44 protein-coding genes, 2 tRNA genes and 1 riboswitch are annotated in these 42,568 nt (G+C 33.8%); of the genes, 16 read left to right on the top strand and 30 right to left on the bottom strand.

Translation table 11 applies throughout. The features are described from left to right. Positions 1 to 184: 184 nt before the first annotated feature. Complete coding sequence (locus tag ACWG42_RS11415) at positions 185 to 1,183, bottom strand: LacI family DNA-binding transcriptional regulator (RefSeq protein ID WP_455792452.1); 999 nt, start codon at positions 1,181 to 1,183, stop codon at positions 185 to 187. Between the two features lie 150 nt (positions 1,184 to 1,333). Between ACWG42_RS11415 and ACWG42_RS11410 the strand changes: the two genes are divergently transcribed. Then, positions 1,334 to 2,827: a HAMP domain-containing sensor histidine kinase gene (locus ACWG42_RS11410; RefSeq protein ID WP_455792450.1), complete on the top strand. Its 1,494-nt coding sequence runs from the start codon at positions 1,334 to 1,336 to the stop codon at positions 2,825 to 2,827. Continuing rightward, positions 2,824 to 3,513, top strand: coding sequence for a response regulator transcription factor (locus tag ACWG42_RS11405; RefSeq protein ID WP_455792448.1), 690 nt, complete (start codon positions 2,824 to 2,826; stop codon positions 3,511 to 3,513). Before ACWG42_RS11410 ends, ACWG42_RS11405 begins: the two co-directional genes overlap by 4 nt. A gap of 40 nt (positions 3,514 to 3,553) precedes the next feature. Here the strand turns inward: ACWG42_RS11405 and ACWG42_RS11400 are convergent, their stop codons facing one another. Genes ACWG42_RS11400 through ACWG42_RS11380 form a run of 5 tightly spaced genes read right to left on the bottom strand, consistent with a single transcriptional unit; the run spans position 3,554 to position 9,886 of the window. Continuing rightward, positions 3,554 to 3,994, bottom strand: a complete 441-nt coding sequence (locus ACWG42_RS11400) for a PTS sugar transporter subunit IIA (RefSeq protein ID WP_455792446.1) — start codon at positions 3,992 to 3,994, stop codon at positions 3,554 to 3,556. A gap of 21 nt (positions 3,995 to 4,015) precedes the next feature. Further along, positions 4,016 to 5,062: a PTS fructose transporter subunit IIC gene (locus ACWG42_RS11395; RefSeq protein ID WP_455792445.1), complete on the bottom strand. Its 1,047-nt coding sequence runs from the start codon at positions 5,060 to 5,062 to the stop codon at positions 4,016 to 4,018. Positions 5,063 to 5,081: 19 nt separating this feature from the next. Then, the gene (locus tag ACWG42_RS11390) at positions 5,082 to 5,408 is read right to left on the bottom strand and encodes a PTS fructose transporter subunit IIB (protein ID WP_455792444.1); all 327 of its coding nucleotides are present in this window, start codon (positions 5,406 to 5,408) and stop codon (positions 5,082 to 5,084) included. A gap of 4 nt (positions 5,409 to 5,412) precedes the next feature. After that, complete coding sequence (locus ACWG42_RS11385) at positions 5,413 to 8,094, bottom strand: glycoside hydrolase family 38 N-terminal domain-containing protein (protein ID WP_455792442.1); 2,682 nt, start codon at positions 8,092 to 8,094, stop codon at positions 5,413 to 5,415. Position 8,095: 1 nt separating this feature from the next. Further along, complete coding sequence (locus ACWG42_RS11380) at positions 8,096 to 9,886, bottom strand: class I mannose-6-phosphate isomerase (RefSeq protein ID WP_455792441.1); 1,791 nt, start codon at positions 9,884 to 9,886, stop codon at positions 8,096 to 8,098. A gap of 168 nt (positions 9,887 to 10,054) precedes the next feature. Here ACWG42_RS11380 and ACWG42_RS11375 point away from each other — a divergent pair, with 168 nt between their 5' ends. Beyond that, the gene (locus tag ACWG42_RS11375) at positions 10,055 to 11,977 is read left to right on the top strand and encodes a BglG family transcription antiterminator (protein ID WP_455792440.1); all 1,923 of its coding nucleotides are present in this window, start codon (positions 10,055 to 10,057) and stop codon (positions 11,975 to 11,977) included. Between the two features lie 334 nt (positions 11,978 to 12,311). Here the strand turns inward: ACWG42_RS11375 and ACWG42_RS11370 are convergent, their stop codons facing one another. After that, on the bottom strand, positions 12,312 to 12,764 hold the full coding sequence (locus ACWG42_RS11370) for a pyridoxamine 5'-phosphate oxidase family protein (protein ID WP_455792439.1): 453 nt from the start codon (positions 12,762 to 12,764) through the stop codon (positions 12,312 to 12,314). Positions 12,765 to 12,773: 9 nt separating this feature from the next. After that, positions 12,774 to 13,211 carry a thioredoxin gene (locus ACWG42_RS11365; RefSeq protein ID WP_455792437.1) on the bottom strand — a complete coding sequence of 146 codons (438 nt, stop codon included), beginning with the start codon at positions 13,209 to 13,211 and terminating at the stop codon, positions 12,774 to 12,776. Positions 13,212 to 13,336: 125 nt separating this feature from the next. Here ACWG42_RS11365 and ACWG42_RS11360 point away from each other — a divergent pair, with 125 nt between their 5' ends. After that, positions 13,337 to 13,912: an NUDIX domain-containing protein gene (locus tag ACWG42_RS11360; protein WP_455792435.1), complete on the top strand. Its 576-nt coding sequence runs from the start codon at positions 13,337 to 13,339 to the stop codon at positions 13,910 to 13,912. 1 nt (position 13,913) lies between these two features. Here the strand turns inward: ACWG42_RS11360 and ACWG42_RS11355 are convergent, their stop codons facing one another. The 6 genes from ACWG42_RS11355 to ACWG42_RS11330 all read right to left on the bottom strand — a co-directional run bounded on the left by ACWG42_RS11355 (position 13,914) and on the right by ACWG42_RS11330 (position 19,136). Beyond that, on the bottom strand, positions 13,914 to 14,855 hold the full coding sequence (locus ACWG42_RS11355) for a D-alanyl-D-alanine carboxypeptidase family protein (RefSeq protein ID WP_455792433.1): 942 nt from the start codon (positions 14,853 to 14,855) through the stop codon (positions 13,914 to 13,916). 125 nt (positions 14,856 to 14,980) lie between these two features. After that, complete coding sequence (locus ACWG42_RS11350; protein ID WP_455792432.1) at positions 14,981 to 16,090, bottom strand: sensor histidine kinase; 1,110 nt, start codon at positions 16,088 to 16,090, stop codon at positions 14,981 to 14,983. A 3-nt stretch (positions 16,091 to 16,093) separates the two neighbouring features. Then, positions 16,094 to 16,783 (bottom strand): VanR-ABDEGLN family response regulator transcription factor, encoded by a 690-nt coding sequence (vanR, locus tag ACWG42_RS11345; protein WP_455792456.1) that lies wholly within the window; start codon positions 16,781 to 16,783, stop codon positions 16,094 to 16,096. A gap of 104 nt (positions 16,784 to 16,887) precedes the next feature. Continuing rightward, positions 16,888 to 17,406, bottom strand: coding sequence for a GNAT family N-acetyltransferase (locus ACWG42_RS11340; protein ID WP_455792431.1), 519 nt, complete (start codon positions 17,404 to 17,406; stop codon positions 16,888 to 16,890). Positions 17,407 to 17,494: 88 nt separating this feature from the next. Beyond that, positions 17,495 to 18,424, bottom strand: coding sequence for an Rpn family recombination-promoting nuclease/putative transposase (locus tag ACWG42_RS11335; RefSeq protein WP_455792429.1), 930 nt, complete (start codon positions 18,422 to 18,424; stop codon positions 17,495 to 17,497). A 154-nt stretch (positions 18,425 to 18,578) separates the two neighbouring features. Beyond that, entirely contained in the window at positions 18,579 to 19,136 is a 558-nt protein-coding gene (locus ACWG42_RS11330) for a DUF308 domain-containing protein (protein WP_455792427.1), read from the bottom strand. Between the two features lie 205 nt (positions 19,137 to 19,341). On the opposite strand from ACWG42_RS11330, the gene ACWG42_RS11325 reads away from it, so the two are divergent. From ACWG42_RS11325 to ACWG42_RS11305, 5 genes are all read left to right on the top strand, one after another. Further along, positions 19,342 to 19,416, top strand: a tRNA-Arg gene (locus ACWG42_RS11325). A gap of 290 nt (positions 19,417 to 19,706) precedes the next feature. Next, a complete protein-coding gene (locus tag ACWG42_RS11320; protein ID WP_455792426.1) occupies positions 19,707 to 20,402 on the top strand; it encodes a DUF969 domain-containing protein in 696 nt (231 codons plus the stop codon). Continuing rightward, positions 20,386 to 21,315: a DUF979 domain-containing protein gene (locus ACWG42_RS11315; protein WP_455792424.1), complete on the top strand. Its 930-nt coding sequence runs from the start codon at positions 20,386 to 20,388 to the stop codon at positions 21,313 to 21,315. Before ACWG42_RS11320 ends, ACWG42_RS11315 begins: the two co-directional genes overlap by 17 nt. A 17-nt stretch (positions 21,316 to 21,332) precedes the next feature. Beyond that, positions 21,333 to 21,974, top strand: coding sequence for a pyroglutamyl-peptidase I (pcp, locus tag ACWG42_RS11310; RefSeq protein WP_455792454.1), 642 nt, complete (start codon positions 21,333 to 21,335; stop codon positions 21,972 to 21,974). Further along, positions 21,974 to 22,375, top strand: coding sequence for a gamma-glutamylcyclotransferase family protein (locus ACWG42_RS11305; RefSeq protein ID WP_455792422.1), 402 nt, complete (start codon positions 21,974 to 21,976; stop codon positions 22,373 to 22,375). The genes pcp and ACWG42_RS11305 overlap by 1 nt, the downstream gene beginning before the upstream one ends. Positions 22,376 to 22,428: 53 nt before the next feature. On the opposite strand, the gene thiD is transcribed toward ACWG42_RS11305, so the two are convergent. From thiD to ACWG42_RS11270, 7 genes are all read right to left on the bottom strand, one after another. Beyond that, positions 22,429 to 23,208: a bifunctional hydroxymethylpyrimidine kinase/phosphomethylpyrimidine kinase gene (thiD, locus tag ACWG42_RS11300; RefSeq protein ID WP_455792420.1), complete on the bottom strand. Its 780-nt coding sequence runs from the start codon at positions 23,206 to 23,208 to the stop codon at positions 22,429 to 22,431. Further along, complete coding sequence (locus ACWG42_RS11295) at positions 23,205 to 23,849, bottom strand: HAD family hydrolase (protein ID WP_455792418.1); 645 nt, start codon at positions 23,847 to 23,849, stop codon at positions 23,205 to 23,207. Before ACWG42_RS11295 ends, thiD begins: the two co-directional genes overlap by 4 nt. Further along, positions 23,843 to 24,496 carry a thiamine phosphate synthase gene (gene thiE, locus ACWG42_RS11290; protein WP_455792417.1) on the bottom strand — a complete coding sequence of 218 codons (654 nt, stop codon included), beginning with the start codon at positions 24,494 to 24,496 and terminating at the stop codon, positions 23,843 to 23,845. The genes ACWG42_RS11295 and thiE overlap by 7 nt, the downstream gene beginning before the upstream one ends. Next, on the bottom strand, positions 24,483 to 25,307 hold the full coding sequence (thiM, locus tag ACWG42_RS11285) for a hydroxyethylthiazole kinase (RefSeq protein ID WP_455792415.1): 825 nt from the start codon (positions 25,305 to 25,307) through the stop codon (positions 24,483 to 24,485). The genes thiE and thiM overlap by 14 nt, the downstream gene beginning before the upstream one ends. An 8-nt stretch (positions 25,308 to 25,315) precedes the next feature. Further along, a complete protein-coding gene (locus ACWG42_RS11280) occupies positions 25,316 to 25,978 on the bottom strand; it encodes a thiaminase II/PqqC family protein (protein ID WP_455792414.1) in 663 nt (220 codons plus the stop codon). A gap of 48 nt (positions 25,979 to 26,026) precedes the next feature. Then, positions 26,027 to 26,130, bottom strand: a riboswitch (TPP riboswitch). 157 nt (positions 26,131 to 26,287) lie between these two features. After that, complete coding sequence (locus ACWG42_RS11275; protein ID WP_455792412.1) at positions 26,288 to 26,539, bottom strand: hypothetical protein; 252 nt, start codon at positions 26,537 to 26,539, stop codon at positions 26,288 to 26,290. A 175-nt stretch (positions 26,540 to 26,714) separates the two neighbouring features. Continuing rightward, positions 26,715 to 27,638 carry a tetratricopeptide repeat protein gene (locus tag ACWG42_RS11270; protein ID WP_455792411.1) on the bottom strand — a complete coding sequence of 308 codons (924 nt, stop codon included), beginning with the start codon at positions 27,636 to 27,638 and terminating at the stop codon, positions 26,715 to 26,717. Positions 27,639 to 27,772: 134 nt separating this feature from the next. On the opposite strand from ACWG42_RS11270, the gene ACWG42_RS11265 reads away from it, so the two are divergent. Continuing rightward, positions 27,773 to 29,272: a carboxypeptidase M32 gene (locus ACWG42_RS11265; RefSeq protein ID WP_455792410.1), complete on the top strand. Its 1,500-nt coding sequence runs from the start codon at positions 27,773 to 27,775 to the stop codon at positions 29,270 to 29,272. A 51-nt stretch (positions 29,273 to 29,323) separates the two neighbouring features. Here ACWG42_RS11265 and ACWG42_RS11260 read toward each other — a convergent pair whose 3' ends face one another. The 6 genes from ACWG42_RS11260 to ACWG42_RS11235 all read right to left on the bottom strand — a co-directional run bounded on the left by ACWG42_RS11260 (position 29,324) and on the right by ACWG42_RS11235 (position 35,586). After that, a complete protein-coding gene (locus ACWG42_RS11260; protein ID WP_455792409.1) occupies positions 29,324 to 30,130 on the bottom strand; it encodes a CHAP domain-containing protein in 807 nt (268 codons plus the stop codon). A gap of 176 nt (positions 30,131 to 30,306) precedes the next feature. Then, a tRNA-Arg gene (locus tag ACWG42_RS11255) sits at positions 30,307 to 30,383 on the bottom strand. An 80-nt stretch (positions 30,384 to 30,463) separates the two neighbouring features. Next, entirely contained in the window at positions 30,464 to 31,027 is a 564-nt protein-coding gene (locus tag ACWG42_RS11250) for an FUSC family protein (RefSeq protein WP_455792407.1), read from the bottom strand. Between the two features lie 118 nt (positions 31,028 to 31,145). Further along, the gene (locus tag ACWG42_RS11245; protein WP_455792406.1) at positions 31,146 to 31,607 is read right to left on the bottom strand and encodes a methylated-DNA--[protein]-cysteine S-methyltransferase; all 462 of its coding nucleotides are present in this window, start codon (positions 31,605 to 31,607) and stop codon (positions 31,146 to 31,148) included. An 8-nt stretch (positions 31,608 to 31,615) separates the two neighbouring features. Continuing rightward, the gene (locus ACWG42_RS11240; RefSeq protein WP_455792405.1) at positions 31,616 to 34,864 is read right to left on the bottom strand and encodes an FtsX-like permease family protein; all 3,249 of its coding nucleotides are present in this window, start codon (positions 34,862 to 34,864) and stop codon (positions 31,616 to 31,618) included. Positions 34,865 to 34,881: 17 nt separating this feature from the next. Continuing rightward, on the bottom strand, positions 34,882 to 35,586 hold the full coding sequence (locus ACWG42_RS11235; protein ID WP_455792404.1) for an ABC transporter ATP-binding protein: 705 nt from the start codon (positions 35,584 to 35,586) through the stop codon (positions 34,882 to 34,884). A 177-nt stretch (positions 35,587 to 35,763) separates the two neighbouring features. On the opposite strand from ACWG42_RS11235, the gene ACWG42_RS11230 reads away from it, so the two are divergent. The 5 genes from ACWG42_RS11230 (at position 35,764) to ACWG42_RS11210 (ending at position 39,831) form a co-directional block, all read left to right on the top strand. Beyond that, positions 35,764 to 36,093 carry a PadR family transcriptional regulator gene (locus ACWG42_RS11230; protein ID WP_455792403.1) on the top strand — a complete coding sequence of 110 codons (330 nt, stop codon included), beginning with the start codon at positions 35,764 to 35,766 and terminating at the stop codon, positions 36,091 to 36,093. After that, complete coding sequence (locus ACWG42_RS11225) at positions 36,086 to 36,805, top strand: hypothetical protein (RefSeq protein ID WP_455792402.1); 720 nt, start codon at positions 36,086 to 36,088, stop codon at positions 36,803 to 36,805. The genes ACWG42_RS11230 and ACWG42_RS11225 overlap by 8 nt, the downstream gene beginning before the upstream one ends. 35 nt (positions 36,806 to 36,840) lie before the next feature. After that, on the top strand, positions 36,841 to 37,557 hold the full coding sequence (locus tag ACWG42_RS11220; protein WP_455792400.1) for a hypothetical protein: 717 nt from the start codon (positions 36,841 to 36,843) through the stop codon (positions 37,555 to 37,557). Positions 37,558 to 37,633: 76 nt separating this feature from the next. After that, positions 37,634 to 38,008: a VOC family protein gene (locus ACWG42_RS11215; RefSeq protein ID WP_455792399.1), complete on the top strand. Its 375-nt coding sequence runs from the start codon at positions 37,634 to 37,636 to the stop codon at positions 38,006 to 38,008. A gap of 92 nt (positions 38,009 to 38,100) precedes the next feature. After that, positions 38,101 to 39,831, top strand: a complete 1,731-nt coding sequence (locus tag ACWG42_RS11210) for a GNAT family N-acetyltransferase (protein ID WP_455792398.1) — start codon at positions 38,101 to 38,103, stop codon at positions 39,829 to 39,831. A gap of 26 nt (positions 39,832 to 39,857) precedes the next feature. Here the strand turns inward: ACWG42_RS11210 and ACWG42_RS11205 are convergent, their stop codons facing one another. Together ACWG42_RS11205 and ACWG42_RS11200 are read right to left on the bottom strand one after the other, a co-directional pair. After that, positions 39,858 to 40,541 (bottom strand): flavodoxin, encoded by a 684-nt coding sequence (locus ACWG42_RS11205; protein WP_455792396.1) that lies wholly within the window; start codon positions 40,539 to 40,541, stop codon positions 39,858 to 39,860. Position 40,542: 1 nt separating this feature from the next. Beyond that, positions 40,543 to 41,403: an aldo/keto reductase gene (locus tag ACWG42_RS11200; protein WP_455792395.1), complete on the bottom strand. Its 861-nt coding sequence runs from the start codon at positions 41,401 to 41,403 to the stop codon at positions 40,543 to 40,545. Positions 41,404 to 41,509: 106 nt separating this feature from the next. Between ACWG42_RS11200 and ACWG42_RS11195 the strand changes: the two genes are divergently transcribed. Continuing rightward, positions 41,510 to 41,914 carry a MerR family transcriptional regulator gene (locus tag ACWG42_RS11195; RefSeq protein ID WP_455792394.1) on the top strand — a complete coding sequence of 135 codons (405 nt, stop codon included), beginning with the start codon at positions 41,510 to 41,512 and terminating at the stop codon, positions 41,912 to 41,914. A gap of 19 nt (positions 41,915 to 41,933) precedes the next feature. Here the strand turns inward: ACWG42_RS11195 and ACWG42_RS11190 are convergent, their stop codons facing one another. After that, positions 41,934 to 42,377, bottom strand: a complete 444-nt coding sequence (locus ACWG42_RS11190) for a nucleoside 2-deoxyribosyltransferase (protein WP_455792393.1) — start codon at positions 42,375 to 42,377, stop codon at positions 41,934 to 41,936. Positions 42,378 to 42,568 lie beyond the last annotated feature (191 nt).

Below are 42,568 nucleotides of genomic sequence, written 5' to 3'. Positions count from 1 at the left end.
AAAGTTTATGTGAATGCTTGTATTAAATGCGATAGCGAAATGCTTCCTAAAGATTTTCTAGAGAATCAAAAGTAAAAACTTGTCGTGTCCTTCTTTGGCTCTTCTTAGAGCCTTTTCGTCATGCTTTTTTCGTTTTCTCTCATTTCCACTTAAATTATGCAAGTTCCTAATAGATAAAAAAGTCCTATCTTTCAATAGAACTTATATCTTGTACACTATTTCCTTCTAAGAATTCATAATCAATCATGGCTTGATTACAAACGCTTTGATGTTGTATTAAGTTTAATATAGTTTCTGCAGCGAGGTCGCCTGCCAATGCATTATTAAATCGTATCGTTGTTAGTTTGGGTGTAATTAGCATACTAATTTCATATCCACCAAATCCCATTAAGGATACATCTTCTGGAATCTTATAATGTTTTTCTTGAAGAGCTTTTAAAGCACCTAGTGCCATGGTATCTGTTGCGGCAATAATCATATCCATCTTTCCATGTTCCAATATATCACATGTATGCTCATATGCTTTTTGAAAACTAAAATCACTTTCTATCACATGCACGTTAGCATCACTTCCGCACCCCTTTAAAACCCCTTGCTTTCGATGTAACCCAACCGCTACATCTTTTTCCTCAACTCCAAGATATACAATGTTTCGATGCCCCTTCTTCACAGCATAACTTCCTACCATATTCCCTGCATCAAAATCATTATTTACAATAGATATCCCATCTTCATATGCTTGTCCTACTACGACTACAGGTACATCTATACGTTTGATAATTTGCTTATGTTCCTCTGTAATATGAGTCGCAAGTAAAATGATTCCATCGACCTTCATACGCCACAAATTTTCTAGACTATCCAATTCCAGTTGTTCCATATGGTTCGTATTGATAATCATAGAAGTATACCCTTCTTTTCGAAGATGCTCGTCAATAGCCATCATAATACGAGAAGATACAGTAGAATCTAAACAAGGCGCAATAATACCAATCATTTTAGACTGCTTAGCCTTTAAACTTTGCGCGAAAGCATTCGGTTGATAATTATATTCCTCAATAACCTTTTTAATCTTTTCTCTTGTGTCATCTTTGACGTAGCCACCGTTAAAATAACGAGATACTGTACTCTTAGCGACACCACTAATCTTTGCAATATCTTGCATAGTCAATTTCTTTTCCATATCCATCACCCGTATTCTTTCACTTCCTTCATTATAATGTGGAACCAGTTTCACGTCAACAACCATCCTATGCAAATCGAAATTCTCGTGAAGGAAACTTGCTTTTACGAAAGGGATAAGCGATAATAAACATAATCATGGAGGACTGTTATGCGCTATCGAGATATATCCATACGTAAGAAAATTTTGTTATCCAATTTTTTGATGATATTGATACCCGTAATCTTTGTTTGTATAATTTTTTCCATCATCTTATTTGGATTTTCATTTCTAACGAATAGTTCCTCTTCGCTTATTCGAAACGTCCTACTAAATTCCTCCAATTATGGTCCTACTTTACTCATAAAATCATTGAATGATGAGATAAGTGATTCTACTACGATTACAACACAGGCAAAAACAATCTTTGCACAATTAGAAGAGATTAATCTACACATTATGGTGAAAGAAAATGACTCCATTGTATATCTATCAAACGGATATACAAGTAAAGATATAAAAGCAGAATTTTATCAAATTGCACAAACTAAAGAATATGAGTCTCCCTATATTTTATGGAACCAAAATGGTATGGCTTATGAAGCAACACTACAAAACAAAGCAAATAAGAATATGACACTAACCTTTACAGGAGTTGATTTGAGCCTTCCTAAAGATAGCTATGTCTCCTGGGAACAAACTAAGCTTGTCATCAAAGTTACAATTATTGGGACTGGTTCCTTTATGATCTTATTTATTTTATTGCTGGGAATTTTTCTTACAAGAAAACTTTCTCGTTATATCTTACAGCCTCTTGCTCAACTTCAAATTGCGACAAATGAAATCAAAGAAGGAAATTTAGGTTCTAGTATTTCTTCTTCTACACAAGATGAATTTGGAGTCCTTTGTGAGAACTTTGAAAACATGCGTGAACAACTTGTAGCGTCTGATCAAATACAAAAACAATATCTACAACAACGAAAAGAATTGATTGCGGGTATTTCCCATGATTTATCTACCCCACTTACTTCGATTCAAGGATATGTAAATGGTTTATTGGATGGAGTCGCAAATACCCCTGAAAAACAACAACATTATTTACAAATCATTCAAAGCAAAACAAAACATATGAACGATTTGGTAGAGAGCTTATTCCTATTATCAAAGCTTGATATGGGTGAAGAATCTTTACAGACAGAACTTCTAGATTTGAATGCATTTATGATACAATGGGTAGAAGAAGAACAGGCGAAATATGAGGAACAATCCTTACTGCTTTCCTTCGTACCATCAACAAGTCCTTGTTATGTAATGATGGATACTTCCCTCTTTATTCGTGTGCTTGATAATTTATGTGACAATAGTATCAAATACAAAAGGAACGATATCGTTCATATGGACATTCATCTAACAAAAGATAAAAATGGTTGTTTGATTTCATTTCAAGATGATGGAATCGGTGCACAACAAGAAGATATACAACGTTTATTTGAACGCTTCTATCGTGCCGATCCAGCGCGAAGTTCTAAGATAAAAGGAAATGGACTAGGTTTATCTATCACACGTCATATCATTGAACAAATGAAGGGAACTATATGGGCACAAGGCGAAATAAATAAAGGTTTATGTATTTCGATTCAATTACCTACGGAGGAAGTACAATGAAAAAAATACTAATTATAGAAGATGATAAAGAAATCGCAGAATTAGAACGTGATTACCTTTCTGTAAGTCACTTTGAGAGTGATATTGTAGACGATGGTGAAAAAGGACTACAAGCTGCATTGAAGAATGATTATGCTCTTGTGCTGTTAGATATTATGCTTCCTGGTATGGATGGATTTGAAATATGCCAGCGCATCCGTGAAGAGAAAAATATTCCCGTCATTATCGTTTCCGCAAAACGTGAAGATCAGGATAAAATCAACGCCTTAGGATTAGGCGCAAACGATTTTATCATGAAACCATTCCATCCAGGTGAAATGGTAGCTCGTGTAAAATCACAGATTGAAAACTATGAGCGTCTAACAAACAATAGTACACAGCCTACCTCTATGATTTATCTGGATACCATTACTATCAATACGGATTCTCATGAAGTATTCGTTGATGATGTTCTAGCAACCTTTCCAAATAAAGAATATGAATTATTGGTATTCTTATGCAAACATCCAAATACAGTATTCTCAAAGAGCCAACTCTTCGAAACTATATGGGGATTAGATGCCATAGGTGAAATCAATACTGTAACCGTACATATTAACCGTATTCGAGATAAAATAGAAAAAGATAGTGCTAATCCTAAAATTATCGAAACTGTTTGGGGTAGCGGCTATCGCTTAAGAAAGTAAAAGGAACTATGGTAGATTTCACTATCATAGTTCCTTTTATTTATTGCAATTCATCTAACAGTTGCACACATTTTTCTTGAGTTTGCGCATCTAATAGATTCTTTTTAAATTTTTCATCCAATAAATGTCGAGCAAGAGATGATAATATCTTTAAATGCTGGTTATCTTTATTCTCGCTTGGAATTGCTATTCCAAAGATATATTTGACACGATCCTCATTGTTCCATAATATTTCATTATGCAAGCGGATGAAAACAAGCGATGCATTTGTAACTGCAGTAGAAATAGCATGTGGTATTGCTATACCATCTCCGATTGCAGTTGATGCAATCTGTTCTCTTTCCATAACATCTTCCATAAATAATAATTTATTATTTATACGTTTTTCTTTTTCTAGTATCGTAGCAAATGCTGCTAATAAAGATGTTTTATCTTCTACATTTTGATCCAATACTATAAGGTTCTCTGTAATTAATTCCATGACCCCACCTCCAAACTGTTTTTATTTTTCATCCAGACTAGGTTCTTCTTTCGCAAAGAATCCAATCATCAAAGTTGATACTAGAGTCCCAATTAAGAACGCTAATAAATATAATGGAATATTACTTGTAAGAGGAACCGTGAAGATACCACCAATCGGTGCTGATATTGTTACTCCAAATGCTGCAGTCAATCCGCCTGCCACTGCTGCTCCTGTTACAATGGAAGGAAGTACTGCTTTGGGTTTTGCAGCAACAAATGGGATAGCTCCTTCAGCAATAAAACTCATCCCCATTACATAAGCAGCTTTACCAGCTTCCTTCAAATCTTTATTAAACTTCTTTGGAAATAATGTTGTAGCTAATGCACAACTCGTAGAGATGGTCATACCTGCACACGCGCAACATGCCATAACAGCAGAAGCTGTACTACTACCATCAGCCGCAGTAAGTGTTGCTACAGAGAAGAGATACGCTGTTTTATTAACAGGACCTCCCATATCAACTGCAACCATACCGCCAATGAGTAATCCAAGAACAATAATATTCGCACCACTTAAATCTTGTAAGAAGTTTGTTAACATTGTATTGATTGGCGTTACAACGGAATTAATTCCTAACATAATTAAAGCGGCTACTAATGTACCAATCAAAGGATAAATAATCAATATTTTCGTACCTTCAAAAGAGGTTGGAAGTTTCTTTGTCATTTTCTTTAAATATTCCAAAATATAGCCAGTTATAAATCCACCAAGTATGGCTCCGATAAATCCAGAACCCCCACTTGCGGCTAATGCTCCAACAGCCATACCTGGTAATAATCCAGGACGATTGGAAATAGAGTATGAGATATAACCTGCTAAAACAGGTAACATAAAGCTAAATGCTGTATTCCCAACTGGTAATAACCAAGCGGAAATAGGATTTGTAGTACCAAATGTCGCAGTACCCGCATTTGGTGCGTCAAATAAGAATGCTAAAGATAAGATCATACCACCAGCTACTACAAAAGGCAGCATGTAAGAGACACCTGACATCAGATGCTTGTATATATTAAGTTTTTTAAACATATAGTTTGGTCTCCTTTAGTTAATATGCTTTATAAATTTCAAGATTTCCTGCTTCTATAGTTTCTATTACTTTTTTCCCATTACGAACAGCCATAGAAACTGATACTTCTAATAATTGTTTTCCATGAAAACGTTCCATTTCTACAAATGTATCTGCAGCAATTACAACAGCGTCAGCTTCTTTGATATCCTGATCGCTTAACTCGTTTTCAACTCCACCTGCACCATTTGTTTCCATTTTCACTTCATATCCCATCTCTTTTGCTGCCTGAACAATACTTTCAGCAGCTAAATATGTATGGGCAATACCAGCGGGACAAGCCGCAACACCAACTAATTTTTTCATAGTCTTAATCCTTTCTAAACATCATTATATTTCGTAATTCTCCTTGACGATATTTCGGCAAATCCTTTTGCCATTGTTCTTTTTTGTTTTCCAATAAATCGCAATGGTAGATTTCCATAGCCTTATTCGAATGTATAGATCCACCTTCAATTTCATAATACTCACTATTGTATGTACGCACTATGTATGCATCTTCTTGTTTTGCCTTCGTCAAAGTTCCAAAGGATGCTTCATTATCCAATGAAAACATCTCAAAATGATCTGGCAATGCTTTTGACAATGGATTGATTGGAAAGTAAGAAATTGGGAATACTGTTTTATCTATGTCTTGATGTTGGTAATACATAGAATCACATGCATATTTGACGTAATCATTCATAACTATATTACCATTATAACTAGAATACGTTGCGATTCCAAGTTCAAACGTAATTTCTCCTAGCATTTGTGCATCTGGTGTTTCGAATACCTTATTTGCAAGTCCGCTTGGTCTTCCGGGTCTACGATTTAAATCAGGTAAACCTAACCAACCACAAGCCCTAAAGATAGTAATGGCTATGTCTTCATACCCTTCATGAATGAAGTCATACTCCTTCAAACTACGTGTAAATACAGAATAAACGCGATTGTTCCCTACTGCTGAAACATGGTTTAAAAGTGGTTTTGTAGTGCTTGGCTCTTCAAAGAATCCATCTTGTTTCCAAGTATCTAACTCTTTTGGATAGGTGTCACGTTTCACATATCCAAACTGTGTACCTGCATAAGACATTTCATTCTTAAGACCAGTTGCCATTACAATTCTCAACCTATGATCTTTTGCTTGATTGTTAATTACTCCCTTTACTTGGATTTGAGGTTTCTTTCCAGATAAGGTAAAACTAATTTCATAGTTCAAAATGGAAGATCTCTTTTTCAACTTACGTTCCTCTTGATCTGCCGGAACTAAGAAAGAACCTTGAATAGTCATTTTTTGATGATATTCGTCTTTTATACAGTTTGCCACAGCTTCATCGAAATGGTGATATAAAATCCATTCTGAACTACTATCAGGATAATCATAATCATAAGTATCCCCTACATCTCCACCATCCTCTAGATAAATTCCTTTTTTAAATATCACATTTCTTTTTTTATCTGTAATAGAAATGCCTTCACCGTGTAATTCAATTCGATAATTCTCATCTTCGATAAAAGATTCGTTCGTATGAGTACTAAAAGTATGAGATATTTTGTCTTCAGTTTCTTCAACATAAATGGTATCATATCCAATACCCTTGAACTCTTTCAAATCAACCATTACAGTTGTTTTATAGAAACATTCCTCTGGGTTCATCAAAGATGGATCTTTACGCACAACTCCTGCATTTTCTTTTTTTCTCTCTACAAGCGTATATTTTAATTCTTTATCATGGAACCAAAGTTTAAACTGTTTCTTCCTTGTGATGATTGTTAATTTTTCAATCATTCTTTGAGTCCAAGGTAATGTGTGAAATACTACCAACGGTTTTTTGTTTTCTATAGGTAATATTGATGCAGCACATAAACGCATCAGATAGACTTTCATAGCAATTGCCATACTTCTAGCTTCTTTGCTGTTATTTTTAATATATGAATTGGTTTCATCAATATGTGTTGCTGAAGCATGCGTTTGACAATTGACAAGAGTGTACCATGCTTTTTTTACAATATCATGATCATAGGGAACTTTTAGAACATCCATCATAGCCATTAATGGTTGAGATTCAAATGTCAAAACGCGCTCTGCTTGATCCTGAATAGTTTTGATATCACTTCGGCAAGAGTTCATACCTGAAATATGAATACGGTGGTATTGTGCCCCTAGGATTTCTTTATTCCAAGTCTTTATATCTTTACCACATTCTCTAACATGTTTAAAGTAATCTTCCCAAGTTGTCTGTTTGAAATGGTAATTTTCAAACTTCTCATTATACTCTTTTATCTTCTCTGGTATTCCACGAATGATTGGATTTTGATCAAATCCTAATGGAAATACAAACTCATTCTTCAATACACTACGTTCTACTAATCGATCAATTAACATTCCAACATTAATACGATTATAATCCATAGCATCCTCTGTAAATAAAGTGCCTTCCTTGAATGCATACGCACCATACCCATATCCAGAGAGTAAACTATGAGCCAAAACCTTACTTCCATCATTGCTAGTAAAGTAGAAATCGATTCCTAATTGATAAGCATCATTGATTCCTCTAGTAAATACGAATTCATGAATCCCCATCTGTTGAAAGATTTTTGGGAAATCATAAGTTTGTCCAAAAGGATCGGCTAAATATGCAATTTTTCCTGAGCCTCCAAGTGCATCTCCATTTTCTATTCCTATTTTCAAGTTATTGATAACTGATTCACCGCAACTGATAAAACAATCAAGTTGAGAGTTAAAGGGTCCAATTATTAACTTCTTTTCTTTCACAAGCTTTTCAACTCTATGCCGATCTTCTGGGTGTATCTCTAAGTACTCATCGATTGCTACAGTTTGACCATCTAAAAAGAAATGTTGTATCTCTCCTTTCTCAAATGCAAGAAGCATCTCCTTCATATTGTAAGCAAAGACTACCATGGAATCCTGTGCTGTAAAATACCAGAAGGGATCCCAATGTGTATGGGGAATGCAGTGAGCGATTCGTTTGTTACTCTCTTTCATTTCATTCTTCACCTCTTTTCATCACTGTCTTATGAAGCGTCACTGGCTGATATCCTTTAGCCTCCACTACATATTCATCTATATTAGCAGGCAAGGTAACAACATCAAGATACTTTGCATGATAACAATGTTTTGGATTATGTTTATCGTAAATAAGTACCTCTTCACCATCTACAAGAGCTAATACTGTAAACATTCCTTTATTTTCTCCATGATATTTAGCATGTGTTTGCATTTGGATTCGGTGTGTTTCATAATACATATATTCATTTCTACCTACAACATCCTCAATGAAGCCATCTCCTTCTTTGATTGTAATCGGGGCAATATTGGAGTGCGTCTTAACCCACTTTTCATCTCGATCTAGTTTCATTACTTTTTCAGCATTATATAAATGAATAGGTCGTAATTCTCCATTCAAGTCTTGTCGATTGTAATCATACATTTTATATGTATATGCTCCTACTGTATAACTTCCAAGTTCTAATACTAACTGATTTCTTCCCGAACTATGAATCGTTCCATTTGGAATCATAACTTGTAACCCTGGATAAGAAGGTATTCCATGAACAATATTCTGATAATCAATTTCTCCCTTCTCTTTTTGTGCTTTCGCACACAATTCTATGAATCCTTCACCACTTGTTTTAAACCCACAATATGTTTTCGCATCATGTCCTGTAGTTACAACATAATAAGCTTCATCCTGTGAATTTGATTCATTGTAGTTTTCTTCAGCAAATTCTTTATTTGGATGAACCTGTATGGACATATTGCCATCACTATGCCAAGTATCATCATAATTAAAACGTATCGGGAAGTTTCCCTGAAATCTTTCTTTTATTTCTTTTCCTAATATATCCTCTTCTTTTACATTCAGAAATGTATAGAACGGAATATCATAAGTTAATTCTTTAATTTTTGCGACGATGCTTGCTTCCAATGGAATAAACTCGAACACCCACGCAATCCGTGGGGCAACATCCATCGGAACATGGCGAATTTTTCGCATATACTCTCCACCCCATACACCTTCTAAATAAACTGGTTTTGTTCGAAATGGACGTCTTGCTAGTTCATTGAAAACTTGATTTAAACTATCTTTATCTAATGATTTCCAGTCGCCTTTCCAAGTTTCTAATATATAATGATCGACATAACTATTTTTCACAAGATTCTTTCGATGTCTCATAAGGATTTCAACATCTACATAATAGTATCTACGAATCATTTGTGAAAAAGAAGAATCATGTCGCTCTCCGATATTTCGATAACATCCTTTTTGGGCACGTAGGACAGCATCTTTGGGAGTTAGATCAATATAGAATACATATTGAGCTAATTTACGAAATATTTCTAATGCACTTCCATATCCAATTAGAATGATTGGGTAATCACTTGTGCGGATTTCTTCTAAAAATTCTCGAACTTTATTTTCATCAAAGAAATCAAGCAAATCTCCTTCATAAAGCTTTCCAAAGATACAATCAGGATCTTTCTTTTTATTTATTGGCAGATATGGCTTTAACATCTCTTGAATACTTGCCTCATCCTTCATCAAAGATTCACTATCTATTAGCTTAAACTCTCGATTTACTAGTGCCTCCTGAATTACATGAAAGTCAGCACCAATGTAACCATCGATAACTATGAGTCTACTCTCTTTTATGCAATCTAAGATGAAATCTACAATACTTTCAAAATTTTCTTTTCGAATTCCTTTTTCCGCTATGTTTAATACATTTATTGCTTGTTCATCATCAAAGGGAATCGGATTATACATAAAACTCATACTTACACCTCTTTCTTTTTACACCCATAGTTTAACAAACACTTTCTTCAGCATTCAATGGTAATCAATCCTAGTTTTTTGCAAGAATTGGCAGAAATGTTGCAACCAAAATGGATGATTAAATATACATGAAAATGCTATAATAAGGATATCGATAGGAGGGCATACATGAAAAAGGAACGTCTACTACAAATTATGCGATTGTTTATAACTAAAAATGATTACCTATCTGCTCAAATGATAGCTAAAACATTAGGTGTAAGTGTTCGTACAGTTTACAGCGATTTGGATTCTAGTGAATTCCATGTCCTTTTGCATGGTGCATATCTCGATAAAAAACCAAACGCTGGCATTAAAATATGCGCCACCAAGACGCAATTAGATAAAATTTACTATGAGCTAGATACGACAAAAAAAGAACTACTTTCTCAAAGTGATTTTGATGATGTGCAAGAAGTATTATTTGAACTCTTATCAACTTCAAGTCCAATGTCTATGAATGACTTAACCCAACTCTTATATAAGTCAAAAAATTCTATTGCAAACATTTTAAACCAAGCACAAGAATATGTGGAAGTATACTATTGTCATATCACTAGAAAACCAAATTTTGGAATCCAACTACATGGAAATGAACAACAAATACGCAAAATGTTTCGATGTTTAATACAAGACCACATTCAAAAACACAACATTTCAGTTATATTTTTTTTAAATGATTTTTTTGGTGAAAATTTTATAACGCAAATTTGTGAACATATACGTCTTAGTGAACAACTCATGAATACCCACTATACTGATTATGACTTTAACATCCTCTCCGTAAAGCTTAGTGTGAGCGTGTATCGATTACAATTAGGATTCACGATAGAGACAGCTTATATTTTTGATAATGCCTTACAAGAGTATTACATCGCTACTATTTTGAAGATGAAATTAGAAGAGACATTTCACTTTACCATGAGTCGACAAGATCAATGTGAACTTGCTCAAGCAATACTAGCAACACGAAAAACAGTGAATCATAATGGACAACCTTCCTTTAATGATAATGTAGTGGATGTATTTATTTCAAAAATTAGTAATCACTTAGATGTATCTTTAGAAGACAACGAAGAACTTAAAATAAACTTAATCAATCATCTACGCCCTGCTATACGACGTATTAAGCATGGTTCGCCAAGCGAAAACCCTTTGCTTGAACATATACGATATAAGTTTACATATGTTTATATTGCAGTCATGATCACTATAGATGAAATAGAGAATCAAGAACACATCTACTTTGATGCAAATGAACTTAGTTTTATTTGTTTACATATTGTGGCTGCATTAAATCGCAAAGCAAATCATCGTATTGTTCATGCATTACTTATTACAAATGATGGATTGACAATTAGCACTTATATTAAAAGTTGCCTTGAAAAACAATTTAGTGAGCTTAATATACATACCATATTGAATAGCGAAGAATTACATCCTAACATAGTTGAGAACTATGATTTAATATTAAACACAACGCAGTTACAAACAGAACCAGATCGAAGTATTCATATAAATGCAATACTAGACGAAAACGATTATGCAAATATTCGTCATTGGCTTTACTACCAAGAATTAGAATATGCAATGACTAAAAAGGATCATTTAAAAGACTATGTTTTAATGTTTCATGATGATCCAATCGATAAAATTGATTTGTTAAAAAAATATTGTCGATATCTTGTAGAAACGGGTTATGTAAAAGAAGGTTTCTATGATTCAGTATTGGAACGGGAAAATAAATCGACGACTTCGATTGGTAGAGGTGTCGCAGTACCACATGGTGCCTTATCTATGGTAAATAAACCAGTCATCCTTATCATCCACACAAAATCAAAAATCATATGGGATGAACTAGATGTAGATATGATTTTTCTGACAGCCCTTGATGGAACTCATAGTTCTGATTACAACTATTTTTTCAAGCAACTCTTTCATATAGTTGAAGATGAAAAACAATTGGATCTTTTGAAACATTCAACAAATATGTCTGATATAGAAAAACTATTATTACCTGACAAACGTAGAAAAGCACAGGATGAAGAATAAAAAAAACAAGCCTCTCTAAATAGCTTGTTTTTTTGTCCCTCATGTTACCAGTCACGAAGGATAGAAACATGAGAAATTATATTCCCGGTGAAAGGAGCGGGAGTTACATCCCTATATAGGGTTACCAGCCACCAACATAGACATGTAAGATATTCTCATGATTTCGTAAAGAATTTATGAATGTTTTGAAAGACCACTTTATGTTCCACAATACCTTTTAATAGATATAACATTCATAGAATCTTAATCGCGACACATTCTACGTTTCGCACTTTAATTTTACTAAAAGCGTTTACAGAAAGCAATATAAATGCATAAAAATGATGAAAAACCGTTATTTTTTCTTACCTGTGATTGAATTTACTTTGATTTTATAAATCGCTGTTACCGCAATACTCTTATCCACAGCAGACTCAAACTCGCTCATATAATCTGGTGTATATTTCAAACAGATTGCCTTTAAAGCCTCTCGCTTTTCATCTTCTTCTTGAACTTCTTGAATACACCCTTCTATTACAACAGATGCATAGAACACTGTAAACTTTTCTTGAACGATGTGATAATTGCCAACTGCATTTACACATACTCTAGGGTTCATTTGAACAGAGTCGTTCTTTTCACCTTCCATAGCACAATGAAAATATAAGACTTCTCCTATTCTTGCCATAGATACATTTACAACATAAGGTGTTCCGTCTTTACGAATACACCCAATACTCGCATAATCACTTTCATCAAATACTTTCCAAGCATCTTCTCTACTAATCTCACATTTACTTCTTCTCATATATGTACCTTATTTCTTTTCATCTAAACGATGATTTTGTACGAAAGAGTCAAAGCTGTCTTTTTTTACTTCCAGTGTTTCATCATCAACTTTACCTTCTTTTACATAATACAAAGTTGGCGTATTATCCAAACCAACGAATGTCTTACGGATTTGTTTAAGTATAGCTGCACGATCTTGATCGGATGTATCATTTAATACCACTTCATACAATAAGATATTGTGATCTAGAATATAACTATCTAGCATAATGTGCATTTCCTCACAATACTCACATGATGGTTGTGTAAATACAACAGCAAATGATTCTTCTTGATCTATCATTTTCTGTAGTTCATCCACAGTGATGGTGCGTACTTCACCAGGGTTTTCATCTCGTTCATAAGAAGAACACCCAGTTAACGTAAGGGTACATAAACATATTAGAACACATAGAATTTTTTTCATGGTTTACCTCCAAATAGACAATAGAAAACTTTTCTCATTTTCTATTGTTTTATTATAACGAAAACCACAAGATAAGAAAAGAGAATTTCTTCATTAAGTGATATAATGTGATATGAGGTGATAATATGAAACAACATTTACTTGATGATAAAGGTCGTAGTGAAGAAGAATATCTTGCGAGCTATAAACCTAGAGATTATGAGAAACCATCAATTACTGTGGATATGGTACTTCTTACAAAAACAACACCTATACAAGTACTACTTATCAAACGTAAACATCATCCGTTCATAGAACAATGGGCTTTCCCTGGTGGATTTGTGAATATGGATGAAGATTTAGATCAAGCTGCCCATCGTGAGTTAAAGGAAGAAACATCGGTTGATGCGATTTCATTAACACAACTTCACACATATGGAAACGTACATAGAGATCCAAGGATGCGTGTCATATCCGTTGCCTATTTAGCCATATTACCACAACAAATTCATACACAAGCGAATGATGACGCAAAAGAAGCCCTTTGGTTTGACATAATACAAAGTGATACACATATCGAATTGTTAAATTCTAAAGCGCATATTCGTTATGAACGAAAAGATAATGAAATAAAATCAATGGATAATTATGACTCCCTTGCCTTTGATCACATACAAATCTTAATAGATGCCTTAGACTACTATACAAAGTCATTTGCATGAACTATTTAGAATGTTGTAAGTTTACTTCTTGATATGCTTTAATCGCATCCATAATATGAAATGGTTGCGTTTCGTGATCTCCAGCAGCATTCGCACTAATAAATAGATATTCATGTTGTGCTACACTACCAAGAGAAGCCATACACAATCCTGCTTCTGGTGTATACCCTGTTTTAGCCCCTTGAATATAATCATTTTTAATATTGAATTTTGTCATGCTTGTGAACAATGTACTTGTCAATGAAATGCCCTCTGGATGAATACTACTAGGATCTGTTTGATAAGATTGTGTAGACCATATGGAACGAAAGGTTTCATCTTTCATTGCTTCTTCGAGAAGGTACATTAGATCTTTTACCGTGGAATAATGTTGTTCATCATGAAGTCCAGTTACATTTGTAAAATTTGTTTGATGCATACCTAAACGCTTCGCTGTTTCATTCATTTTTTCAACGAATACTTCTTGCGTTCCTCCAATATACTGTGCAAGAGTTACACAAGCATCCGCACCACTTGGCAACATAGCCCCATATAATAAATCTATAATACTGACTTCTTCAAATGGTTCAAACCCAGCCATACTTGCATTCAATGTATGTAACGCTTGTATCTCATCCTTTGGAACTTGTATTTTCATTTCTAGATTATCGATTTGTTTCAACGCAATATAGACTGTCATGATTTTTGTCAAAGATGCTGGATACATTTTATCCTCACTTCTTTTCTGCAAAAGTATTTCTCCTGTTTCTACATCCATTAATAACGCATTATGACTTTCTAATTCTTTATTCAAATAAGATAATTTTGAATCATCTACCATAGAACTTTGAATTTCTTGTACTTCATGTAATAAAGAATCTCCGCCATAGAACGTAAAACCTGCTAAACAACATACCCCTAAGAAAAGTGCAGGTATTTTTTTTATCTTTCGTTTTCTTTTCATAATATAAGCTCCCTTCTTATGTAATTAAACCATGTACATAAGAAATGAGTTTGAACATATACTTAGTCTCAACTTAATATTTACTTAATTCTATCCAAACATCTTCATATAGACAAAAACAAGCCCTATAAGACTTGTTTCTGTTTTCTATTCATAGGCAAAATCACTTCAAACACAGTTTCTTCAAAACTACTTTGAGCTCTTATACTTCCACCATGTGCATTCATAATTTCTTTTGCTATCGCAAGACCTAAGCCAGCACCTCCAGCATGTGTGGAACGCGCTGCATCCAAACGATAGAATTTTTCAAATATTGTCTGTAATTTTTGTTCTGGAATCTCATCTCCTTGATTATGGAATGTAATATGTACATTATCTTCATCACACACAGCTTTCACAACAATTTTACTATTTTCATAACTATAGGGAATTGCATTTTTTAGTATGTTATTAAATGCTCTTGCAAGTTTGTCCGCATCTGCATAAAGGACTAAATTATCCTCCATTTGAATATCGATTTCTTTTCCCTGTTTCATCAGAATTGGATAAAACTGTTCACAAAGTTGCTGAAACATAAAGTTCAATTGAATCTTATTTTGAGAAAGCACAATATCATGTAAATTAAATCTTGTGATATCAAAAAATTCATCGATTAGGAACTCTAAACGGTTTGCTTTATCTAGTGTAATTGCCACATAATGCTCTTTTTGTTCTTGAGGAATATCCTTAACATCATCTAATAAACTAAGATACCCAATGACAGATGCTAATGGTGTCTTCATATCATGTGCCAAATAGGAAATGAGATCATTTTTCTGTCTTGTCTCTAATTCTAACATTCGCATTTGATGATCTTGTTGGTTTTGTATCTCCATCAATGTCATTTCTATATTTGCATAATCTTTAGGAAGTTCTTGCATTGGTCTATGATCACGAAATGCAGCAAGTATTTTTTCGTGTTGTTGAATCATCATTTTCTTATCATATTTTCTATTTCTTTCGATGAATAAGTAGCATACGCTAACACACAGTATAATAATAACTAATACTAGAAGTTTCAGGATATCCAACCTTGGTCGTGTATTAATGTAAACAATTCCATTTTCCGCTGTGTATTCATATGTATCAAATAATATGTTATATATCATATCCAAAAAACCACTTGTGAATGTGTCTATCAAATATACAGAAGCTATGATAATAACTAGAATAAAAATCAATTTTTTATATTTCATGCTCTATTCCCCAATCTTATATCCAACACCCCATACATTACGAATATATTTGGGATGATCAACATTATCTTTCATCTTTTCTCTTGCATGACGAATATGAACCATTAAGGTATTATTACTGGAACTAAGATATTCTTCTTTCCAAATAGATTCATATAATTCCTTTACACTAACTACACGACCTTTATTCATACAAAGGTAAGAAAGAATAGAAAATTCAATTGGAGTCAAATTAATAATTTTCTCATTTACTTTACATATATGACGAATCATATCCAAATAAAGTCCAGCATAGGTAAAGATATGGTTTTCTTGTTTTACATTATAGCGTTTGTATCTTCTAAGTTGCGCCTTTACTCTAGCTACAATTTCCAATGGCTGAAATGGCTTTGTAACATAATCATCTGCACCTATCGATAGACCTGTAATCTTGTCTATTTCTTGTTCTTTTGCAGTTAGCATAATAATCGGATATGTATACTTTTCTCGTATTTTACAACAGATTTGAAAACCATCTATATCTGGAAGCATGACATCTAACAATGCCAAATCAAATTCCATTTGTGATATTTGTTCTAAAGCACTTTTCCCATCATAACACACAACAATTTCATACCCTTCATTAGCTAGATATATTTGCATTAGGTTTGCTATTTCTTTTTCATCATCTACAATCAATACACGCATGAACATCCATCCCATCTTTCTTCTTATTATATCAAAGATATACGATTACAATTTCTTAATATTCACTTAATCTTACTTTTTATAGCTACAAAAAAACCAGAACCCTGGTTTTATTCGTTAATATGATAAACATCTAAATAGATATTCATGATTTTCTGTTTCATTACATCATCTTCCATTTTGTTTGGATAACTCATCAAATGTAATGATAATGGTTCACACCCTTCATGAAAGGATGGTTGAAGATAGATAATATTTGAATATAAAACACATCCCATACGTTCATAGAATGCAATTCTTCGCTTCGCAATGGCCGTCTGTGGCAATTCTACTTCAAATATAATATCTTTATGAAAGCTATTAAAAACTTCCAACATAAGTTTTCTGCCTACACCACTTCCTCTTGTCGTATGATGTGTCGCCAAATGTTCGAAGAACATAAAGTCTTCCATCTCATAATATGTAATAAATGCTTGTACACGGCCATCTTTTACGATCCCACATACATGATAATCTTCTCTATTTAACAACTCTTTTTGACCTTCATAGGTTCTTCTTTCTTCGATTGGAAAAGCTTCTTCCATGATTTCGTAAACCTGATCGAAGTAAGCTACGCCTAGTTCTAACACAATAAAACCTCCGTTTTCTTATAAATAGTATACCATATACGAGAAAAAAAGACACGAACGTGCCTTTTGACCAAATAGTTTGAGTTCTTTATATTGCATTTTGTATTTCCTCGAATGTTTCAGCGTTCATTAGTAATTGTGATACTTGTTGTAGTTGTTCCATGGTTAAAGTCGATAGCCAAGAAGATGCATCTACATCAAACTTAGCCTGAATGAGTTGATTCAAAAGCTTATTATAACCTTCTACTTTTCCTTCTGCTTTTCCTTTTTCCTCTCCTATTTTTATTCCTTCATCATAGTATCCTTGTTGAATAGCTTTTTGTTGTGCTTCTGCCATCTGGATTTGTTCTGCGAGTGTCCATATTTGTTCATTATCGCTCATTCGTTCATGTTTTTCCATAAGCTTTCTCACCACGCTTTCCTTTGTCTTTATTATATCATCGTCTTCATTGTTTTTAAAGAGATAACACATTTGTTCAAAAGCTGTTAATCCTGCTGTCTTTTTCGTCTTTACAATGTCGTTTATCACTGGTAAATGTATGTACGTTCTATGTATTAAGGCATGTGTACTTTCTACCTTTCCTTCTTCATTTCTCATTTGATACTTCATAATCAGTTTCCCTTTATCTTCTGAATAGTTATCCATAAAGATAATTTGATACACTGGTTTTAAATCTAAATAATCCTCTCCTTCTTTTAGTTGTTTCTCTAAAATCTTTGCGCCATAATACTCAAATCGATTCGTAAGATTTGTGAGTAATCCTTCAACTTGCATCTCCATATCATATTCATTTCCATGGATGTCTTTTACATGTACATCCAATATGATTTTCTTACCTGCAAGTGCTTCTGGATCCATTTCAGGATTTACCACAATACTATCTACCGGATCAATCCCTGTAATTTCCTTAATCATAAAGTGACGAATCATTTTGGAATCTTCATCTTGTGAAGATAGGGCGAATTTGAAGAACACATCATTTTTATAGCTTACTTTTGTTACATCTTTTGTAGCCATATATATCATCTCCTTTTTTGTTCTTACACTTTACATATACGAGATGAATTTTAAAATTCCTAAAAAATTAACAAACTTTATAATAAATATGTAAAAGTAAACAGAAAGGATAGTAAAGAAAAGACTCTCCACATTATCCTTGAGAGTCTCTATACTATATTCCCATATCTGCAATTGCCATCTCTTCAAGACGTAACCACATCCAAATATCACATGCACCATTCAACAACATATTACAAGATGTAAACATATAGATGGTATCTTTATCATGCCAAAAGATCAACAACAAAGAAAATCCAATAGAGATTGTTGTGAAGATTGCGGCAATCCACCATTTATCATAATGTAACAAACGTAAACGATAAGATATTAAAATATCTTCTATACCATGTATAAAGGTAATAAATGCTAAAATCAAATACATCGATTCTACTGCATCTGCAGTACTAGTAAGTGCCCATACCCCAGTAAAACAAGCACAAATACAATGGATTAAACTTAACACTGAGAACTTAAATCGTTCATCTTCTTGAATGAATAGAAACAATTGTCCAACTCCTTGAATCATTAAGAGAAACCCTGCAATGTAGGTGACAGCTAAAGGAGCATGTGGAAATACCACCAACATTGATCCACCTAATATCAACCAAAGCATAGACTGCATTAGTCCGTTCCATTTGATTTTGCTTAAATACGCCTTTGTAAATAGCATAGCATGTTCCTCCATCATACAACTTTCATTACATTATAGTAGCATTTCCATTTTAAGAAAGGAAGTCTTTTTTATGATATCTGCTATTTATTGGAAATCTACTCTTTTTACATACACTTTTTACAACATTATCGCAATAAAACTTGTTCAATACCCTTTAAATAAAAATCGATTATGGTATAATAAAAAGGCACTATTCAACCATACCCTCATAGTAAAATGGATATTACGGGTTCCTCCTAAGAATCAATTGCAGGTTCGATTCCTGCTGAGGGTGCCATAAATAAAAATAGAACACACTAACTAGCAAGTGTGTTTTTATTTTGTAGATCACACCAAACAATGCACACAGATTAAGAAGTTTAATCATATAGAATATCATAAGTTTCATTTCATTATATAACTTAGTAATGAGTAGACAATTATACTTTTAATGCTCTATATTTCATACATACAAAGAGATAAATTGGATATCATAAGCTAGAACACATAGTACAAAAAACTTGATATCATTTGAAACATTTCGCAAAATTTGATAAAATGCTACAGTTAGAAAAGGAGTGTTGTATCTTGGAATATATAAAATTAATTGGTGTAGTCATCATCGTTTTAGGATTTATGATGAAATTTGATGTACTTGCCACAGTGTTGATTTCAGGTCTAGTGACTGGTCTTGTATCTGGATTAAGCTTTACAGAAATACTAGCTATTATGGGGGAATCTTTTGTTAACAATCGACTTATGTCTGTATGGTTAATTATCTTCCCAGTGATTGCTATTATCGAACGTTATGGTCTTAAAGAAAGAGCATCTCATTTGATCGGTAAGATTAGAAATGCATCTGCTGGTAAAGTTTTATGCTTGTACATGATAATTCGTAGTGCTGCAAGTGGAGCAAATATACGTATCGGTGGACAGGTTGAATTTGTTAGACCTTTGATTCTACCAATGTCAGAAGCTGCTGCTGAAAAAGCCAAGGGTTCACAACTAAGTGAAAAAGAAGAAGATTCCTTAAAGGGATTAGCTGCAGCAACAGAAAACTATGGGAACTTTTTTGCTCAAAATATATTTCCTGTAGCAAGTGGAGTATTGTTGATTCAGGGTACATTAGCAGAAGCTGGATATGGTAGTACAACTATTTACTCTGTTGCACAAGCAAGTTATCCAATCTGTATCATAGCTATCATTTTAACGTTTGTTCAAGTACTTCGTTATGATAGAAAGATTAAGAAAGCGAGGATGAATACAAATGGAAACGATATTTAATAATGCTTCTGAATTTATATTTATTCTTTGTGGATTTGTTAGTTTCAATGCAGCTTATCAAGCATTAGGGAATGAAAGAGCTCGTATAGGAACTGTTGCATTTTGGACTTTATTAGGAGTCATCTTCATTTTTGGAAAAGTTATTCCTTATGAAGTTACAGGCGGATTGTTGCTAGTTATGGGATGTTTGACCATGTGCAAACAGGTTGAAATTGGAAAATTTAAAGCCCCTGATATAGAAAAAAGAAAAGCGTCAAGTGAAGAAATTAAGAACCTTATTTTTCTTCCAGCGATTCTTGTCGCAATGGTTGCGCTTATTTTATCTCGTGTCAAAATTGATGGACTTCCGTTGCCTGGTGCAGTGATGGTAGGCGCAGGATGTATTCTTGCCTTATTCTTTGCCATGTTATTATGTAGACCTAAGTTTACAGAAACACGTACAGATACCGCAAGGTTATTGATGCAGGTCGGTAGTGCATCTTTATTACCACAGTTGTTAGGTGCTTTGGGTCAAGTATTTACAAAAGCTGGAGTTGGTGATGTAATATCTGGAGTTATTTCTGGTCTTTTACCAGAAGGAAATATTTTATTTGGTGTTGTCATTTATTGTCTAGGTATGGTAATCTTTACAATGATTATGGGAAATGCATTTGCTGCATTCTCTGTCATAACGGTTGGTATTGGTATTCCATTTGTGATTGCACAAGGTGGAAATCCTAGCGTTGTTGGAGCGTTGGGAATGACTGCTGGATATTGTGGTACACTAATGACACCAATGGCCGCTAATTTCAATATAGTCCCTACAGCCGTATTGGAAACCAAAGATAAATGGACGGTTGTAAAAGCACAAGCACCTATGGCATTAACGTTAATCGTTATTCATATCGTATTGATGCTTGTACTTGCATTTTAGAAAGAAGGTTATACATGATGAAAATATTAGTTACAGGATTTGATCCATTTGGTGGCGAATCCATCAACCCTGCGATTGAAAGTGTGAAACGTCTACCAGATACAATTTTAGGCGCTGAAATAATCAAACTAGAAATACCTACTGTTGTTCATAAATCTTTAGCAGTTATCAAAGAAGCAATTGACACTTACCAACCTGATATGGTATTGTCCATTGGACAAGCAGGGGGACGTAGTGATATTACTGTAGAACGAGTTGGTATCAATATAGATGATTGCCGTATCAAGGACAATGAAGGAAATCAGCCAATTGATGAACCAATTTATGCAGATGGACCAGATGCTTATTTCGTTAATTTACCAATAAAGGCAATGGTAGAACATATTCGTAAGAGTGGAGTTCCTGCATCCATTTCAAACTCTGCTGGAACCTTTGTATGTAATCATGTCACTTATGGTGTGCGTTATCTATTAGAGAAACAAGGCAAAGGCGCAAAGAGTGGATTCATACATATTCCCTACTTACCTTCCCAAGTCATTGATAAACCAAACCAAGCATGTATGTCATTACAAGATATCGTAACTGGATTATGTGCTGCGATCAAAGCTATGGTACAAAATGATCAAGATATTAAGAAAGCAGAAGGAACGATTTGTTAATGCAGAAGATTTTTGTATATGGTTCTTTACGTGAAGGAATGTACAATTATGATAAATACCTGAAAGGGAATAGTATATTTCTAGGGTATGGGTATGTGAAAGGAAGCTTATATTCTTTAAAAGGAGTATCCTATCCTGCTATACTTGAAGGAAAGGAAAATATTCTTGGTGAAATTTATGAGATTGATGATGAACTACTAAAAGAAATTGATGCCTTAGAAGAATATGTACCAGGTGATCCAAATAATGACTATAATCGTATCTTCACTACGATATATATGCAAGATGGAACCACTGTACTATTACCCGTATATTTCTTTAACCTAACAAAGAAGGAAAATATGGAACGATTAAATCAAGTTATTACTGAGAACGATTATGTTGCTTATATGAATCAATAGAAAAAAACCTTGTGTAGACTACCCAATTTATGGGAGTTCATCACAAGGTTTTTTTACATATTCCAACAATGGTTTAAAGGTCCACTTCCTTTACCTAAATCTAAACCATCACGTAGTGCACCACCAATAAATCCTTTGGCTAAGGCAACGCTTTTATGTACGTTGTAACCTAATGCTAAATTAGAGGCAATGGCACTAGATAAGGTACAACCAGTTCCATGAGAGTTAGGATTATCAATTCGTTCACTCGGTAACCAGAAAGCATTTCCATTATGATATAAAAGGTCATCTGCGCGATCTTCAAAATGTCCGCCTTTGATTAAGATATAACCATCAAAGAAGGTCGCAATCACTTTCGCCGCTGAAATCATATCATCTTTTGAGTGAATTGAAAGATCACTGAGTACTTCTGCTTCTGGAATATTAGGAGTAATGATCACTGCTAAGGGAAGAAGTTCTTCCTTTAAAGCCGTCAATGCACGATCAGCTAATAGCCTAGATCCACTTGTTGATACCATTACAGGATCAACTACAATGTTTTGTGCGTTGTATTGTTGTAATTTCTCTACAATTTTATGAATAAGTTCTGGTTCTGACACCATTCCAATTTTTATCGCATCTGGTTCGATATCTTCAAATACACAGTCGAATTGTTCTTCTAAAAACTTTGGTGTTACATTCATAATATCACGTACACCTAGTGTATTCTGAGCTACAAGAGCAGTGATAATGCTCATTCCATATACTTTATGTGCCATGAATGTTTTAAGGTCTGCTTGTGCTCCTGCACCCCCTGTTGGGTCTGTTCCAGCTATCGTTAATACTTTTCTCATACCAATCCTTTCCAATCAGTTAATGCAGATACTGCTTGATTACTGATTTCACATATCTGATTCCAATCTTTATCATTCGCTTCATCATATACCGCCACTACTTGATACCCATTTGTTCTCATACATTCAATGGCATATAATGCATCATCAATAAATACACACTCTTCTTTTTTTATGCCTAATTTCTCTATAGTTTTTTGATAAATACGTACATCCGTTTTTGGACAATCAGCTTCTTCGCAAGTCATAATGAATTCGAAATGATGTAAAATACCACATCGACGAAATGCGCTTTGTGCCATTTCTAAGCTACTTGCAGTTAAAACACATACACGTAAATTTTCTTTTACACAGCGTTCTATACATTCCTTTACGCCATTCTTTAAGGGAATATCTTCTTTATAATGTTTCATGACTTGTGCTTCAATTCCCTGTTGTATTTCTTCTATAGTATCTTCTAATTGATAAGTTTGTTTTAGATACATCGCAGATTGAGAAAGTGACATCGGTGTTATAATTTCTTGTAATCCCTCTTCTGCATGTATTTGTAAAGTTGCTAAATAATCTTCTCCTACATGATCCCATACATGCATAGAATCTAATAGTGTCCCATCCATATCGAAAACAACAGCTTTTAACATTTTACTAGTTCCTGCGTTTTCTTTTTTAAAATCTTGCTAGCTTCAAATATATTCTCTTTCGCCATAATAGCGGATACAATAGCTACTCCATCAATGCCACTTCCCTTTAGCTCTAAAAGATTATGTTCATCGATTCCACCAATTGCTATTACTGGAATATGCACTGCCTCTACGATTGCTTTTAAGGTAGCAAAGCTTACATCATCCGCATCTTTCTTTGTCTTTGTAGAAAACATTGCACCTACTCCAAGATAATCTGCACCTTCTTCTTGTGCGCGCAAAGCATCTTCAACACTCTGTGCAGATACACCAACAATTTTGTCTTCTCCTAGAATCTTACGTACTTCTATGGCTGGCATATCACTTTGTCCAACATGTATACCATCTGCATCCACTGCCTTAGCAACTTCAACACTATCGTTTACAACGAAAGGAATTTCATGTCGTTCACATAGTTCCTTTATTTTCTTAGCTTCTTCTATGAATTCTTCTAAAGGTAGCTCTTTTTCTCGTATTTGAACAAAACTGACACCACCCTCAATCGCTTTTTCAATATCACTTTGTAGTTCTCTTCCCGCTAACCAAAAACGATCACTTACTAAATAAAGCTCTAAATGTTTCTTTAGTTTCTTTCTATCGAACTTCAATTTTAAGACCTCCATTCAATAGAGAAGGTGTCATATTACTAAGCGCATCGATGATATAGATATGTAAGGAACCACTTCCCTTTTTCTCTTGTAAAACACGCTCTTGAGCAAGCTCTCCACTAAATCCCATGTGAGCAACTCCACATGCGCATGCATCTAGTAAGTTTTCAGGATTTGCACCCGCATAGGCTCCAAGGATTGCGGATAACATACATCCAGTCCCTGTAATGCGTGACATTTCTTTATGTCCATTAAAAATTACATATGCCTTATCTGTATTACAAATGATATCGATAGCCCCAGTAATCGCAATTACTGCACCTGTCTTCTTACTCAACTCTTTTGCGAATACAATTGTTTCCTCCAAATTCTCTTTTGTGACTACATCACTCACATCTGCATCTACACCTTTCGTAGATCCACTTCCGGCATATACTGTTTTAATCTCTGAAATATTTCCTCGTATAATGCTAAACTTTACTTCTTTTAGTAAATCAAATGTTGTTTGTGTACGTAGGGTACTCGCTCCTGCACCTACTGGATCTAAGATGACTGGATGCCCTACTTCATTAGCTTTCTTACCCGCTTTAATCATAGAAGCAATCGTACGTTTATTTAATGTACCAATGTTTATCACAAGGGCATTACAGATGGATGTAATCTCTTCAACCTCTGCTTCATCATCCGCCATAATCGGACTTCCATGTACCGCCAATACTGCATTTGCACAATCATTCACCGTTACATAATTGGTGATACAGTGTACAAGTGGTGCTTTTGTTACTACATTTTCCATTTCTCTTTCAAACATATACTTACCTATCCTTTCGTTTGATAACTCATATTCCAAAACTTCAGTTCATGTATACTCGCTTCACGAAACAATTCTTGAAGGTGCTCTTTTTCATTCTCTTTTAAATACTGGCTCGCTTCATTCGCAAAGTTCATCCATGTTTTACACTTTTCCAAATATTCCGTACAACAATACTCCTGTATCCAATCACCATATACACTTTCTTGAATCAAATCCACATTCTCTTCTAACAAGCATTTTCCAATGTACGCATATGAAAGCATACAAGGAAGAGTCGCATATAAAATCTCGATATTCCCTTCATTTTTCGCAACTTCGTGTAAGAAATTTGTATAATTTCTACAAGTTTCTTGTTTTGGTTCTACTTCTAGTTGCTTAACATCATACCCCAATGCTTTTAACATACGAATACGTGCAGCACTTTCATTAGATTCTACAAACTTTAACATCTCATAAAAAAGGCAAATTTCATCCATGGTTTCACTCTTAAATATCCCCATTCCAAAACAACGTGCATACTCTTTCAGATATTTTGTATCTTCAATCAAGTACTGTATAAACATTTCTTGTTTCATGGTATGGTTTCGTATATCTTTTAGGAATGGATGATCCACATATTGACTCCAAATATCCCAACTTTTTTGTATGGTTTCTTCTATAAATGTCATATTTTCTCCTCCCCATAAACAAAGGGATATGCCAATGAGCATATCCCTTATATGTTACGGTTATGTTCCCTACGTTGGCATTATCCAAATCAGGTACGGTCGAAGTTCTCAACTTCCTCTCAGCCTGTTTACAAGCTCCCTTTATGTACTTTAAAATAGTAGCATGATTCTTACACTACGTCAATTTATAAATTGTCATCTATATCATTACGAATCATTTTTTTGAGACACGATTTTTTATAGAACTATCTAAACACTTATATTTTTTACTCATTAAATGACATTAAATCACTTGCTCAGAATATGTTTTTATTCATTCATCAATCTGAATTCAGAAGTTCTAAAAAACCCTCGCGTCCATACTTTTCGTAAACGTATCTCCAAAATCTTCTGTTCATCGCTACACCATTCATAGAACGTTTCATATTCATTTTTATCGAGTTTATAAAAATCACTAGCCATCCCACTCTGTACTTTTCTTTCAAGCACATATATTCCATCAAGCAGACCAACAGTTAAATTTCCATGCCTTTGCTTGACTTCATAATCATTCCAAGTCATCTTGTGACCCCCTTTATATATTTTTGGGTATCATAAATTCCGCAGTAATATTAAATTTAACATCTTATCATATAGTATACTATAGCTTTCCAGTGCCATATTTTTTTGTCTACTCACGTTGAACCTATAGAAAATTTTCATAACGAGCATCATAGCGTTGTGGAAAAAAATTCACTTAGTGTAAAATTTCTTTTTTCTTTTTTTTGCTAGTTGTTGTCTTAACGAGATGTTCCACAAAGAAATCCATGATTGTTTCCATGTTTTCCATTAGTAGACAAATGTTTTGACTTAAAGCAATATAAATCTCTTCTTCACTAAATGGTGCATACATTTGTGCTTCTACACTGGCTTCTAATTGCTCAATATTGATTCCCTTTTTCTTAAATACTTTCTTACAGTTTTTGTTATAGCTTTGAAATTCTTCATAACACTGTATTGCTTCTTCTCTTTTATTCATTTGATAATTCAAGATAATCATTGGGATATACATAAATGCAGAAGGTTCATCCCATTGTTCAAAAAAGTTTTTAGCTTCTTCATATTGTTGAAGACGTGCATAGATTGTTATGAGTGAATAGCGAACTCCTAAATTATCATGTTCACATAAACGCATCATATCTTTTGCCTCTTCTAAAGCAAGCATAAACTTCCCATGTTCCATTAGATATTCAAGATATGCTTTTTTGATTCGCATAAAAGGACGCGTTTCAATGATACCCCAATAATGTCCAATGGAATCTTCATCACAAAATCCTTTTTCTTTCATTTTCTTTTCCCCTAGTCTCACTAGGTTCTCATATCGCTCATCTGCATCATCTTCCCAAACATCTAAACTTAAAAATAACGCATCAAGATTTTCAGGATCAAGTTCTAAAATTTTTTCTAGTAATGCTATGTATTCTTTCTCACTTTGACAATCATCCAACTCATATACCAATTCTTGTGCTTGCTCTTCTTTGCTAAGGTTTCTTTCTGGTAATTTATGATTGTTATAAAGCTCCATAAATTCATGCCCGATTTTTTCTAAATCTCTTTCATCTTCACAATGATCTTGTATATACTTTTCTAATTCCCTCATCATCTTTTCATTGCTTTTCATAGAATCACCTCTCTTATAATTATAGTATACTTCATTGTTCGTTATATATATAGTACTTTCATACATTTATCAGGTTTATTTATTCGAATATTTCCTCATGAATGTGATACAATAATAGACAAGGAGTGGTTTCTATGAAAAAAAATCAAACATCATTATTTAAAGAATACAAAGAAAAGTCAAACGCATACAACCTTGCGTTAAACACTTTATATTTTGACATTGCTACCATTGCACCAAAAGATGGTTTATCTTATCGCAATCGCATGGTTTCTATTTTATCAGGAGAATCATTTTCTCATGAAACTTTTCCCGAACATGTGACATTGATTGAGGAAATGGCAAAAAATAAAGATAATTCAAAAGAATTACAGAAAGAATTAGATTTGATGTTACGTAATCTATCAGATATTCGAGTACTTCCAAAAGAGGTTTATGTTTCTTTTACTCAACTAAAGGCAGAGAGTCAAACTGCATGGGAGAAAGCCAAAGAAGCAAATGATTATCAAATTTTTAAACCATATTTAATCCAGATTATTGAGAAGCAAAAAGAAATACTAACCTATGTAAATAAAACTTGTAGTGATTATGATTATCTTTTGGATCGTTATCAAATAGGTTTAAATATTGAAACTTATGATCTGTTCTTTAATAAAATTAAAGAAGAACTATTACCATTTATCAAACGAATTTTAGCAGAAGGAAAACATATCGATCAAGGAATTTTACTACAATCGTATCCAGTAGAGGAACAAAGAGAGTTTATGGATATCCTAATGAAATACCTTCAGGCAAATCCCAAGAACTGTTATATTACAACAAGCGAACATCCATTTACACAATTCTTTTCTACTGATGAGGCAAGAATCACAACTCATTATCATGAAGACAATGTAATGTCCGCAATATTCTCTACCATTCATGAGTATGGACATGCCAACTATGGTTTGCATGTAAATCCAGACTATGAGGGTACTACACTTGAAACTGAGATAGGATATGCAATGCATGAATCTCAATCACGCTTCTTAGAGAATCATATAGGTAGAAACCCACACTTTTGGATTCCATTATATCCAAAGCTACAAGCTTGTTTTCCTGAATATTTGAACGATGTATCCTTTGATGCTTTCATGGAAATGATCAATGTATCAGAACCATCTTACATTCGCACAGAAGCAGATGAACTAACCTATCCAATTCACATTCTCATTCGCTATGAATTAGAAAAAGCTATCTTTGATGGAAAAGTGGATTATGAACAACTAGATACGATGTGGAATGATAAATATGAGGAATATCTTGGTATACGTCCAAGCAACGATGCTGAAGGTATCCTACAAGATATGCATTGGGGTGCTTCCAATTTTGGTTACTTCCCTACTTATGCATTAGGAAGTGCATTTGCAGCTCAATTCTACCATCAGATGGAAAAGGAATTAGATGTAAATCATATTCTTGAACATGGAGAATTTGAAAAAATTTATTCATGGCTTGCGAACAATATTCATCAATATGGGGCATTAAAAAGTGCAGAAGAAATTATGATGGATACGACTAAAGAAGCTTTTGATCCAATGTATTACATCCATTATTTAAAAGAAAAATACGCGGCTATTTATGATATAAAATAAGAAAAAAGCTAGATGTAGAAATCTCTTTCAGAGTTCTTACACTAGCTTTTCTTATTTTTTTCTAAACAATGCGTTGATTTTTTCTTGAATAAGATTTGGATCATAACCCGCACTCTTTAACTTCGCTATGCGTTCTTGACCATTTCCCCAATTTCCTATTCCTCTAAAAATTTCTAACGCAATTTGATCAGATGACTTCTTTTGTCCTCCCGGAATATGCGGATCACTATCAATCCCAGTATCATTGGTCCAACCAGTTCCATTGTTCAACAAATAAGGATACTTCGCGCCTTCTTCAACTCTTGTAATTCTTCCTTCCCAATCTCCTTTATATACTCTTCCCCCCATACTTGAAGTGGAAAGAGTATTCGTACATACATACGTACCAATCTTGTATTTTGTCTTTGTTGGTTTCGTATATAAGTCTTTATATACGTTTGGTCGGAAAGCGCCTAACATTCCACTATAAGAGAAGGTTGCTTCATTAAATGCTCCCGCAAATCCTCCTTGATTCTGACCTAAAAAAACTCCTGTGCCATCTCCATTATCTGCCATAAATATAGCGATATGGCTATAAGGAGTTTTGGGTGCTTCTTTAAACACCACAATATCCCCTTTTTGTAGTGTTGTCACAACATCACAAGAAGTTAACATACCGTTGATATTGCGATTGTTCCAAATATCTTTTACATACCCAGTGGATGTACAAAAAGAATAGGGATAACCTAACCACTTCATATAATATGCATACCCATCCCAACATTGTGCACCATAAAATCCATCCATATCTTTTCGCACACCTAGCACTTCTTTTTTAAAATCTGTTGGAGTCTTCATCAAATCTTCCTTTCCTAACACGTTCTATCTCTTACATTACAATATGTATAAAATTCATATCCTTGTAGTATAAACACATAGAATGAACATAGGAGTGAGGCGTAATTCATCTTTTCCTAAACTATAGTGATATTTCAATTTAATTGAATTCAATTAATCATATAAAAAAGCCCCACAACAGGGCTTCTATAATATTCTGGCGCACCCGACAGGAGTTGAACCTGCAACCGTCAGAATCGGAATCTGATACTCTATCCAATTGAGCTACGGGCACATGCACGAACATTATAACATATTCAACATGTGCTCGCTATATGCATTTCATAATTTATCGAACTCAAATTTATTTACAACTTAATCCATTTGTTTTTTATGATACAAGTTTTTAACATGCAACCAATTTATGAGAATGGACATACTTACTCCGAAGGCTGTATCGATGATACGGTTAATCGCATATGAGAAGAACTGATCTTCTGGTGTATTTAACATAACGATAAAAAAGACAACGGAGCCTGCTTGTATTGCATTGGAACATTTCAATAATTGGCTCATATTGATCAAAAATATAATTCCAATGAAAATGAGTATTATATGGGTAATATGATGATACGATAACAGTAAGCTAAGACTATAAAACAACATACCAATAACACCACCAATGACTGTGCCTATTAAACGATTCCCTCCAGTTCTAAGGGAAGATGGGACAGAGTTATCCATTCCAAAGACAGCCCCTATACAAGCGAAGGTAGCGTTACGACCAATACATTCATAAATGATAGCGCATAAGGTTGCGGAAATTGCCGTTTTGATATTTCTTAAACCAATACCGAAGATTTTCTTAGATGATATTTGTTCTTTTGAAATCGTTGTTATAGTTTCTTCCATTTGTTTGTTTTCATTTTGAGAATCCATTCTACACCTCTTTCAGTACATTTTATTATAACAAATTTCTTATAAATTGTAAAAAAGGCGATGGTTAGAGAATTTCTCCTTCCATCACCTATTCTTAACATCCATCAACATCAATTTCCTATTGTGTTTTCTTATGTGCTTTTTCTAACTCTAATAAGAAGATTTTCTTATCCAATCCTCCACCATATCCTACCATCTTACCACTTGCGCCAATAACGCGATGACAAGGGACGATAATAGAAATAGGATTACGATTATTTGCCATCCCTACTGCACGACTTGCTTTATCATTTCCGCATAACTTTGCGATATGATGATACGAACAAGTTTCTCCATAAGGAATGCTACATAGTGCTTTCCAAACCTTTTCTTGAAAAGGTGTTCCTGTAGGTTGTAAAGGCAAGTCAAAGGTTGTACGTTTACCCTCGAAATACTCATCTAGCTGTTTACAACATTCACGAATACATGCATTAAGACTCTCTTGTTTTTGTTCATCTGAGAAAAGTACATGTGTAATCGCTTTTTCGTTTGCTCTAATTTCCAATATTCCTACTGGAGATTTGTAATATGCACAATACATATCGGCTCCTATTCTACTGATTTCAAAGATTCTACCATTGGAACCTTTTTCAGTTTATTGAACATCGCAAGATTTACAATAATTGCGAATGCTACAGTAATCAAAAAAGAATACATAAATGATGACATATCAATATTCCTTCCAAACATTACATTATCTAATTCTGCTAAATCCATAATGAGTCCATGTAATGCAATACCTAAGAATAATCCAACAAAACCACCAATGATTGTTAAGAATATGTTCTCACGGTATACGTATGCACTTACTTCATTATCATAAAATCCTAATACTTTAATTGTTGCAATTTCTCTTAATCGTTCGGATATATTTACATTTGTTAAATTGTATAACACGACAAATGCCAATAATCCGGCTGATATAATTAATACTACTACTACAAACGATAAGGAATCTACCGTTTTCTCAAAGCTAGAAGCAATGCTGGAATAGAAGGATACGGATTGAATCATATCATCTTGCATATACTTGTTTCCAATTTTACTTTCCTCTTTGATATATGATTTTTTTATCTTGATAAGTTGTCCACTTGGTTTTGCGCTAACATGATACAATCCCTTATAATACGTATTGCTCATATAAATTGCATGTCCAACATAGTTTTCGCAAATCCCTGTAATCTTCACTTTCTTTTGAACACCATCCCCATTGTTAATGGCAAGTGTATCTCCAACATCAACACCTTTTCGTTTTGCTAGTTTCTCTGTAATGACTGCCCCATCATCTTGGATAGGCACTTCTTCATGGCCAATGCGTGTTCTCACATCGATAAAATCTTTGAACTTCTCTTTGTCATTTACCACATAAATATCAACGCCTTGATCATCGCCTTTATCTCTAAATGTACCATGAAGAATAGATACTTCCATATGATCTTTAAATGTAGAATCACTACTTAATTGTTTGTTCAATTCTTCTCTTTGTGTAAGTGTTGAATCCTCTTTGTAAGTTACACTCATATCAAAGGTAAAGATATCTCCGTATTGTTTCGTAACAATTTCTCCAATAGAATCCTGAACACCAAATCCTGCCACTAATAAAGCAGTACAACCGCTTATACCAATTACTGTCATAAGGAATCTTTTCTTATAACGGAAGATATTTCGTGCAGTTACTTTATGAATGAAATTGAAATGTTTCCAAATGAAGTGAATACGTTCTAATAGAATCGTCTTACCATTCTTTGGTGCCTTTGGACGCATAAGAAGGGATGGAGTTTCCATCAAATCTTTATAACATGCAAATACAGCCGCTGCAATAGTCACGAAGGACGCAATACCAATAGAGGTGAATGCCATCGCAACTTCAAAATGCAAGGTTACCGAAGGCATAAGATACATAATACCCCATGCATTATAAATCACGGTTGGGAAAATCACAGTACCCACGAGAGCACCGAATAAACCTCCAAAGATACTCGCAATTCCAGCATATGCAATATACTTCATCGCAATATATGCATTGGAATACCCTAGTGCTTTAAGCGTTCCAATCTCTTGACGCTGTTCATCCACCATGCGGGTCATTGTTGTTAAACAAACAAGTGCCGCTACAAGATAGAAGAATACTGGGAACACTTTTGCGATACCATCCATACGATCCGCAGCACCACCAAAATCCATATAGGAATAATGGGAATGTCGATCTAGTACGTACCACTTTGGTTCTTCTATTTCTGCTATATCTTTTTTACCTTTTTCTATTGTTTCTTTTGCTTCTTCAAGTTTCGCAATACCATCTCGTTCTTCATTGGCAAGCTTGATTTTGTTGTCATTGAGTTCTTTCTCATTCTTAGAAATTGTTGCTTGTGCTTTTTCAAATTCTTTTTGTGCACTCAACTTCCCATCCTTGATTTGTTGTTCTCCAGCATTTAATTGTGAAGTGGTTGTGGAAATGGCTTCTTTTAATTGTGTCAATTGTTGTTGCGCATTGTCCAACTGTTGTTGTCCATTATCAAGTTCGCTCTGTATCTTTAAAATCCCATTTGATAATTCTGCTTGTCCTTTTGTCAACTCCTCTTTTTGCTTAAGAAGTACTGCTTTTTCTTCTTCGCCAAGAGCTGGATTTTGTAGGGCATTACTAAGTGCAATCAACTGTTCATTGATGCCATCCAACTGCGTTTGTAACTTTGCCTTTTCACTTAACGCACTAGCTTTACTATTTTCAAATTGTTCTTTATTAGACTCTAGTTGCGTAGAGCCTGTTGTATATTGTTGTTGTAGTTCCGCAACCTTTGCTCTACCATCCGCAATTTCTTGTTCTTTTTGTTTAAACGTAGTTTCTGTATTTTTTATGTTTGAAGATAAATCTGCTTTTCCTTTGTTTAACTGCTGTTCACCCTCTGCTAATTTCGCTTTAGCATCAGCTATTTCACGATCAAACTTCGCTTTGTTTTCCTCGTACTCTACAATACCTTCATCTAGTTTATCTTGTGCTGTTTTCTTAACTTCTTGTAGACGAACATCGCCACGTTCCTTTGATATTTTTTTGATAGCTTTTTCGATTGGTTTGATTTTATCAAAGTAATCATCATGATAGGAATTATAAGAAACAGCCCCATCCACTGTTACATAAATTTCACTATATACATCTGAAGTGAAGTTTGTATCTGGTATAGCGATATATCTAGCTACCTTTCCATCTCCAACAGTAGAACTTCCTTTTTCATAGGATAGATAATAAGGTGTCATTACCTTACCTACAACTGTATACGTATCATTTTTTAAGGATTCTCCAAGCTTCTCAGATGTCCCTGAAGTAAGTGTAATTTTATCTCCTAATGCATATCCAGAAGGCGCAATTTTATCAGCTTCCATAATACATTCATTCTCATTTGTAGGCATTCTTCCCTCTACCAACTTGTATTGATTAATATAACTAGAATCCTTACTTTCCTTGTTCATTGGAAAGGACATCACACGTACAACGTTTTGTTGTGAACCTTGCATCGTTAAAGTATCTAGTGTATGAGATGCATATACACCCTCTACTCCACTTATTTTTTCTATTGCGGTCGCATCATCCTTTGTTAGTCCTAAGGTTGATTGTACTTTAAAATCCATTAACCGATAGTCATCATAATATACATCGGCTGAACTCTTCATAATAGGAACACTCGCTTTAATTCCAGCATAAAAAGCCACTCCGATTCCCACGATTGCAAAGATGGAAATGAAGCGTCCAAAAGATTTTTTAATTTCGCGTGTTGTATCTTTTAGAAGTGCTTTTTTCTTCATGATGGATTCCTTTCGATTTAATATTCAATTTCATCTACAGGCAGTGGATGTTCATTTTGTACAATACTTTCAATACCTCCATTGCGTACTTTAATAACTTTATCTCCCATTGCGGTAAGTGCAAGATTATGCGTAATTACAACCACACTAATACCATGTGATTTACACATATCCTGTAAGAGTTTTAAAATCTGTTTTCCAGTGTTATAGTCTAATGCACCTGTTGGCTCATCACATAGCAACAATTTTGGATTCTTCGCAAGTGCACGAGCAATCGCAACACGTTGTTGTTCACCACCGGATAATTGGGCTGGAAAATTAGATGCTCTTTCTTCCAAACCAACCGCCTTAATAGTTTCATCGATATCCAACGGATGTTCACAGATTTGTGTAGCGAGTTCTACATTTTCTTTTACAGTAAGATTTTGTACAAGGTTATAAAACTGAAATACAAACCCAATATCATAACGACGATATGTTGTTAGTTCTTTGCGTTGAAACTTACTCACTTCTCTACCATCGACATAAATATCACCACTGCTACTGCTATCCATACCACCAAGGATATTTAAAATGGTACTCTTTCCAGCACCACTTGCTCCTGCTATTATCACAAACTCACCCTTATCAATCGAAAAATCAACACCTCTAAGTGCTTCAATTTCAACCTCTCCCATTTTATAAATCTTTTTTACATTTTTAAACTCTATATAGGCGCTCATGGACGTTCCCTCCATAATTATCTTATCTATATTATACTCGTTTTTCTTGATTTCGGCATTATAAATGTTACTTTTGTAACACTATCTTATATAAACTCCTGTTGACAACTCAGCTACCTTGCTTTACAATATAGTTATAAGTAACTTGCATTGCAAGATAGTGAAAGGAGTAGACCTATGATTCCCTCTCAAATGTTAAAAGGCATTCTAGATAGTTGTATTTTACAAGTCATACAGCACAAAGAGACATATGGATATGAGATATCACTTCAATTGAAAGAATTTGGATTCGGAGAGATTTCAGAAGGAACTATTTATCCTTTACTTTTGCGTCTTGAAAAAAATGGACTCATAAAAGCAGTCTATCGTGAGTCTGCATTAGGCCCTAAAAGAAAGTATTTCTCCTTAACACCCTTAGGTGAACAAGAACTATTTAATTTCGTAACACAGTGGAATGAATTAAGGAATGCAGTAGATGCCCTAAATGGAGGATATCATCATGAATAAACTAAGAGCTTTACGAAAAACAAATCGACAATTATCAAAGAAATTAGATTATATCAATAAGCCTATTTACTTAGATATTAGTATGTATTTACTTGCGTCACGTTTGTATATTGAAAAAATCGAAGAAACAAAACAAGATATTCTATATATCATGTTAGAAGCGCAAGAACAAGGGATAACTTTTGATAAAAAAGTAGGTCTTAGTGTTTCTTCTTTCTGTGATCAAATTGAACAAAACTCAATCAAAAAAACATATTTTGAAAGTTTTCTTGAATTTTTCCGTATCTCTGCAACTATTTTTACAGTATCAACTATTGGTTTTCTCATTGTATCACCTTCTATAGTAAATAAACTTTCACTTCTTTTTTCAGGACAAGAAATTCCTTTGTACCTTCCCACTATATCTCTTATATATTTGATTGTATACCCTTATCTTATTTTCTTACTAAATATGTATGTTCCTAGAATTCTAATACCAATTCTTCATAGTCGTCGACACACTCGAATCATCATTTCTGTATGTAATGGCGCTTCCGTCTTCATATTCCTATTGATTTCAAGTTTTCTAATAGGTCAAAACGCAATCTTTTCTATCTCATTATTGCATATACTCATCGTCAATATCATCTCGTTCTTTACTTTAATTATAACGAATATATGGATTTTGTATTTACGAAAAAAACACATAGAACTTACTATCGTGCAACAGTAACAATCAACAATTACCTACAGGAGGTCTATACTACTATGAATAAATTAAAAGAATTACGTCTATCCAACAACAAGCTGGACAATGAACTTACAAGTGAAAACAGTATCATCATGGTTGATATTGTCTGTTATTTACGATCTAGTGATATTTACGATGAACAAATTGAAGAAATACGCCATGATCTCTTAGCCATGTTCTTGGATGCGCAAAATCAAAACGTCGATATACATGAGCAGATCGGTGATGATTTTAAAGCATTCTGTGATGAAATTATTGCTAGCACACCAAAGAAAACAAAAACTGTAAAGATCATTGAGCTTATCGAAATCGTATTTTATGAATTCGTGTTATTGAGTACAATTATGTTATTATTCAATATTGATTATACACACCTATTTGAGAATGGAATTTTTCAAACATATCTTTCCGTTCCTATCCTTTCCCTTATCCTATTTTTTGTGTTGATGACCATACCTTTCGCAATCTATGAATATGTTACAAAAACAGCTTTAAAAAAAGAGAGAAAAAGATCAAAGAAGCTTATAATGATACAATGCGTAGTGGCTGGGATTACTGCTGGAATATGCGTAACTATTTATGTCCAAGCAATTGGCTTTTCAAATGAAATTGAGATTCCATTAGTTACGATCATACTCATTATTCTTGTTGCATTTATATGTAAGATACTCCTAACCAAGTTCGTTCAATCCCTTCATAAAAAACATATACAAATGACAAAGACTCTTTCCTAAAGGGTCTTTATTTTGAATCAAAGAATCCTAAGTCTTTTTGAAATTATGCTATACTATATGCAGGAGGTGTTACAAAATGGAATATCGTATAGCACATTGTAATATCAATGTAACGGATCTGCAAAAAAGCATTACATTTTATAAAGAAGCTCTTGATTTGGATGTCATTCGTACAAAAGAAGCAAGTGATGGAAGCTTTGTATTATGCTACCTTGGAGATGGCATTTCTTCTTTTGAGTTAGAATTAACTTGGTTGAAAGATCATCCACAACCTTACGAATTAGGTGAAAATGAAAGTCATATAGCGTTTTGTGTGAAGGATTTTGATAAGGCCTATCAAAAACATAAAGAGATGGATTGCATCTGCTTTGAGAATACAAGTATGGGCATTTATTTCATCCATGACCCTGATGATTATTGGCTAGAAATCGTACCTGAAAAAGATATCTAATACTATTTGGATATCTTTTCTTTTTTCAGGCAGAATACTTGTGAATCTTGTTATAGAGGTCTATAATAATTCCATAAGATTGAAGAGGTACTATGAAAAAACTAACATTAGAAAATAAAGATGAATTATCTCCTTATATAAAACAAGCTGATTACAATGAATATAATTCCAATATCATCACAATGTTGATGTGGTCTTCCATGTATGAAGTGTACTTTGAAACCTTCGAACATTATGCAATAGCTTATACTAAAATGCCAAATCATCCGACCATATGGATGATGCCATATTGCACGAAAGAATATCGTAAAAAAGCAATGCAAACCATTCAGGAATACTCTTCTACTTTAGGGATGGAGTTTGAAATTCATTCCATGACCCTTGAATTTAAGAATTGGCTACAAGAAAACTATCCGGATGAATTTTTAGTTTGGGATTGTTATAATGCAAGAGATTATATTTATGAGCGCAAACAACAAGAAACTCTTGTTGGAAAGAAAATGCAAAAAAGAAGAAATCATTATAATGCATTTTTAAAAGAATATGAAGGACGCTTTGTTTATAAAGCATTAGAAGAATGTGATATCCCAAACATTTATGAATTGTTAAAGGCATGGAAAGCAAACAAAGATCATGATGATAGCATCGATGCAGAAGAAGCAGGTATTCGTTTATTGCTAACGAATCTAAATACGTTGGAAATTCAGGGCGGTTGTATTTATATCGATGGGCAACTGCAAGCATTCAACATCACTTCACGTTTATCAAAAGATACTGTACAAATCCATGTAGAAAAAGCCAATCGATCTGTTCGTGGTTTATATATTGCGATTCTAAAATTATTCTTAGAAACACTTGATGAAAAAGTCCTATATTTAAATCGTGAAGATGATATGGGACATCCAGAACTTCGAAAAGCAAAAACAGATATGCAGCCAATTTCAAAAACACAGAAGTTTGGAAGTTGTCATCAAAAGATTGAGATTTCAAAAGCTAACAATACTTTCTTAGAATCTATCAAAGCATTATGGACTGAACGTTTTGAGGATGAAACAAAGGAAAGTACAGAGTACTTCTTTACCCATATGTATCATGAAGAAGAATGTTATATTCTTTATAGTGAAGAAGAATTGATTGCGATGATGCAAACAAGGAAAATGAAAATCGTATTAGATGGCAAAGAGGAACAAGTCTCCTTTATTGTAGGTGTCGCAACAAACGCTGAATATGAAGGCTGTGGGTATATGAAACGTCTGATGAATTATGTTCTAGAAGACTTGAAGAAAAGTGAGCGTTTCACTCTTTTACAGGCTTATGATTGGGATGTATATAAAGCATTTGGATTTGAAGAAGTATATGCACTTTCTAAAACAAAATTGGACAAAGCAAGTTTTACAGATAAAACAGGAACACTATCTCCTTGTACTTCTCCTAATTTGTTACTAGAAAACTACCAAATATTTACGAAAGATAAAAATGGTTATCGTGTTCGTGATACTAAATACTATGAACAAAAGATTGCCTATAGTGCCTTGTGGAATTATGTTATTCTTCTCCATGAAGTAAATGGAGTTATGGATGGCTATAGTGTCCTTGAAGAACAAGAAGATGCTCTTTACATCCATGAATGTATTTATCAAAGTGAAACAGCACGTGATCAGATGTTATCCTTACTTTGTGAACATGATAAAAAAGTCTTTGTCATGTTGGAAGAAGATGTGGAGCTTCCAGGAAGAAAGAAAGTTATAACACACATGATGGTGAAAGAATTAGGTAGTGAAACATTCCCTAAGAAACCTTTATTTATCAATGAAGAATTATAAAAACGAGCAAATTTCTGCTCGTTTTTTTATGATTTCTTACGGAATGCATCTACCCACTCTATAATCATTTGTTTACTTTCTTCTACATCATCTCTTGAAATACTCAATCCATCTTGCACTACATGAGCATTAGGTTCTGTTTTTATAATGTTTTCTATTGTACCTGCAAACCCACTTCCACCGTGCGTATTAAAAGGAATTATGGTTTTATCAGATAAATCGTACATATCTAAAAAGGAATATACGATCATTGGTAAATCACTCCACCAAGTAGGATAACCAATATAAATCGTATCGTACTGTTCAATATTTTCTACTCCTTCTTTTAGTTGTGGACGTGCATGTTCTTCAAGTTCTTTATCCGCTAGTTCAATAAGAGCTTCATGATCTGTCGTATATGGAGTTTTAGGTTCTATGCGAAATATGTCTGCGCTAATATGTTCCTGAATCACTTTCGCAACATATTCTGTATTACCTAAAACTTCTCCATCCATAACTACTGTACTATTTTCTTGTTCTTTACTCATGTTTTCAGGAGAAGTAGTTTCTGGAACCGAGAAATATACGACCAGTGTTTTTCCTAAATCTTGTGTTTCCCCTGTGGTGCTTGTATCTTTTGGTTGACTTACTTGTGTTTCTTTTTCCTTTGAACACGCAGTTGCGCTAAACAATAGAACAAGTGCCATCATCGGTATCAATATTTTTTTCATGCTATACCTTGTCTTTCCGTTGTTTCACCATTTCTACAAAAAAATCTACTGTTTCAGGTGTTTGGTGTGAAAAGAACAAACTTTCTTTTTTATCTAGTTCTGATATCGTTTGCATATCTTTATCAGAAAGCTCAAAATTAAATATATCGATATTTTCTTTCATTCTATTCATATGAGTAGATTTTGCAAGTGCAACGATATCTCGTTGCATCAACCAACGTAGAATTACTTGAGCGACACTTTTTTGATATTTGTTGGCGATATTTTGAAGAACTTCATTTTCAAACATATTTTGTTTGCCTTCTCCAAAAGGTGCCCAAGCTTCCATTTGTACTTCTCTTTTTTTCATATTGTCTTGAGCCAGTATTTGTTGATGAAATGGATTCACTTCTACTTGATTTACATGTGGTGCAATCTTTTGAAAAGCAACCATATCTGCCAAACGATCTGGAGAAAAGTTGCTAACTCCAATTGCTTTGATTTTTCCTTCTTCATAGAAATCACAAAGGGCACGATATGCTCCATAGTAATCAGAAAATGGTTGGTGTAACAACACCAAATCGATATAAGATACCTTTAACTTCTCCATAGATTTAAGTAGTGATTCTTTACAAGCTTCATAACCATAATGATCAATCCACACTTTTGTAGTAATAAATAATTCTTCTCTAGGCACTCCACATTCTTTCACAGCTTGTCCCACTTCTTCTTCATTAAAATAAGACTGTGCTGTATCAATATGACGATATCCTGCATCGATTGCTTCTAACACGCAACGTTTACAATCCTCTTTTGCTATTTGGAAAACTCCAAATCCTAATTTTGGCATTTTCACACCATTTCGCAAAGTAACATATTCCATAAAGTATACCTCCTTGACTTATCGTCTCTTTTTGGATACAATCAAATCATACAAGACGGTAGTTACAACCGGTCAATGCTTTTTTAAAATAAATGGAGGAAATTTTATGTATTCAATGAAAGAGGTCTGTCTCGAAACAGAGATGACGTATGAAACGCTGAAATATTATTGTAATGAAGGTCTTATTCCTAATGTTAAAAGAGATTCACATAACTATCGTGTCTTTGATGATAAGGATGTTGCGTGGATTAAAAATTTATCATGTTTAAAGGATTGTGGTATGAGTATTGTAGAGATGAAAGAATATATAGAACTTTGTTTAGATGGTGAATCTTCAATTCCTGAAAGGAAACTTATTTTGGATCACAAAAAAGAACTTCTATTAGAAAAATTACAAGAAGTCCAAAATTGTATAGATTATATTGATACAAAACAACAATTTTACGATGATGTCTTAGCAAAAAAAATCCCATATATTAGTAATCTCATTAAGGATGAAAAAGACTCCTAAAGCTTCATCATAGATTGAATTAAGATATTACTTCTTTTAATTTTGCCATGGCTTCTTCAAAACTACGTACAAAGTATCCATGTTTTAATACTGCACCTAAAACATAATGATTCATACCATACGTTGGTACATCATAACGATTTGCACTTATCAAACGTATATCACTGTTAATACCGATGATAATTTTCGTATTGCTTTTCATCGCGATTCCTAGCTCTACCATAACGCCAGCATCCTCATTCGTTAAATCCGCAATAAAGACATCGCACTCTTCTACTGCCTTCGTATCCGCATCATATATATCAATAGGTGTAGGAAGACTTTGTTTATTTTCATTAAATGGTTGGTCAATAGGATTAAATATATCAAGTTCAGGGAACATTTCACGCATGATGTTTCCTTCTTTTTTACGTTGTGCTACTTCTGCTTCATTGAATAAAGAACCTGCTAAATAAACTTTCATAACTTACCTCTCTCTTTTTTAAAATTATACTATACCCATAAAAGAAAAGCCAGTGATGAACCTTTGCTGATAGTGTAAAATGGATGTGGAATTGAAAAAAGTGATATAACCCTATAAAATTTAATCGCGAAACCAAATTTTCAGAAAGGGATTATATCACATGAATATATTATCACATTTCCAAGAATACA

This window comes from Amedibacillus sp. YH-ame10, assembly GCF_053848885.1.
This window is presented reverse-complemented; position numbering and strand designations above follow the sequence as displayed.

Coding starts and splice junctions, on each gene's coding strand:
- ACWG42_RS11280 (WP_455792414.1), bottom strand. CDS start 25,978: ATGACATTTATAGAAGAAACCATACAAAAAAGTTGGGATATTTGGAGT.
- ACWG42_RS11355 (WP_455792433.1), bottom strand. CDS start 14,855: ATGAAAAGAAAACGAAAGATAAAAAAAATACCTGCACTTTTCTTAGGG.
- pcp (WP_455792454.1), top strand. CDS start 21,333: ATGAAAATATTAGTTACAGGATTTGATCCATTTGGTGGCGAATCCATC.
- thiM (WP_455792415.1), bottom strand. CDS start 25,307: ATGTTTGAAAGAGAAATGGAAAATGTAGTAACAAAAGCACCACTTGTA.
- ACWG42_RS11385 (WP_455792442.1), bottom strand. CDS start 8,094: ATGAAAGAGAGTAACAAACGAATCGCTCACTGCATTCCCCATACACAT.
- ACWG42_RS11415 (WP_455792452.1), bottom strand. CDS start 1,183: ATGGAAAAGAAATTGACTATGCAAGATATTGCAAAGATTAGTGGTGTC.
- ACWG42_RS11215 (WP_455792399.1), top strand. CDS start 37,634: ATGGAATATCGTATAGCACATTGTAATATCAATGTAACGGATCTGCAA.
- ACWG42_RS11395 (WP_455792445.1), bottom strand. CDS start 5,062: ATGTTTAAAAAACTTAATATATACAAGCATCTGATGTCAGGTGTCTCT.
- ACWG42_RS11365 (WP_455792437.1), bottom strand. CDS start 13,211: ATGAAAAAAATTCTATGTGTTCTAATATGTTTATGTACCCTTACGTTA.
- ACWG42_RS11225 (WP_455792402.1), top strand. CDS start 36,086: ATGAATAAACTAAGAGCTTTACGAAAAACAAATCGACAATTATCAAAG.
- ACWG42_RS11190 (WP_455792393.1), bottom strand. CDS start 42,377: ATGAAAGTTTATTTAGCAGGTTCTTTATTCAATGAAGCAGAAGTAGCA.
- ACWG42_RS11270 (WP_455792411.1), bottom strand. CDS start 27,638: ATGAAAAGCAATGAAAAGATGATGAGGGAATTAGAAAAGTATATACAA.
- ACWG42_RS11205 (WP_455792396.1), bottom strand. CDS start 40,541: ATGAAAAAAATATTGATACCGATGATGGCACTTGTTCTATTGTTTAGC.
- ACWG42_RS11305 (WP_455792422.1), top strand. CDS start 21,974: ATGCAGAAGATTTTTGTATATGGTTCTTTACGTGAAGGAATGTACAAT.
- vanR (WP_455792456.1), bottom strand. CDS start 16,783: ATGTTCATGCGTGTATTGATTGTAGATGATGAAAAAGAAATAGCAAAC.
- ACWG42_RS11275 (WP_455792412.1), bottom strand. CDS start 26,539: ATGACTTGGAATGATTATGAAGTCAAGCAAAGGCATGGAAATTTAACT.
- ACWG42_RS11380 (WP_455792441.1), bottom strand. CDS start 9,886: ATGAGTTTTATGTATAATCCGATTCCCTTTGATGATGAACAAGCAATA.
- ACWG42_RS11210 (WP_455792398.1), top strand. CDS start 38,101: ATGAAAAAACTAACATTAGAAAATAAAGATGAATTATCTCCTTATATA.
- ACWG42_RS11220 (WP_455792400.1), top strand. CDS start 36,841: ATGAATAAATTAAAAGAATTACGTCTATCCAACAACAAGCTGGACAAT.
- thiD (WP_455792420.1), bottom strand. CDS start 23,208: ATGAGAAAAGTATTAACGATAGCTGGAACAGACCCAACAGGGGGTGCA.
- ACWG42_RS11400 (WP_455792446.1), bottom strand. CDS start 3,994: ATGGAATTAATTACAGAGAACCTTATAGTATTGGATCAAAATGTAGAA.
- ACWG42_RS11240 (WP_455792405.1), bottom strand. CDS start 34,864: ATGAAGAAAAAAGCACTTCTAAAAGATACAACACGCGAAATTAAAAAA.
- ACWG42_RS11360 (WP_455792435.1), top strand. CDS start 13,337: ATGAAACAACATTTACTTGATGATAAAGGTCGTAGTGAAGAAGAATAT.
- ACWG42_RS11250 (WP_455792407.1), bottom strand. CDS start 31,027: ATGGATTCTCAAAATGAAAACAAACAAATGGAAGAAACTATAACAACG.
- ACWG42_RS11200 (WP_455792395.1), bottom strand. CDS start 41,403: ATGGAATATGTTACTTTGCGAAATGGTGTGAAAATGCCAAAATTAGGA.
- ACWG42_RS11370 (WP_455792439.1), bottom strand. CDS start 12,764: ATGAGAAGAAGTAAATGTGAGATTAGTAGAGAAGATGCTTGGAAAGTA.
- ACWG42_RS11265 (WP_455792410.1), top strand. CDS start 27,773: ATGAAAAAAAATCAAACATCATTATTTAAAGAATACAAAGAAAAGTCA.
- ACWG42_RS11235 (WP_455792404.1), bottom strand. CDS start 35,586: ATGAGCGCCTATATAGAGTTTAAAAATGTAAAAAAGATTTATAAAATG.
- ACWG42_RS11330 (WP_455792427.1), bottom strand. CDS start 19,136: ATGCTATTTACAAAGGCGTATTTAAGCAAAATCAAATGGAACGGACTA.
- ACWG42_RS11245 (WP_455792406.1), bottom strand. CDS start 31,607: ATGTATTGTGCATATTACAAATCTCCAGTAGGAATATTGGAAATTAGA.
- ACWG42_RS11230 (WP_455792403.1), top strand. CDS start 35,764: ATGATTCCCTCTCAAATGTTAAAAGGCATTCTAGATAGTTGTATTTTA.
- ACWG42_RS11405 (WP_455792448.1), top strand. CDS start 2,824: ATGAAAAAAATACTAATTATAGAAGATGATAAAGAAATCGCAGAATTA.
- ACWG42_RS11315 (WP_455792424.1), top strand. CDS start 20,386: ATGGAAACGATATTTAATAATGCTTCTGAATTTATATTTATTCTTTGT.
- ACWG42_RS11335 (WP_455792429.1), bottom strand. CDS start 18,424: ATGGCTACAAAAGATGTAACAAAAGTAAGCTATAAAAATGATGTGTTC.
- ACWG42_RS11390 (WP_455792444.1), bottom strand. CDS start 5,408: ATGAAAAAATTAGTTGGTGTTGCGGCTTGTCCCGCTGGTATTGCCCAT.
- ACWG42_RS11375 (WP_455792440.1), top strand. CDS start 10,055: ATGAAAAAGGAACGTCTACTACAAATTATGCGATTGTTTATAACTAAA.
- ACWG42_RS11350 (WP_455792432.1), bottom strand. CDS start 16,090: ATGAAATATAAAAAATTGATTTTTATTCTAGTTATTATCATAGCTTCT.
- ACWG42_RS11410 (WP_455792450.1), top strand. CDS start 1,334: ATGCGCTATCGAGATATATCCATACGTAAGAAAATTTTGTTATCCAAT.
- ACWG42_RS11295 (WP_455792418.1), bottom strand. CDS start 23,849: ATGTTAAAAGCTGTTGTTTTCGATATGGATGGGACACTATTAGATTCT.
- ACWG42_RS11195 (WP_455792394.1), top strand. CDS start 41,510: ATGTATTCAATGAAAGAGGTCTGTCTCGAAACAGAGATGACGTATGAA.